This is a genomic window from Pseudotabrizicola alkalilacus, assembly GCF_003443995.1.
GTDB classification, from domain to species: domain Bacteria; phylum Pseudomonadota; class Alphaproteobacteria; order Rhodobacterales; family Rhodobacteraceae; genus Pseudotabrizicola; species Pseudotabrizicola alkalilacus.
Map to the genome: position 1 here is coordinate 1 of NZ_QWEY01000005.1, position 57,671 is coordinate 57,671.

At 58.5% G+C, this 57,671-nt stretch carries 43 protein-coding genes, 1 tRNA gene, 2 pseudogenes and 2 other annotated features (1 of these 48 running past the window's edge); of the genes and pseudogenes, 21 read left to right on the top strand and 25 right to left on the bottom strand.

Translation table 11 applies throughout. From position 1 onward, the window contains the following. Window positions 1–80 precede the first annotated feature (80 nt). Window positions 81–157, top strand: a tRNA-Met gene (locus D1012_RS10300). A gap of 155 nt (window positions 158–312) precedes the next feature. On the opposite strand, the gene D1012_RS10305 is transcribed toward D1012_RS10300, so the two are convergent. Both D1012_RS10305 and D1012_RS10310 read right to left on the bottom strand, forming a co-directional pair. Beyond that, window positions 313–3,738, bottom strand: a complete 3,426-nt coding sequence (locus D1012_RS10305; RefSeq protein ID WP_118151851.1) for a tetratricopeptide repeat protein — start codon at window positions 3,736–3,738, stop codon at window positions 313–315. Between the two features lie 156 nt (window positions 3,739–3,894). Continuing rightward, the gene (locus tag D1012_RS10310) at window positions 3,895–4,116 is read right to left on the bottom strand and encodes a hypothetical protein (protein ID WP_118151853.1); all 222 of its coding nucleotides are present in this window, start codon (window positions 4,114–4,116) and stop codon (window positions 3,895–3,897) included. Window positions 4,117–4,126: 10 nt separating this feature from the next. Between D1012_RS10310 and D1012_RS10315 the strand changes: the two genes are divergently transcribed. The 3 genes from D1012_RS10315 (at window position 4,127) to D1012_RS10325 (ending at window position 7,525) form a co-directional block, all read left to right on the top strand. After that, window positions 4,127–4,582 (top strand): exodeoxyribonuclease VII large subunit, encoded by a 456-nt coding sequence (locus D1012_RS10315; protein WP_118151855.1) that lies wholly within the window; start codon window positions 4,127–4,129, stop codon window positions 4,580–4,582. Between the two features lie 285 nt (window positions 4,583–4,867). Further along, complete coding sequence (locus D1012_RS10320) at window positions 4,868–6,535, top strand: DUF262 domain-containing protein (RefSeq protein ID WP_118151857.1); 1,668 nt, start codon at window positions 4,868–4,870, stop codon at window positions 6,533–6,535. Window positions 6,536–6,976: 441 nt separating this feature from the next. Then, window positions 6,977–7,525 (top strand): LOTUS domain-containing protein, encoded by a 549-nt coding sequence (locus D1012_RS10325; protein WP_147335667.1) that lies wholly within the window; start codon window positions 6,977–6,979, stop codon window positions 7,523–7,525. A 289-nt stretch (window positions 7,526–7,814) separates the two neighbouring features. Here the strand turns inward: D1012_RS10325 and D1012_RS10330 are convergent, their stop codons facing one another. Together D1012_RS10330 and D1012_RS10335 are read right to left on the bottom strand one after the other, a co-directional pair. Next, window positions 7,815–11,540, bottom strand: a complete 3,726-nt coding sequence (locus D1012_RS10330; RefSeq protein ID WP_118151861.1) for an AAA family ATPase — start codon at window positions 11,538–11,540, stop codon at window positions 7,815–7,817. Between the two features lie 3 nt (window positions 11,541–11,543). Next, window positions 11,544–12,764, bottom strand: a complete 1,221-nt coding sequence (locus tag D1012_RS10335) for an exonuclease SbcCD subunit D (RefSeq protein WP_118151863.1) — start codon at window positions 12,762–12,764, stop codon at window positions 11,544–11,546. A 123-nt stretch (window positions 12,765–12,887) separates the two neighbouring features. Here D1012_RS10335 and D1012_RS10340 point away from each other — a divergent pair, with 123 nt between their 5' ends. The 6 genes from D1012_RS10340 (at window position 12,888) to D1012_RS10365 (ending at window position 30,223) form a co-directional block, all read left to right on the top strand. Further along, window positions 12,888–13,787, top strand: coding sequence for a BrxR family helix-turn-helix transcriptional regulator (locus tag D1012_RS10340; protein WP_118151866.1), 900 nt, complete (start codon window positions 12,888–12,890; stop codon window positions 13,785–13,787). Then, complete coding sequence (locus D1012_RS10345) at window positions 13,784–14,056, top strand: BrxA family protein (RefSeq protein WP_118151868.1); 273 nt, start codon at window positions 13,784–13,786, stop codon at window positions 14,054–14,056. Before D1012_RS10340 ends, D1012_RS10345 begins: the two co-directional genes overlap by 4 nt. After that, the gene (locus D1012_RS22420; RefSeq protein WP_147335668.1) at window positions 14,053–17,190 is read left to right on the top strand and encodes an STY4851/ECs_5259 family protein; all 3,138 of its coding nucleotides are present in this window, start codon (window positions 14,053–14,055) and stop codon (window positions 17,188–17,190) included. Before D1012_RS10345 ends, D1012_RS22420 begins: the two co-directional genes overlap by 4 nt. Next, window positions 17,187–23,237, top strand: a complete 6,051-nt coding sequence (locus D1012_RS10355) for a DEAD/DEAH box helicase (protein WP_118151872.1) — start codon at window positions 17,187–17,189, stop codon at window positions 23,235–23,237. The genes D1012_RS22420 and D1012_RS10355 overlap by 4 nt, the downstream gene beginning before the upstream one ends. A gap of 120 nt (window positions 23,238–23,357) precedes the next feature. After that, a complete protein-coding gene (locus D1012_RS10360) occupies window positions 23,358–29,195 on the top strand; it encodes an AAA family ATPase (RefSeq protein ID WP_158569305.1) in 5,838 nt (1,945 codons plus the stop codon). A 98-nt stretch (window positions 29,196–29,293) separates the two neighbouring features. Next, window positions 29,294–30,223, top strand: a complete 930-nt coding sequence (locus tag D1012_RS10365; RefSeq protein ID WP_147335669.1) for a hypothetical protein — start codon at window positions 29,294–29,296, stop codon at window positions 30,221–30,223. Between the two features lie 418 nt (window positions 30,224–30,641). Here the strand turns inward: D1012_RS10365 and D1012_RS10370 are convergent, their stop codons facing one another. The 9 genes and pseudogenes from D1012_RS10370 to D1012_RS23220 all read right to left on the bottom strand — a co-directional run bounded on the left by D1012_RS10370 (window position 30,642) and on the right by D1012_RS23220 (window position 36,906). After that, window positions 30,642–32,009, bottom strand: coding sequence for a DUF6883 domain-containing protein (locus D1012_RS10370; protein WP_147335670.1), 1,368 nt, complete (start codon window positions 32,007–32,009; stop codon window positions 30,642–30,644). Window positions 32,010–32,184: 175 nt separating this feature from the next. Next, window positions 32,185–33,237 (bottom strand): hypothetical protein, encoded by a 1,053-nt coding sequence (locus D1012_RS22425; protein WP_147335671.1) that lies wholly within the window; start codon window positions 33,235–33,237, stop codon window positions 32,185–32,187. Further along, entirely contained in the window at window positions 33,234–34,244 is a 1,011-nt protein-coding gene (locus D1012_RS10375; RefSeq protein WP_147335672.1) for a hypothetical protein, read from the bottom strand. Before D1012_RS10375 ends, D1012_RS22425 begins: the two co-directional genes overlap by 4 nt. A 107-nt stretch (window positions 34,245–34,351) precedes the next feature. Then, the gene (locus D1012_RS10380; protein ID WP_118151881.1) at window positions 34,352–34,579 is read right to left on the bottom strand and encodes a hypothetical protein; all 228 of its coding nucleotides are present in this window, start codon (window positions 34,577–34,579) and stop codon (window positions 34,352–34,354) included. Window positions 34,580–34,602: 23 nt separating this feature from the next. Continuing rightward, window positions 34,603–35,238, bottom strand: a complete 636-nt coding sequence (locus tag D1012_RS10385; protein WP_118151883.1) for a peptidoglycan recognition protein family protein — start codon at window positions 35,236–35,238, stop codon at window positions 34,603–34,605. A gap of 69 nt (window positions 35,239–35,307) precedes the next feature. Next, window positions 35,308–35,454 (bottom strand): hypothetical protein, encoded by a 147-nt coding sequence (locus tag D1012_RS22805; protein WP_199489483.1) that lies wholly within the window; start codon window positions 35,452–35,454, stop codon window positions 35,308–35,310. A 17-nt stretch (window positions 35,455–35,471) separates the two neighbouring features. Further along, window positions 35,472–35,879 (bottom strand): hypothetical protein, encoded by a 408-nt coding sequence (locus D1012_RS10390; protein WP_233517088.1) that lies wholly within the window; start codon window positions 35,877–35,879, stop codon window positions 35,472–35,474. 171 nt (window positions 35,880–36,050) lie between these two features. Next, window positions 36,051–36,317: pseudogene (locus tag D1012_RS10395) on the bottom strand (SulP family inorganic anion transporter); the annotation flags it as partial. A 70-nt stretch (window positions 36,318–36,387) separates the two neighbouring features. After that, window positions 36,388–36,443 (bottom strand) — a sequence feature (sul1 is cis-regulatory element that is thought to sense ions involved in sulfur or methionine metabolism; They are found in Alphaproteobacteria). Window positions 36,444–36,594: 151 nt separating this feature from the next. Next, a complete protein-coding gene (locus tag D1012_RS23220; RefSeq protein WP_118151885.1) occupies window positions 36,595–36,906 on the bottom strand; it encodes an NYN domain-containing protein in 312 nt (103 codons plus the stop codon). A 67-nt stretch (window positions 36,907–36,973) separates the two neighbouring features. Further along, window positions 36,974–37,027: a sequence feature (sul1 is cis-regulatory element that is thought to sense ions involved in sulfur or methionine metabolism; They are found in Alphaproteobacteria), on the bottom strand. 308 nt (window positions 37,028–37,335) lie between these two features. On the opposite strand from D1012_RS23220, the gene D1012_RS10405 reads away from it, so the two are divergent. After that, on the top strand, window positions 37,336–37,875 hold the full coding sequence (locus D1012_RS10405) for an NUDIX hydrolase (RefSeq protein ID WP_118151887.1): 540 nt from the start codon (window positions 37,336–37,338) through the stop codon (window positions 37,873–37,875). 19 nt (window positions 37,876–37,894) lie between these two features. On the opposite strand, the gene D1012_RS10410 is transcribed toward D1012_RS10405, so the two are convergent. The 3 genes from D1012_RS10410 to pdxA form a co-directional block, all read right to left on the bottom strand. Next, window positions 37,895–39,109 (bottom strand): MFS transporter, encoded by a 1,215-nt coding sequence (locus D1012_RS10410; RefSeq protein ID WP_118151889.1) that lies wholly within the window; start codon window positions 39,107–39,109, stop codon window positions 37,895–37,897. Window positions 39,110–39,389: 280 nt separating this feature from the next. Beyond that, the gene (gene aldA / locus D1012_RS10415) at window positions 39,390–40,871 is read right to left on the bottom strand and encodes an aldehyde dehydrogenase (protein ID WP_118151891.1); all 1,482 of its coding nucleotides are present in this window, start codon (window positions 40,869–40,871) and stop codon (window positions 39,390–39,392) included. 20 nt (window positions 40,872–40,891) lie between these two features. After that, window positions 40,892–41,935, bottom strand: coding sequence for a 4-hydroxythreonine-4-phosphate dehydrogenase PdxA (gene pdxA / locus D1012_RS10420; RefSeq protein WP_118151894.1), 1,044 nt, complete (start codon window positions 41,933–41,935; stop codon window positions 40,892–40,894). A 171-nt stretch (window positions 41,936–42,106) separates the two neighbouring features. Between pdxA and D1012_RS10425 the strand changes: the two genes are divergently transcribed. After that, window positions 42,107–42,886 carry a DeoR/GlpR family DNA-binding transcription regulator gene (locus D1012_RS10425; RefSeq protein ID WP_158569307.1) on the top strand — a complete coding sequence of 260 codons (780 nt, stop codon included), beginning with the start codon at window positions 42,107–42,109 and terminating at the stop codon, window positions 42,884–42,886. 8 nt (window positions 42,887–42,894) lie between these two features. Here the strand turns inward: D1012_RS10425 and D1012_RS10430 are convergent, their stop codons facing one another. Together D1012_RS10430 and D1012_RS10435 are read right to left on the bottom strand one after the other, a co-directional pair. Continuing rightward, window positions 42,895–43,938 carry a four-carbon acid sugar kinase family protein gene (locus D1012_RS10430; RefSeq protein ID WP_118151898.1) on the bottom strand — a complete coding sequence of 348 codons (1,044 nt, stop codon included), beginning with the start codon at window positions 43,936–43,938 and terminating at the stop codon, window positions 42,895–42,897. A 45-nt stretch (window positions 43,939–43,983) separates the two neighbouring features. Further along, the gene (locus D1012_RS10435) at window positions 43,984–44,820 is read right to left on the bottom strand and encodes a MurR/RpiR family transcriptional regulator (RefSeq protein WP_118151900.1); all 837 of its coding nucleotides are present in this window, start codon (window positions 44,818–44,820) and stop codon (window positions 43,984–43,986) included. A 212-nt stretch (window positions 44,821–45,032) separates the two neighbouring features. Here D1012_RS10435 and D1012_RS10440 point away from each other — a divergent pair, with 212 nt between their 5' ends. The 7 genes from D1012_RS10440 to D1012_RS10470 all read left to right on the top strand — a co-directional run bounded on the left by D1012_RS10440 (window position 45,033) and on the right by D1012_RS10470 (window position 51,582). Further along, complete coding sequence (locus D1012_RS10440; protein WP_158569309.1) at window positions 45,033–46,319, top strand: ABC transporter substrate-binding protein; 1,287 nt, start codon at window positions 45,033–45,035, stop codon at window positions 46,317–46,319. A gap of 84 nt (window positions 46,320–46,403) precedes the next feature. Beyond that, a complete protein-coding gene (locus D1012_RS10445) occupies window positions 46,404–47,330 on the top strand; it encodes a carbohydrate ABC transporter permease (RefSeq protein WP_118151905.1) in 927 nt (308 codons plus the stop codon). A 20-nt stretch (window positions 47,331–47,350) separates the two neighbouring features. Further along, entirely contained in the window at window positions 47,351–48,190 is an 840-nt protein-coding gene (locus D1012_RS10450; RefSeq protein ID WP_158569311.1) for a carbohydrate ABC transporter permease, read from the top strand. Then, entirely contained in the window at window positions 48,187–49,290 is a 1,104-nt protein-coding gene (locus D1012_RS10455; RefSeq protein WP_290427073.1) for an ABC transporter ATP-binding protein, read from the top strand. The genes D1012_RS10450 and D1012_RS10455 overlap by 4 nt, the downstream gene beginning before the upstream one ends. A gap of 35 nt (window positions 49,291–49,325) precedes the next feature. After that, entirely contained in the window at window positions 49,326–50,315 is a 990-nt protein-coding gene (locus D1012_RS10460) for a hypothetical protein (RefSeq protein WP_118151912.1), read from the top strand. Beyond that, window positions 50,312–51,331 carry a carbohydrate kinase family protein gene (locus tag D1012_RS10465; protein WP_118151914.1) on the top strand — a complete coding sequence of 340 codons (1,020 nt, stop codon included), beginning with the start codon at window positions 50,312–50,314 and terminating at the stop codon, window positions 51,329–51,331. Before D1012_RS10460 ends, D1012_RS10465 begins: the two co-directional genes overlap by 4 nt. A gap of 101 nt (window positions 51,332–51,432) precedes the next feature. Beyond that, complete coding sequence (locus D1012_RS10470; protein ID WP_118151916.1) at window positions 51,433–51,582, top strand: DUF3489 domain-containing protein; 150 nt, start codon at window positions 51,433–51,435, stop codon at window positions 51,580–51,582. 15 nt (window positions 51,583–51,597) lie between these two features. On the opposite strand, the gene D1012_RS10475 is transcribed toward D1012_RS10470, so the two are convergent. Both D1012_RS10475 and D1012_RS10480 read right to left on the bottom strand, forming a co-directional pair. Next, entirely contained in the window at window positions 51,598–52,200 is a 603-nt protein-coding gene (locus D1012_RS10475) for a DUF1989 domain-containing protein (protein WP_118151918.1), read from the bottom strand. Between the two features lie 597 nt (window positions 52,201–52,797). Beyond that, window positions 52,798–53,577: a UvrD-helicase domain-containing protein gene (locus D1012_RS10480; protein ID WP_118151920.1), complete on the bottom strand. Its 780-nt coding sequence runs from the start codon at window positions 53,575–53,577 to the stop codon at window positions 52,798–52,800. A 302-nt stretch (window positions 53,578–53,879) separates the two neighbouring features. On the opposite strand from D1012_RS10480, the gene D1012_RS10485 reads away from it, so the two are divergent. Both D1012_RS10485 and D1012_RS10490 read left to right on the top strand, forming a co-directional pair. Further along, entirely contained in the window at window positions 53,880–54,194 is a 315-nt protein-coding gene (locus tag D1012_RS10485) for a head-tail joining protein (RefSeq protein WP_118151922.1), read from the top strand. After that, on the top strand, window positions 54,191–54,820 hold the full coding sequence (locus D1012_RS10490; RefSeq protein WP_118151924.1) for a DUF6441 family protein: 630 nt from the start codon (window positions 54,191–54,193) through the stop codon (window positions 54,818–54,820). Before D1012_RS10485 ends, D1012_RS10490 begins: the two co-directional genes overlap by 4 nt. Window positions 54,821–54,867: 47 nt before the next feature. Here the strand turns inward: D1012_RS10490 and D1012_RS10495 are convergent, their stop codons facing one another. The 5 genes and pseudogenes from D1012_RS10495 to D1012_RS10510 all read right to left on the bottom strand — a co-directional run. After that, window positions 54,868–55,176, bottom strand: coding sequence for a hypothetical protein (locus tag D1012_RS10495; protein WP_118151926.1), 309 nt, complete (start codon window positions 55,174–55,176; stop codon window positions 54,868–54,870). Beyond that, entirely contained in the window at window positions 55,176–55,451 is a 276-nt protein-coding gene (locus D1012_RS22950) for a CdiA C-terminal domain-containing protein (RefSeq protein WP_233517104.1), read from the bottom strand. Before D1012_RS22950 ends, D1012_RS10495 begins: the two co-directional genes overlap by 1 nt. A 120-nt stretch (window positions 55,452–55,571) precedes the next feature. Further along, a pseudogene (locus D1012_RS22955) lies at window positions 55,572–55,826 on the bottom strand (major capsid protein); the annotation flags it as partial. Between the two features lie 372 nt (window positions 55,827–56,198). After that, complete coding sequence (locus D1012_RS10505) at window positions 56,199–57,377, bottom strand: ATP-binding protein (RefSeq protein ID WP_118151928.1); 1,179 nt, start codon at window positions 57,375–57,377, stop codon at window positions 56,199–56,201. After that, on the bottom strand, window positions 57,374–57,671 hold the 3' end of the coding sequence (locus D1012_RS10510; RefSeq protein WP_118152314.1) for a response regulator transcription factor. 395 nt of this gene lie beyond the right edge of the window; 298 of the gene's 693 nt are visible here — the last part of the coding sequence; its start codon lies off the right edge, out of view — the gene reads right to left on this strand; its stop codon occupies window positions 57,374–57,376. The genes D1012_RS10505 and D1012_RS10510 overlap by 4 nt, the downstream gene beginning before the upstream one ends.

The window sequence follows — 57,671 nt, forward strand, 5'->3', positions numbered from 1 at the left end:
TCACCGCCAAACCTAAAAAGAGACACATAACTCTCAATACGATACAAATACCCGATCGCACAAAATGCCCTCGGACCGGACGCGGGGTGGAGCAGCCCGGTAGCTCGTCAGGCTCATAACCTGAAGGCCGCAGGTTCAAATCCTGCCCCCGCAACCAAAATATCTAACCTTTCCAAATGGTTAGAATCCGACTAAAACACTTGTGTATAGCACCTGCTGTTTTACCTCAACGCCACCTCAACGTTTGACGAGGCCCCCCTAAAAAGCGGGGGCTTTTTGCGGTCTTCTAGTAGTTGCCTTAGCCCCCAAAAATCACTCCGTGAGAAGTTGAAGTTCGGCGAATACGGCGGTGGCCTGTTCTCGCACCTTCGGTTGGAGCGTTTTAGCGTAATCCATTCCCTTCTCGATGAATCTCTGAGCTTCCGCCAGGTGTCCAGTCTCAATCAATGTTCTAGCCAAACTGTGTAGAGAAACGCAGTAATTCCATTGGCTGTCTGGCGTGCCTAGCCGCGTGGCTAAATCATGAGATATCTCAACAACCTCCCGGCAGGCCAATACCGCTGCTTCCAGATCGTCGATCTCGACTGCCACATCGCGAAGGCGATCGAGCGCGGCTATAAGGTCGTGATAACTTTGGGGTGTTTGCAGATCCTCTGCCAAGCTTCGCGTTATCTCAAGACCCTCCTGCCAAGCCTCCACAGCTGCCAGCGGATCACCCAATTTCATCGCGGCATCGCCCACCATATTCAGTGAAACTGCCAGACTGCGTAGGCTCCCGGGTGTTTGCAAATACGCCGAAAGAGCTCGACTGATTTCCAATCCCTGTTGCCACGCTGATCTGGCACTTTCGAAATCATCCGCCTTCATGGCCGCATGACCCAACCGATTCAACGTAGTAGCAAGATCATTGAGGCTTTCGTGTGTTTGCAGGCGCGTGACCAAGTCGTGTTGGATGTCTGAGGCCTGGTGCCAAGCAGTTCTGGCTGATTCCACATCCCCAAGAGCTAAAGCAGCATCGCCTGTGTTGATAAGCGCGAGCGAAAAGTTGCGCATGTATCCGGGCGTCATGAACGTCGTGGCTAGATCGCGTGCGACAGATAACTCCTCTTGCCAGACCGCTGCAGCTGCGTGCGGATCGCCCATCGACATTGCGCCCTTCCCGACCTTTGACAGCGCAGCCGCCAAATCATTCTTGCTGCGAGGTGTTTGCAAGCGCTCGGCTAAACTGCGCCGAATGTCCAATGCCTCCTGCCATGCGGCTGCAGTTTTCGTCATGTCGCCAGCAGCCTCGGATGCATCGCCGATCTTCGTCAATACAATCGATAAATCTCGTAGGCTTTCCGGTGTTCCCATTCGCTCGACCATATCGCGCGAGATCAATAGTGCCTCTTGCCAATGTAATGCGGAAGACGAAACTTCACCTACCACCATAGCCGCATCGCCGACTTTCGTCAGCGCGATGGACAAATCACGAAGACTTTCAGGCGACTGCAATTGCGTGGCCAAATTCCGTCTGATCTCCAAGCACTCCTTCCATGCTATTGCCGCCGCTGGCAGATCACCTGCCGACCCCGCGACATCGCCGTTCTTGATCAGCGAGACTGAGACCGCGCGCAGATTTTCTACCGTCTGCGACAGCGCGGCCGTCTCGCGCCTTATATCCAGACTTTCGTGCCAATGCTTAGATGCTTGCGCTAGATCGCCCGAAGCAAATAACGCCTCGGCAGTATCATCCAGCATGATCGCCAGATTGTTACGGCTTTCTGACGTTTTCAGCCGGATCTCCAAATTGCGTGCGATGGTCAATCCCTCACGCCAAGCCGCGATTGCCCCCTTTAAATTACCATAAGCGCTGGCAGCGCGACCGGTTTTATTCAGTGCAGCGGCCAGATACCGCAAGTTCTCCGGCGTCTGGTCCTGCGCAGCACTGCGTGCGCGATCCAAAGAACCTTCTAAGACTGTTAGCGCCTTTTCATTTTCGCCTTCAGCTATAAAGAGATCCGTCACGGCGGATATCGCCCAGATGTCTAGGGCGCGACTCTCCGGAGGGGTGGAGAGGAAAAGTTTGTAAAAGCGATCCGCTACGGCAACGGCCGCGGTGTAGGCATACCGCTTCTGTTCGATTTTAATAACCATCTCTAGTGCGATCAATGCGACGGCGGGTGAGCTGTTCGCAAAAGCTTCTGCCGCGAGCCCCAAGGTCATTACGGACCCGTCAATATCGTCAACGGCTTCAACATCAATGTCTCTAATGCGCTCGAGCAGAATGTCTTGCAAAGCCGTTGTCAGGGCCGCCGTGTCACTCAGTCCCTTCAGGGAACGGCGGCGTTTCTCGGCTACAAGGTAGAACAGACGTTCCGAAAACTCAGCAATGCTGGCCTGATGGCGGACAGACACCATGCTGAACGGATCGCTCGCCTCCTTCAAGGCTGCGGAACGGTCGCCCGAAAGGCATGCCTTGGCCAGATCGTTCACGATAGCAGAGACAAAGCGCATGCCTTGCAGACTGGCAAGGCAGATCGCCTCCTGCACCTCGACCGGGGCATTGCGCAGGCGACGCATGACGACTTTGAAGATGTCTTGCGTCTCTTCCAGCGCTTCGCGCAGACCGTCTTCGGTCAGGGCGTTGGCAGTGTCGTAGTCTTCGAAGAACTCTTCGTTTTCACGCAGGAAGGCGATGATCTGTTCCAGATGGCGGGGGTTGCCGCCCGCATGATTCAGTAGGGCTGCGGCCTGATCCGGCAGAAGACCTGGCTGTGCTTCCGTCAAGGCATCGGAAAGGTCAGGAACTGGCGCGAGATCAATTTCGACCGTGTTCTTGTCGGTCAGGTATCCACCTGGCAACCCGGCAACCGGGCCGTTTTCATGTGGCGGCCGGGTTCTTGCATGGTGAAGTACGCCCGCGAAAGAGCATTCGGTTGGCATGAACTCGGGAGAGAGGTCTCGCTTCCAGTGGGTGACGATGACCATCAGCGGCCACCTCTGGGTCATTACCATATGCAGCAGCTTTTCACAGAAATCGGCGAGACCAGGATCTTCGGGAGTGAACTGGGCATCGTCGATCAGAATGACGGCAGGCGTCTTGGCAAAGCCAAGCGAGCGGGTGTTGAGGACGGTTTCAAGGTCTTCTAGGATAGTGTCAACGCGGTTGATCGACTTCTTGTTGATCTCGCCCAAGGCGGATGTTCGTGTCTGATCCAGCGTTCCACGCAGGATCTGGACAGTCTTGAACAGACCTTCGCCGACGGACATGACCGTATCATAGCCCGACCAACTGGCGGCCTCTCCCTTGGCCACGTCCCGCCAGACGCTGAGAAGTGCCTTGCCGCTCTTGATTGCCCGCGCCTTGACGGTCAGCGCGACAAGATGCGGAGCGAGGAACCTGTCGTAGGATGCGATCGCATCCCCGGAAATGCGGTTCTCGGTCCCGGGGTCGGCGGCACGGATACCCCACCACAAGAAGGGCAGGGACTGATCATAGCGACATGCGTATGGGTCGGGATTGACGTCACTGCTACGGTCAAAAATCCCTGACGAATCCGGCCAGTATCCATCGGGGCCCTTGGCATCGACGTTCTCACTGAGCCAACGATAGAACTCGAGGGCAAGGCGTGTCTTTCCGACCCCGCGCTCGGCCTTCAGGATCACCAGCTGGGGCGCAGGCGCCGCAATGTCGCTGGCGAGTTTCCAGCGCGAAATCAGCTCATTAAGTTCGTCAACCCGGCCGCAAAAACGCATGAGAAACTCCGCACTGAAACTTGCCCGTACCGTAAGTGGGATAGTTTAGCGAAGCAACGGCATCACTACATGGATTCGAACCCGTGTTCGGAATAGTCCTTAGCGCCTCGGTCGAACCAATGGCTTGTAAAAATCCCAAATTTAACGGCTTGGCCTTCACCGGCAGACCCGCGCTTGGTCGCGCAAAACGGCATAATCGTTGAGCATCCTGATCACGACCGCACCTTCTGGCATTGCTTCGATCTCGGCTGCAGCAACGTCTTGATCCGCCACGCTGTATTCCACCACGGGCGGGCAAGTTTGCCGTGGGTCAAAACTGCCCATCGCGCATGCGCTGAGCCAAAGCATCGCGATCAGCGGGGCGGCGGCTGGCAGCATCCAGCATCCGATGGAACTCTTGCGCCCGCGTCTGCCCGAAAGCCTGCCGCACAACCGGCTGCCGGAGGCCAAGGGCCGTGTCACCGTCACCGGCCTCGTCATCACCCACCAACGCCCGGGCACCGCCTCCGGCGTGATCTTTCTGACGCTGGAGGATGAGACCGGCACCGCTAATATCGTGGTCTGGAAAAAGGTCTACGAGACCTTCCGCAAAGCAGTGATCGCCGGTCGCCTCGTCCGCGTGCACGGCCGGATCGAACGCGACGGTCCGGTCATCCATCTGATCGCAGAACATGTCGAGGATGTATCGCCGCTGTTGGCCACCCTCGGCCGTCCGGTGATTATTCCGTCAAACGACGGGCGGGCGGATGAGACGAAACGGCCTGTCGGTGGCAGCGTCAGATCAACCGCCCGCCACCCGCGCGAACAGGCCAAAAAGCTGTTCCCGAGCCGGGATTTTCATTAGAGGGAAAAGGCAATCGAATGACGCGAAGGGCGGAAACCTGCCTTTCGGCACTGCTGCATGGCAGCTGCTGAAGCCCGGTTAAGCGGTCGTTCACCCTATGGATGAATGAACCACCCCGGGTCTACCGGAGGGCAATTCTCCGAGAGCTTTGCCCTCCGGTAAACCCGAGGTGGTTCAATACAGAGCGTCAATCAATGCCACATTATCACTCGCCTCGGGCCTTTCATTGAACGATAGTTCGCAAAAGGCGATTCACGCCAAGCAACACTAAGGGGAAATTACTGCATGATTCTGCCAAGTCCGACGCATTCGAACTACACCAATCTTCTGACGGACATCGAACGGGGCCAGATCAAGATACCGCAGTTCCAGCGTGATTTCGTTTGGACCATGCAGAAGTCAGCTGCGCTACTTGACAGCATCATCAAGGGTTACCCTGTCGGAACCTTCATATTTTGGTCAACGAAGGACCGGCTTCGCAGCGTCCGTGACCTCGGCAACACGCCGCTGCCGGAGCCGAAGGACGGCGAAACCGTATCCTTTGTGCTTGATGGCCAACAGCGCCTCACCAGCCTCTATGCGTCGTTGCGCGGTATCAAAGTGGAGCGCAACTCGGGCAAGACCGACGATTTCGCCGACATGTTCATCAATCTCGACGCCGACGAGGACGACCAGATCGTTGTCTCCGAGGTCGCTGATTTGGCAGACGGGACATGGATTAGACTGCGCGACCTGATCCATGGCAGTTTTCAGCAGCTCGTGGCCTACCCGGCGCACTATCATGAGAAACTTTCTGAATACCGGCGCCGGATCGAGTCTTACGACTTTTCGATCATCCTCGTGAAAGACGTGCCGATCGACGTCGCGACCGAAATCTTCACGCGCATAAATGTGGGCGGCAAGCCGCTCAGCGTGTTCGAAATCATGGTGGCGAAAACCTATGACGAGCCACGCGAATTTGATCTGGCCGAAAAATTCGAAGAGCTGGTCGCTAGGCTCGAACCCCTTGACTATGAGACAATTTCGGATTCGACGCTGCTGCAGCTGGTATCGCTGATCCTGACAAAGGACTGCAAGAAGCAGACGATCCTCAAGCTCGGCAAGACCGCCTTCGTCGACGCTTGGCCGCGCGCGGTCGATGCGTTTGAGCGTGCCGTGGAGTTCTTCCGCAACAGCTATCGCATCCCGGTGTCGCAACTGCTGCCTTACAATACGCTCTTGGTGCCGTTCGCCTATTTCTTCTACCACCACCCGGACAAGCCGTCCGCTGAACAGCGCCCGCTACTGGAGGATTTCTTCTGGCGCTGCTCGCTTGGCGGGCGCTACTCGTCATCCGTCGAAAGCAAGCTTGGACAGGACGTGCGTCGAATTGATCACATTCTCGACGACAAATCACCCGACTATGACTGGGCGGTGGACATCTCGCCCGACTTCCTGCTCGAAAACGGTTGGTTCAACACCGGCCGCAGCTCAATTAAGGCGATCCTGTGCCTTTACGCCTTCCACCAGCCAAAATCGTTCAGTGACAATTCCATTGTCAGCATCCGCAATTACTGGCTGAAACAGGCGAACAGCAAAAATTATCACCACTTCTTCCCACGTGCCTATCTTGGAAAGAAGAATATCGAGGAATGGCGGATCAACAACATCCTCAACATCACCATCGTGGATGACTATCTGAACAAGCGGGAAATTCGCGCCAAGCCGCCCGCAACCTACATGAAGACTTTCAAGAAATCGAATAAGGCACTGGCAACGACAATGGAGTCGCATCTGGTTGGTGATCTGGATGAGTTCGGAGTGTGGGAAAACGATTATGACACGTTTCTCGCAGGCCGCGCGAGGCTGGTCAGCGAGGAACTTGGCAAGCGGATCATCAACCGACAGATTGACACCGATGGCCAGCCCGCGCGAGATGACGATTACGAGGAGGAAGCGGTCGCGTTCGAGTGAGCGGCGGCTTCATCCAAATGAATAGAAATTTGCATGTTCACTGGCGCGCCTTGCGACACAAAGAGAAACTATTTTTGAAACACGTCATTCCGGATCCTCGCCGGATCAGGCTTTTGGGTGGGGGAAAGATCCGGTCGGTCTGGTGGAGTTGCTAACGTTTTTGGGTTGGCCAAAGGTCCGTTCAATCGTATCCATCCGGTGAAGGCCGTCGGGGTTCAGGTCTGACGGTCGCGTTCCATGGCGATCAGTTCACGAAGGTTTTCGACACCGAACGGGGTAAAGGTGCCTTTTGCGGTTGCAGGCCCATGAACTTCTGATGAAGGCCATCACCATATCGCAGCAGCTTTCGTCACCCATCGCCGACATTGAAGAAATCCTGGCCAACCGCGTTGCTGAGACCAAACGGAAAACAATGGGGGGCTAGTCAATGAAATGCTCGGCATGTTCCTTGTTCCCGAGGGGCAGAAGGCCCCGCCCGAAGAGATCACCGATGCAGCTTCCGTCGCGTTCAGGGTTTACCTTGCATTCTTCACCGAGGAATTCGCACGCATCTCGGGCGAACACCGCGACCTCGTCTTGCTCCGCAATAATCTTGTCCATCAATTTCTCAAGCAAGAAGATCTGCGGACCGTGGAGGGCTGTCTGACTGCGCAGCGAACCCTGACCCAAGCTTTGAAGCGCATCAGTTTTGCATATGATGGACTACGCGGGTGGGTCCTCGAAAAGGAACATGCGCGCCAAGCCTTTATGGACCAGCTTGCCCTGCCTGACCTGCAAAACTTTCTCGTTCATTGTCGTATACCTTGGCACCTGGCAACGATAACCACTGCTTTGAATGAGGCTTCGGTGGCATTGGCGAAGGGCGATTGGACGCCAGTCGACGCAGCTGCCAACTGGATCGCCGAACGCCACCCTGAGGAGCAGCCAGGGGGTTATGGATGCCGGACGTGGAGACAAGTGATCCATGAAGCGGGGCAGTTTGACCTCTAGGTGCGCAAGGTCTATGGCCGCCGAGAGGCGTGGTTTCGCCTCCGCAGTCAGGAGGCAGTGCACGTCTGAGGCTGCCCAGTCAACCAGATGCTCACCCGGAAGCAGTCGATACTATGATAAGTTAAAGGGCGCTGCGGCGAGGCCGGGGGGCGAGATTCGGTCAGAGAACTCAAATTGTCGCAACCGATGGGCAAGGGCGGTGCTGAGCAAACTGCTGCAATTGCAGGGCCTGGAACCGTTTATTGACAGGCAGCTCTAACGCGTCACACATATCCAGAATCGGCCCGCATCAAACCAAGCCGTTGATCTCGACAACACTCTTGCCGCCACCCTGTTTGCGCACCGCAATCCGGGTCGGGATACGCTCTTTCATGGCTTCGACATGGCTGATCACGCCGACCTGTCTGCCTTGGGACTGCAAACTTTCCAGTGCGTCTATCGCCAAATCGAGGCTCACCGCATCAAGCGAGCCAAAGCCTTCATCGATGAACAGCGTGGCGACGAGCCCGCCCTTGCCGCCCATGCGCGACAACGCAAGGGCGAGGGCAAGTGACACAAGGAACCGCTCTCCGCCCGAAAGGCTGCGGGTGGCGCGCGCCTCGTCGCCCATGTCGCGATCCACGACCTGAAGAGCCAGATCGGCGGCGCGGCGCAGACGGTAGCGCGGGTTCAGGTGGGAGAGGTGGTGGTTGGCGTGATCGACCAGAACCTCTAGTGTGATGGACTGCGCGACCCGCGCGAACCGGTCGCCATTGCGCGAGCCAACGGCGTGGTTCACCGCCTGCCACACGTCCAGTTCTGCGCGGGCCGTGCCGATCTTCGCCTCCAGCCCGGCAAGACTTTCCCGGGTGGCAGTGTCCCGCCGGAACTCTTCCTGAATGGCCCCTGTCCTCTGGGCCCGGGTGGTAATTGCGGCTTCGAGCGTGGCGAGCGCGTCCGCCAAGGCCTCTGAGGGTTCTTCCGGAAGGCCTGCGGCGAGGGCAGCATCAAAGTCGAGTTGGCGCGAGGCACGGGTGGCCCGGGCCGCTGTCACCGCATCGTCGAGAGTCCGGAGCCGACGGCGCAAAGCCTCAACCTCTGCGACCGGCTGGGCAAACAGCGCATCGAGATCGCCTGCGGCCATATCGGTGCATGCCAGTGCTTCGGTGAGGATCGCCTGCGCCACGTCGCGCGCCTGTTCTGCACCGGCCATCTCGGCCAAAGCCGCCTCAGCGCGGGCGATTGCCGCAGCCGCGGTGCTCGCGGCGGTGGCATGCGTCTTGGACGCCGTATCCTGTGCGGTCGATGCCTCTTTGCGAGCGTCGTTGTGACGGGTGCGGTGTTGCGACGTGGGCTCACCGTCCAGCAAGGGCGCGCGTTCGTCCCTCAAAGCCTCGAGATCCGCATGACGGATTGCGACGGCGTCCTGCAAGCGCCGAGCCTGCGCGTCCGCGGTGTCGACCCTGCTTTGCGCGGTGGCGATCCGCGGCGCGAGGGTCACGATGCGGTCTGTGGCCAAGTCGCGGGCGTTTCGCAGATCGACGACACGGGCCACCCTGCGCGACAGCCGTGCCGTCAGGTCGGGGTCGTCAAGCGCATTGGCGGGCTCGCTCAGGCTTTCCAGCAGCGGCGTCAGTGCCAACGCCTGACGACGGGCCTGTTCCTGCGCCACCTCTGCCGCACGCCGGGCCAGCGCGTAGAGGTTGCGGGCCGTGGAAAGCTTGGTGGTCAGGCGATCCCGCGTTTCGGTCTGACCTGACAGTGCGGCGCGCAGGACGTCGCGGCGGGCACCGAGATCACCCAGATCCTTGCGCAGTCCGGTCAGTTCTGACTGTGTCGCGGCTTCGGCCGTCTGGGCGGCGGCGATGTCATCGGCAACGGCGGACAGATGGGCTGGGTCGTCACCCGGCAGGTCAGGCAGAGCCGGGCACTGGCGTATGGCAAGTGCCCTTGCACGTGCGCCGTTCCATTGCGCCAGAGTGGTCGTGAGGCGGGCGGTTGCTTTTTCGGCAATTGCCTTGGCCTGATCGGCCATACCCTGGGCGCGGTCCTGCGCCCGCAGAATAGCGGCCTGCCTGGTGCGGCTCGCCTCAGCCGTTTGCCGTGCTGTCGCCAGATCGCTGCGCAACTGCGCGGCAAGCTCTGCCAGAGCGGCGTCGGCATGGGTTGGATGATCGACCGATCCGCACACCGGGCATGGGGCGCCGGGTTCGAGCCGCAGCCGCAGATCGCGGGCGGCATCCGATGCGGCCAGACCGGCCCGTTCAGTGGGGGCCGTCAGGGCAACCACTTGCGCCTCGGCCTGCAACAGCGCCAATGTCGCCGCAGCATGATCTTGCTGCGAGGTTGCGGCGTCCCGTGCGGCGGCCACCCCGACCGTGGTGGCGTCGGCAAGGTCTGCCCGCGCCGCGCCATGGTCCGCTTCCGCCCGGGCCATGCCCGCGATAGCCGACGCGAGCTCGGCAAGTTCGGTGCCCCGCGCGGCGGGGTGGGCGGCCTCGGTCTCGGCGATCCGGGTCGCTAGGGCGGCACCGTGCCGGACGAGATCTGCCTCAGTGGCACGGTCCAATTCGGTGCGGGTTGCGACATCAGCAAGGTCCCTAATTAGCCGGTCGACCTCGGCCTCATGGGTGGCGGCCTCGGTCTCTGCTTTGTCAAAGGCGCGGCGGGCTTCGGCGTGGTCCGCGATACGCTGTGCGATCTGCCGCCAGTCATCGGCCAGGGTAGCGTCTGGGGTTAGATCGACGAGACTGGCGTTAGCGTCGTTCCGGAGAGTGTCGCTGGTGGTTTCCTCAAGCTGCAGCGCCTCGAGCACTCGACGCTCGGTGATGGCGGTTTCGCCTTGCGTGTCCGCCTGCGCCTGTGCGGCGGCAAGTTCGGACATGGCCGAAACGATGCGGCTGTCGAGTTCGGCGGCCCGGTCCCAGATCGGGGCGAATGCCTTGAAAGCAGCCTCTGTCGCGGCAAGATCAAGAGCGGCCTGCAACGCGAGATCATGGAGGTGCCGAGCCTGCTCAGCGGCGAGGGTCGCGGTCTCGTTGGCCGGGCCAACTTCGTCAGCCGCATTCTGCAGTCGCCTTCCGGCCTCCTGAGCCGACTGCCATGGTGCGCGCAGCGATGTGGCGCTGTCGATGCGGGACAGCGAAGCGCGTGCCTCGGCCGCTTGCCCCTGTTCGGACAGCGCGCGGGTTTCCTCCGCGACGGCCAGCGCCAGCTGGCGCGTCGCCTCGGCGTGGCGCGCATGACGCTCGAGCGCCGCCTTCACCGCCCTGGCCTGTTCGCCATCCTGCCGATTGGCGTCGTTCAGGGCGAGCAGTTCGGCCTGCATCGCGTTGCGGGCCTCTTCCGACAAGAGCTCATGTGCGGCCCGCTGTTGCGTCAATGCGTCGTGAGTATGACGCGCAGCCTCGGTCCGCTCGAAGATGCGGGCCGAGACCGCGCGATAAAGTCCGGTGCCAGTGACCTTTTCCAACAGTCCAGCACGGTCGTTGGTATCAGCGCGCAGGAAGGCGTCGAAATCGCCCTGCGCCAGCAGGACAGTGCGGCGGAATTCGTCATAGGAAAACCCGGTCAGTGCCTCGATCTGCTCGGTCACTGCAGTGGTCTGGCTGGCCAGAATTAACCCGTCCGAGACCCTTGCCACCGAACGCGACACGTTCTGGAGCCGCCCATCGGCCTTGTCGCGGGCACGCCGGGTTTGCCAACGCGCGATATAGTCTTTTCCGTCGCGCGCGGTAAACCGGACCTCGGCCCAGCCTTGTGCGGCACCCCGGCGCAGGATGGCTCGGGAATCTTTAGCCTTGATCGCCTCGCCTGAAGGATCGGGAACCTCGTCTGCGACGGCACCCCCGGCAAGGCGGGGCGCATCGCCATAAAGCGCCAGACACATGGCATCAAGGATTGACGATTTCCCCGCGCCAGTTTCGCCGGTGATGGCAAACAGCCCCGAACCTGCCAAGGGTTGGGTGGTAAAGTCGATGCAAAACGGCTGGGCAAGGCTTGCGATATTCTCGCCCGAGATGGAAAGGATACGCATGGCTCAAACCTCGGACAAAGCGTCGCGAAACGCGGCAAGATGGGCGGCATCGGGGGCCAGCCCATGGATCTGCTGATAGGCAGTCTGGAACAGATCCTCGGGCGTGGTCTGGGCCAGACTTGGCGGTGGGCCTTGGGGCACAGTCGCCGCATGGGGCCGGGTGATCGACAGGCCCGCCAGCCGAAATGGCTGTCCTTCGATCAAGGCTTCAACTTCTGCTGCCAGTTGCGGCGCCGGGCGATCCGCCAAGAGTGATAGATAGACAAAGGGCTGCGCGTCCCGGGGTGTGTCGGTTGGCAGGCTCAGGGCCGCCAAACCCGCCGCAACCTCGGCCAGCGGGGCGCTGCCGCGTGCTGGCAGGCGGTGCATGGCAACTGGCCGGGGCAGGGGGATGTGGCGGGGGGCAAAGCCTTGATCCAGATCCAGCAGCGTCACACCATGGTCATAAGCGATCTCAGTTGCCGACAAGGGAAAGGGTGAGCCGGAATAGCGCACGCGACCCCCATCAAGCGATTGCGGGCGATGCAGGTGGCCAAGTGCCACATAGGACAAGGCGGGAGGAAAGACTTCGGGGGGCACTGCATGTTCACCGCCAATCAGGATGCGCCGTTCCGCCCCTTCGGATTCAAGGCCGCCTGCACAGGTCAGATGACCCATGGCAAGGATGGGCAGGCCACCGGCGCGGGCAATAGCGGCCTTTGTCATCGTCAGATGCAGTGCGCGTGCCGCGGCGGTTACGGCAGGCTCTGGCCCACCCTCAGCGCCCAACGGCAGCCCCGGCAGATCGGCTTGCCGCAGGAATGGCACGGCCAGAACATAGGCGCGTGGAGCACCCGCTGCGTCGTGCAGGGCGATCAAGTGGCGGTCCATATCTACACCCGACGCGTTGCGTCGCAAGGTGCCAAGGACATGCACGCCAAGGGCGTTCAGCACCGCCTCTGGCGCTTCCAGCCGTTGGGCAGGATCGTGGTTGCCTGCCGTCAGCACGATTTGCAGCCGAGGATTGACCTGGAGAAATCCCGCGATGGCCGTGTAAAGCAGTCGCTGCGCCTCACCAGATGGGTTGATCCCGTCAAACACATCGCCCGCCACCAGCAGCACATCGACGCACTCTGCCTTAATCACATCGCACAGCGTGGTCAGAAAGGCGCGGTGTTCGTGATCGCGGGTCCAGCCGTTCAGGGTCTGGCCAATGTGCCAATCGGCGGTGTGCAGGATACGCATGTTATCTCCGTCGGATTGGGGGAATCGCTGATTGACACTGATCTGTATTTAGGGATATAAAGTATACGGGATGCCTGAGTATGTCCATATACTTTTTATGCCTGTCTGGAGGAGTTCTATGCGATGCTGAAGTGGGGTGTTGAGCGGCGGCTGGAGTTCATCGAATTTCGGCTGTTTTGGGAGGGCGGGGTAAACCGCGCCGACCTGATCGACATGTTTGGTGTGTCGGTGCCGCAAGCCTCAAAGGACCTTACTCTTTACCAGGAACGGGCACCACAGAACGCGGTCTATGACAAAAGCGCCAAGCGCTATGTTGCGGGCCCAGGTTTTACACCAGTGTTCCTAGATCCCGATCCCGATGCTTATCTGCTGCGACTCAGATCCTTTACAGAGGGTTTTGCCGAAGCGGGGGCAAACTGGCTTGGGCTTGCACCCTCGGCAGATGTGGCACTGACGCCGCGTCGCAAGGTGGATGTTGGCGTTTTGCGATCAGTCTTGGCGGCGGTGCGCGACGGCAGGTCTCTGAACATTCACTATCAATCCATGAGCCGCGATCGCCCTGACCCGGTCTGGCGGCGCATCACCCCGCATGCCTTTGGCTATGACGGGTTTCGCTGGCATGCCCGCGCATGGTGCCATGAGACTTCGAAGTTCAAGGATTTCCTGCTGCCTAGAGTCCTTGGCGTTGATGCACCGGAGGATCCGGGTGTCGATGGGGCGCAAGACAGCCTCTGGCATGAAACTTTTGATATTGTGATCGTGCCGCACCCTGATCTTTCGGTTGGGCAGCAGGCTGTGGTGGCAAAAGACTATGGCATGACGGACGGTAAGGCGCGGCTGACTGTGCGCTATGCAATGCTGTTTTATGTGCTCAAGCGTCTTGGTCTGCTGAACGCCGCCCGACGCCAAGATCCCCGGACTCAGCACATCGTCGCATCAAATGCCGCCGACCTTGCCGCAGCCTTAGAGCGCGCGCAGTTCGAATTCGACGGGGCGGGCCCAGAAGCCGAGACGCGCCCATGACGCGGGCAGCACAGACCAAATACCGGATGTCGTTCAGCGTCGGTGGGCTGATGGTCAGAGAAGGCATGGCCTTGGCGCAAGAGTGTCGTTTGGGTGAAACCTGGGCCGAGGCGCGCGAGCGCCTGCTGTCCGAGGGCGCGTCTTCGCTTCCAAAGTTGGCATCACAGACCCGAGTGTTGCGTGAAGTCTTTGATCGGATCGGGCATCTGACCGAAGCAGAGCGCAGTTCATTTGACTCGATCTTGCTAAAAGGAAGGAAGTTAGATTGACGGGCCGGAATATTCGATCGAGTTTTCATAGAGAAGCGTTTTTTGCGGCGCGTGGCTTGGCCGGCCCGGATGGTCGTGCGATGCACCTTTATCGTTGCGATGACGCAGAGTTTTCAGAGGCTGGATTTTTGCTCTCCAATCAAATTTCGTCGGGAGCTGTTGAGGATTACACCGCGCAGTGGTTTGTTCTTTGGGCCTCTGAACGTATTCGGAGATTTTATGCGGAAGGCGGCCTTAGCTGGGAGTTTGTCTTTGATGGTCTGGGCCGTATGCCTGATCGCACCACTGCCGTGACACTTACCGAGCGTGGGCTGAAACTATGGAAGCGCCAGCTGCGCTGGAACCCTCAGCGCAGCTCACGGCTTTTTCTTTATTCCCTCATGGCTGAAGGCGGGTTGCCAGATGCTCTATTGGCTAAGGGAAGCGGATACAGTTCAGCAGTTCTTGGTGCCATTTCCGATATCGAAGTTATGGGCAACGCAGATGTCTTGGCCATAGCTAGACGTTGGCTTGGTGGTTTGCCGAGTATTTTTCAAAATGACGATACGGCAATGTTGCTGGCCGAACTGGCACAGGCGATCGTTGAATTGCGGTCGGTAGTTCCTGAGGGGATAGCCGGGACTGCCGTTGAAGCGTGGTTGAACGTCAACCGGCCAAGCTGGGCGGCATCGCTGCCCTTGCGTCTCTCCGAGGCTGCGCGGCTCGCCATACTGAGGCCCGCCCTATCTGATAGAAGCGAGCGGCCTTCCTCGGTTGGGGCCCTGTCACAACGCCTCTTGCGCCGTCGAGCTGATGGCAAGGGTTGGGCAGGCTCGATCCGTATCCGTGACGGCATGATCATCCCGTTTTCCACCTTGCCAACCGGCGTCGAGCAAAAAACCTTGCGATTGGTGTCCGAAACAGGGCCAGTGTTCCGTGCGGTTCCAGATACTGCGGGATGGCGAGTTTCTGGACCAAGGCCGCTTACTGTGCTGGCACTAGATCCCGATAGGTCTTGCATGATGACGGCTCATGCAGATGGGGCTCAGGTTGGCGAGATGGTGATTGATCTTGGTTTGCCCTCAACCGACGAAGCAGTTTCACTTTGGCGCTTGGACCCTAATGGGGGATCTGAGGAAAATCTGGTCCCGGCTTCTTCTTCGCGCACGCGCGGGGATAAACTTTGGCTCCTTGCTCCGCTGGATTTATTGCCGCACGTATCGGAGGGTCTGGAGATCGGCGCGCCAGACGCTGCGCCAGGCGGGCAGTTGTGGGCTCTTTCTGGCGCTGGGAACGTGCGCTGTGGGCAGAGTAACTTGCAGATTGAAACCGCCAGCGAAGCATATGAATCTGACGAAGCCATGCTCTTACCTCTGGCTAGTTTATTTTCTGCTTGGGGCAGCGATGACGGTCTTTCAGTTTTTAGTGGAGACATACGTTTCCTCGGTATCCAAGGAGCAATGCCCGGCAAAGATGTAACGCGTCAGTCACACTGGAGATCAATGCGCCGCATTTTGGGCGGGCAGATTGTCGAATGGCACAGCGAATATGGCGAGATCCGCGCCTCGGTCGGTCTGGTTCATCTGCCAGCCGCTTTGTCGGCTAAAATTCGCGAAATCGAAGCCGGGCTGGCTGTCATCATAGTCTCAGGTCTTCCGGAAGGTTGGATTGCCTCTGCAACGGCTGCTGGGCTGAAAGCTCACGCGGAAAAGCTGAATGGCGGTTGCCGCATCGTATTGGATGCACGTAAATGCCTTCCAGCCACTGTCGTTCTTAGCTTTTCAGAGCCAAAGAGTGGCAAGACTTTGCGACTTTCGGCGCCTTGGCCTTCGCGTGACCCTTTCCTGATCAGTCCCGAGGGTGAGCGGTTGCTGGATAATCGTGTTATCTCATTACCAAAGCTGATGGGCTGGCGTGGCATGCTTCCTGCGTCAGGCGGTGCGCTTCAGTTGCAGCTCGCGGCTCGCAGTAAGGCCATAGGGTTCGGCACCGGCGGCATGCAGCGGCTTTCGGCGTGGACGGGTTTGGTATCGCAAGCCATGGCATTGGCAGGTGCGGATGGCCGGTTGAATCTACGTCTCGTCAAAGGCGGCGAGACTCCACGACTCGAAATCGGTGCCTACGACTGGGATGCGCAATTGAGAGGTGACTTGTTGCCGCTTGGGGCGGGGACAGTCACACTGAAGGCAATCACCCTGTCAGAACCCTTCGTCCATCGCGAGACTGAAGCAAAAGGGCCGTTCGATCTGTCGCATTGGTTGGGCGACGTGGCACAATTGTGGTTCATCCAAGGCCGTGATGAAAAAGGAGTTATGCGGTCTGTCGCATGGTCATCGCGCAAAGCAAGAAGAACAAACCGTCCGCAACGCATCGCAGGCTATCAAGAAGAGTTCAGAGCCATGCTGGTCGAGGTGGATCATCCCGGGTGGGGCAGATTGATCCAGTTGATACGGTTGGCGCAGCAGGCTGGCGCGTGCGGTGCGCTAGATCAGGTTCAGGCCCTACCTGGCGTGCCCGCCATAGCGATAGTGCTTTTGTTCCGCATGAAACCCGAAGAGGTTGCTTCAACTTTGGATCTCGAAGGTGGATCTCCTTTTTGGTGGCCACTTATTTCAGTGAAGGAGTGGTCGCAAGCCCTACAATACGTGCGGAGCTATCAAATGAGGATGCTTTCTCAGGCAGGGATCATTGGCCAGGACGCTGAAGCTTCGGTAGAAACAGGCATCTTGCGAAGAGTGGCCACTATCCTGCTGCACCGCCCTGAACTGAAGGCGCATTTTGGCTTTGCATTGCTGACTTTAGGCCTCCCTGTAGTGGTGACACTGGCCACCGGCGTGACGCCCTTGTTGGTGTCCAATCCGGGCGTTCGTCTTGTGGAAGCCGCCCGCCAGCTGGCAGCGCGTGCTCCTGAGATTCCTCATGGCGTGGGCGATTTGAAGGTGCAGAAAATTGACATTCCTGTAGGCTTCTCTGACAGTCTGCGCCCCATTCTGGATGCGCCGCTGATGGTGGCGGAAATCGCGACTGAGCCAAGCTTGATTACTGAACCGCAGAAAATTCTTCAATTTCTGGCGCTGCGGCATGCTGATCCTGCGTGGTTCGATGTTGCGTTACCTCTGGCCCTGCAAATCGCCAATCTGAAGGATGACCGATGATATCTGCGACAAACACCTCGAACCTTTCCGTAGCCTTGTCGCGCATGACGCACCGCTCAGCCTCTGGCATTGTTTCGCGGGCGCGCATCGCGGATCTGGGCCTTAATGCGGCGCTTTTGCAAAGGCTCTCGGTTGCGCCAGGACACGCAGAATCGCTTCTGGCAGACCCGGTTTTTGAGACAGCAAAGCTGTGGAAACCCGCAGCCGAGACTTTGGGTGAACTTTCCGGCACGTTGTTGGATCCTCTTTTGGTCACAGCTTTGGATCAAGCCCCCAAGTATCGTATGGAAAAAGGACTTAAGCCATATGCTCACCAGATGGCCGCTTGGCGCGCGAGCCTTGTAGATGAACAGTCGGTTCTTATCACCTCAGGCACAGGGTCGGGTAAGACCGAGTGCTTCCTGATCCCGATCTTGAATGATCTGTTGGTGCGCACGCGCCCGGGTGGCGGTGTGCAGGCGATCCTACTTTATCCACTCAATGCTCTGATAGAAAGCCAGCGAGAACGTCTTATGACCTGGGCCGAGGGGCTGGGTGGACGAGTTCGCTTTGCACTTTACAATGGCGATACGCCCCAAACTGCCCGAAAGGCAGGCGAACAATCCAGCAAATGCGAATTGAAGAACCGCAAGGATATTCGCGAAACGCCCCCCGATATTCTTGTGACCAATATCACCATGTTGGAATATCTGCTGCTGCGCACTCAGGATCGTCAGATATTGAACGCATCCCAGGGTGCGCTGCGATGGATCGTGCTGGATGAAGCGCATTCCTATGTCGGGTCACAAGCGGCCGAGATGGCTTTGCTGCTGCGCCGCGTGCGTGCATCGTTCGGGGTGACCCCGCAGGAAGTGCGGCTGATGGCAACCTCAGCTACCATCGGCGGCGAAAGCAACGCGTTGGAAAAATTGCGCGAATTCGCAGCCGCATTGGCAGGGCAGTCGGTTGATCGTATCGCGGTAATCGAGGGGCAGGAGGATCGCCTGATCCTGACCGACCCGGGTGACGATCTGCCGCTGGAAACGTCAGCGCTTCAAGGGCAGACAGCCGAGACCCTTTGGTCGATTTTGGCACCGCATCCAAAGCTCCAGACGTTGCTACAGAACATGGGCTCGACGAGCCTTGGTTTGGGAGAAATTTCGCAGATATTGTTCGGGGTTTCGACGCGCAAAGAAGACGCACAGGTGGTACTGGACTGCGCGGCGCGCGCTGAAAAGGCGGGCCGCCACCTGTTGCCATGGCGCGCACACGTGTTTCACCGCGCTCAGGGCGGCGTTTTCGCCTGCATTAACGCTGCGTGTTCGAATAGAGACGCAGAGTTGACAGCAGGCTGCGGCACTTGGCCTTTTGGGGCGCTGCATCTTGATCCGCGCCCGCAATGTGTGTGTGGCGCGCCGGTTTTCGAGGTGGTGTCATGTGCCTCTTGTGGAAAGCCTCATCTACAAGCGGTGCTGATTTCGGGCGCCCAACCGCGTTTTGAACTGCCGGAAACTCAGGAGGGGGACGATTTTGCACTGGATGCCGAACCTCAAGATGAGGACGATCAAGCGTCGGCACAGGCACTTTTAACGCGTGCAGGGGAAGATGGCTATCTCGCCTGGGTCGCCCAAGGAAGCGCTGAGATTTATGAAAACGGGCCACCCTCACAGGCGCAATCCTGGCAGGTCGGCGTGATAGAGCGTCCTGACGCGCGTAACTGCTGCGCCGATGCAGACAGAACTCGCCTCCAGGAATTGCGCTTTGGTCCAAACTTTTTTCTTGGCAACGCGTTGCCGCAGGCGCTCGAAGATCTGGCACCGGCTCAGGACAAGCTCGGTTTGCCAGCAGGAGGACGACGCGCGATCAGCTTCACAGACAGTCGGCAGGGAGTCGCAAGGCTCGCCGCAAAGCTGCAGCAAGACGCGGAACGAACGCTAACGCGCTCTTTCTTATGGCATGCTGTGCAGGAAAAGCAGAGCTGTGGCGATCCAACGGAGGTCGCTACCCTGCAACGAAATATTGAGAGGTTCCGCGCGATTGATGCGGACGGTCTCGCCGAACAGATTATTGACACAGAGCAGAAGCTTGCACGCCTTGTTGGGTCTGTTTCGGAGCCGATTGCTTGGCCTGTGCTGATACGACGCTTTTCTGAACATGAGGAGTTGCGATCTTTCGCCGGCGAGATATGGCAAAGCCGCAAGCTAGGAGGTCGACTGGGTGGCAATTCACTCGAATTGGCGCAGATGTTTGTGCTGCGTGAACTGTTCCGTCGTCCAAAGGTGCAGAACAACCCCGAAACTATGGGCTTTGTTCGGCTTGTCTTTCCGGCGCTTGAGCGAGCAGTAAGAAGCGGCAACGTCCCGACACCTTTGGCGCAGGTTGGTGTGGATCGGCAGGGCTGGCTTGGACTGCTGCTTGCGTCAGTGGATTCGGTGTTTCGCGATCGGTTGGCAAGTCAGATCCCAGAATGGATGGTGCCGATCGTCTCCCCTCGATTTGGCAAATTAAATGTTATCATGTCGCGGCAGAATATGCGGGACGGAACCACTGAAAGAACCGCAAGTTTCTGGCCGGGACCGACTTGGACGACGAAGCAGTCGCGGGTTCAGGCATTGGTCTACGGCCTGATCAATGGCACCCCCGACAATCCGCAGGATCAGGACTATGCTGCTGAAATCCTGGATGAGATGTGGGTGTTGATCACGCGGCATGTCGCACGCGACACGGGTGCGGGGCGTTGGCAACTAGACTTTGAGAAGGCCGCAGTTGCCAAACTTGATCGTGCTTGGGTCTGTCCAATAACCCGGCGGCCCTATGGCTGGTCGGTTGCCGCTCGCAGTCCCTATGATGTGAAACGCAAGATGGATGAGGTGCGGTTTCCTGATCTGCCGATTGCCAATGCTGGAGGGCTGGTAGAGTCGGATCAAAAGGCACTAAGCGAGTGGGTCGAAACTGATCCCCAGATTGCAGAGCTGCGGGTGCGTGGCCTGTGGAGCGATTTGCATGACCGCATTGCGACTTATCCTTCCTTCCTGCGGTCGCAAGAGCATTCGGCACAGATCGAACGGCCGGTTCTCAAAAGCTACGAAGACAAATTCAATGCAGGTAGAATTAATCTGTTGAACTGCTCTACCACTATGGAAATGGGTGTGGACCTCAAGGCAGTGCAATTGGTGGTCAATGCAAACGTGCCACCCGCTTTGTCAAACTACCGTCAGCGGGTGGGTCGTGCAGGCCGCCAGCGCGAGGCATGGGCCTTTGGTTTGACTTTCTGCCGCGATCTACCCTTGGATCGGCAGGTCTTTTTTGCGCCGAAAGCCTTCCTTTCGCGACCGATCACGGCACCCAAGGTTTGGCTGGAAAGTCCTCAGCTAGTGCAGCGTCATGTTAATGCTGCATTTTTGGCACATTGGATGGCGGCTTTCGGTGGCACGAATATCAAGGCGAGCAGTGGCTCGTTTTTTGGCGCGGTAGATGATCTGGATGCTCCACAATCAGAGGCCGCAGCGGATAAGTTCTTGAGCGACCTGCGTGGCGAATGGGCAAAGTCAGTTGCAATTGTGGAGATGCTGTCTCCGCTTGTCACCGGCACCGCCTTGGAAGGGGACACTGCCGATCAGATGGTCGATCGCAGCGCCATCGCGCTGGAGCAGTTCATTTCCAGTTGGCGCCGCGAATATCGCGCGCTGTTGGCCAACAGTGACGGCGCAACAGAGGAAGAGGTTTCTCAGGCCTTTGCTTTGCGTGCCAAACGCATGGCGGGCGAATTTCTGCTTGGAGACTTGGCGCGTCGCGGGTTTACCCCGGCTTATGGATTTGCAACTGATGTGGTGACCTTCGATCCGCTGATTTCAGGGCATACCGATGATCGGCTGGAGATCAGTTACACCAAGCGTTCGGGTGCTTCGCGAGAGCTGCACCTAGCAATCCGAGAATATGCGCCGGGCAGTGAGGTCGTGATTGACGGCCTTGTCTATCAAAGCGAGGGCATTAGACCCGCATGGGGGGCGGACGCTGATGTTTCAAAGTTGGAGGACATGCTCGATCTGTGGGAATGCAAAAGCTGCCACGATTTCGGCATATCAAAGGGCGAACCTCTGACCATTTGTCGTTGTGGTTCGTCAGACATCAGGCGGACAAAAATCTTACGACCAACGGGCTTTCTGACCCGAAAAAGGCCCCATACCGGCTACGAGGCCTTGGCGCGCGCGCCTTTCGAACCGGCTCGGGTCTCGAGCGGAGCAGCCAGTTGGATCGCGCTACCGGATCCGTCGATTGGTCGGTATCGCCATGATCCCGCCGGGCTTGTTGTCTCGCTGTCGGGTGGAAAGCTTGGGGGCGGTTTTGCACTTTGCCTTTGCTGTGGTCGGGCCGAGCCAATGGCCTCACCGGAACAAGGTCTTAGGGCGGAAATTCCATCTGCGATCCTTCGCCACTTTCCGCTGGCGCGAAGCAGCGCAACCAAACTGACTCATGACGGCCACTGTCCCGGCGGATATACTGAGCCGCATAGGATCCAACGGCATATTCATCTTGCACAAAATGCTTTCACCGATGTCTTCGAGCTTCAGCTTCCGGCAACTGCAACCGAGGCCACTGGTCTTGCTTTTGCAGCGGCAGTGCGAGAAGCGCTGGCCGAACGTTTGGGCGTCGAAAGCGGGGAGATCGGTGTTAGCGTGGGTCCAAGCTTGGGCGCTTCGGGCGAGGTGCGGGTATCGGCTTGGCTGCACGACCGCGCTGCTGGAGGGGCCGGGCTGGTCGCCAGACTGACAGAGGCCGAAATGCTTCAGGCAATGATTGCCCGTGCGGAAAAGTTGCTGTCGTGCCAAGCAGAGTGTTCGCGCGGCTGTCCGTCCTGCATTCTGCAACCCGACCTTAGCCAGCGGGATATCCGTCTGGATCGTCCGGGTGCGCTGGACCTTGTTAGGTTTCTCATCTCGCATCTAGCCCTACCGCCCCAGTTGCAGGTTTTCGGTGACGGGACGCAAAGGATCGGTCAGCCAGTTATTGAACGGATCGAGAGGTTTGCGCGCTCGGGAGTGCTGCAAAGGCTGCACCTTTATCTGCACGGCACGCCAACAGATTGGGATCTTTCTGCTTGGGCAGCCTCCAAACGTTTTGCTCGACTTCGGGATGCTGGTGTAGCGATTGACGTGTATATCGAAACCCGAGCCTTGACCCATGCAGGGCTAGATCTTGCTGTGAAGCTGTCACTTTATCGGCTGGCTGAGGTCGCGCGAATTCATCACCTTCCGGAGCTACCACATGCCGGCGGACTCTCGGTGGTGGCGACCCTCGACACGAGATCGATTTCTGAAAGTTGTGCAGCAGCAAGCAACGGCGAGGCGACCCCTGGTCCGGATTGGGGGATGGGGAAAGGTGCGCCACTGGTTATAGGGCCTATGCAGGCACCGATGAGCAATGCTGTTCTGTCGCTAGAGCGGGTGATGGAGCTTGGAACGGGAAGTGGCAGAATACTGACCCCAGGTGCTGCGCTGGACGGCTCGGTCAAGGGGTTTGGGCAACGATTTTGGCGGTGGCTTTCAGGTCAGGCCCCGCTTGACCTTGCCGCGTTCCAAAGCTGTGGCGTCCGCGCCGTAAGCTATTCTGATCGCTATCTGCTGACGCCGATGACCATGCTGCTGGCTGCGGAAGTTATTCGTGCCGTTCCGGGTGGAAAATCGGCTTCTGTCCGCGTGGATCTTGCACCTAGTGACGGGCGTCGCATTCAGCGCGACTTGCCCAGGGTTCATGATGCTTTTGACAACGACTTGCGGCGTGTTGAGGTGTTGGAGGCTTTGTTGCCCACGTCAAAAGTGAGCTTGGCGCAACATCGCAACGATCTGCCACATCGCCGCGAGATGCGCCTTACGCTTGCTGACGGGCGGGAGTTCCGTTTGCTTTTGGATCAAGGTTTTGGTGCGTGGCGAGCGATTTCAACAACCAGTTACCGAGAGCTTATTCATGATTGGGATGCCTCTGGGGCGATTCAGGCCTCGGCTCTGAACGGTGCGGGCTTTTCAGTTTCGGGTGGTGATGAACCGATCATCTGGGGAAAGGCGCCATGACAAAGGGTCAGCCGCGTCCAACTGTGGGCACTATTAGCCTTGAGGAAGGGAAGCTTGCATGATTAATTTCGCCAGACATGCTTTGTTGACAGCTGTGGAGTATTGGTTGGGAGAGGTTCTTTGAGTCCGCCGAATGATATCGAAAGTGGCTTGACGCCAGAACTCCTCAAGGAAGTTCTTGAAATCATTCCGAGTGATCGCCGCACCTTTTCGGAATGTTTCGTTTTTGTCGACAAAGCGGGGAGGGCAAAAGACGAAGTCTTCTATGCCGCACTTCTCGATCGCATACAGTCGAGTGTGGTTTATTGTCGCTCACTCGAGTTGGCCTTTCAAAAATCCCCACGCGATAAGGAGCGCCAACGTGCGCCATCGGTGAGAATTGGCAAGTGGTTGCGGAACAGGTTTCTCAGTCATGGCATCACGTTCTCGGAATTTGCAGACCTTACAGACGATCAGATCGATGAAGTCTTTAGTGTGATGTCTCCGCTGGAAGCCGAGATTTTTCATTTGATGCGTCGTTTTAGTCAAGTTTCAAATGACGAAGCGCATCTATCACTGCCGACGGCCTTGGAAACCACCGAACAACCGCAGTGGATGGTTCTTCGTGATGAACTTCGCGATGCGCTTAACATGTTGGATGATGCTGATACCGAAGCGGCGGGTCAAATTCTGGATCTTGCCAATCAACTATTGAGTGCCTGTGCAGATCACGAGCGCGCAGCGGTTTCGCGCAACGCAGTCGTTCTGCAAACGCTGCGTGAGAAGCTTCTAACCGATCTTGCTGCAGTTGAGGCGTTCTCTGGAGGCGTAGAGTTTCTGGCCAAGGTTAGAACGCTCGATACACGCGATGCCTTGGAACGGCTTGAGGGATTCGTAGTCTCGTTGGTAGGGGCGGCAGCGGTTCTTGCTGAAAAGGTGGCCGCGGCTCATGAAGCGACATTACTGGAGCAAACCGCGCGTTTGAACGCTGATTGCAGTCGTTCAGAGCTTATGGCCGCTTTGGACGCGGCGGAGCGGGCTGAAGGTGAAGAAAAAGCCGCCCATGAGAATTTTGAGAGGCTTGTGCAGCAGACACTAGATCAGCTTGATGTGCCAATATCGCAGGAGCTGAGCGCCGCTATTCAGCTTGCATCGGATGAAGAACGCCTACCCGAAAATGCGCAAGATGATCCTGTCGACATTTATGCGGCATTGCCGCCGACGACCGAGCGTGAGCCAGAACCGCAAGACGATCCGCTCCATGCGACTGTTCCCGGGGCCAAGAACGGACTTTCGGAAGAGAGGCAGTTCGAAGCCGAGCAGCCTGCTGCCATGGCGGAAAAGCGCACGAAACTGGCGGCGGTATTTGAAGATACATCTGCTACGCTTTCTGTGAATATTTCACAGCCTGTTGAGCCAGAGGCAGATGAAGACCCTGCCGCAGTCTGGACGGGCCACAAGACTCTCGAAGATATGCTCGCTGTATATCTTCATGATGGGGAACTTGCTCTGGCTTGGCATTTGGCTGATCTGGCTGAAGAGGCTGGACATGTTCCGCCAATCTCGCCGCTTTTGATCCGCGCGCTTGCTGCCGGTCCGACCATCACAGGTCCTTACGATCAATCAACTCAAGGCATGGGGGAATTGTTAGCGGCTGCCATGTCGGGCCTTGATCGGGCGGAGCAATCCGGTCCGTCTGCAAGCCGTCGGGCTAGAAGCATCGCCTTGGCGGCACTTATGCGGCCTGCACTTTTGTCTCGTGACACTAACGCCCGCGAGCTGCTGGCGAACCTGTCTTTGTCCGGCTCACTCTCGGACTATGCGGGGGTAGTCAACAGCTTGACAAGTCTGCGGCATGATTTTCAGCCCAGTATCGCAGAACTGACCACCTTGGTAGGGGGCGAAAAAAAGCGTCTTTTGCCTGATGTTTTGGCATCCATTCAAGCATGGCTACCCGGGGCGCGTTCGGCGCGATGCATGCATGCGCCCTCGAACACAGTTCTGCACAAGGTTCTGTCCCTACAGGGAGATATGGGGGCACTCTTTGAAGCGGTGCAGAAAGATGATCTGCTGACCATTGAGGAAAGACTGGATTTTCTGCAAGGACTTGTGGAGACCAAGTATGTTGCGGAGCAGCTTGTGGCTGCCGAAGAAAAGGCACTCAACCGTCCCAAGGGAGATGCAATCCGGGGCATGGCTCTTGATTGGATATGTCGGAAGTTGCGCGAAGGGGCCGAACTCATTCTTCGCTGGCGGACGGCCAAACAAGAGGATGGCAGGGTAGACGATCGCCGCAAGGAAGATCTGCAGCGATACATGAGCAACTTACGTAAAGAGCTTGAACAGGTATCTATTGAATCCGATTGCGGTGATGGTCTTGATGCTGCCGTGCAGGCTTCTGTGGACAGGGCCATTCGAGAGATGCTCGCCATCCTTGATGGGCGACATGGCACCTCTGCCCCAGCGCGGATACCTGATACTTTGGAGCTCCCGTTGTTGCGATTGCCTGGTGAATGCCAGCCATTTGCGCCAGATGGCGCGGAATATGCGAAAGAGCGGGCGGTTCAGCGCAAGCTGCTTTTGAGCGCACTGACAACATCTGACGCGGTTGCGCTTGATGAGGTTTCGGCACTGCGACGGCATTTGGCCGATCATGCCATCTTGCCGGCGCGGAAAATTCTCTCAAGGGTTCAGCGATATGGCGAGCTTTCAGATGCTGAAATTGGAATGCTCCAGCAGGAACTGGACGAGAAACACCAAGAAGCTGTGGGTGCCGCGCGATCCGAAATTAAATCGCTGCGCCATGATCTGGAACCTCTGCAGAGCATTGACCTTACCACGTCGCAACAGATCCAACTCTGGCTCGACCGGCTTTCCGCAATAGCAGACGCTTTGGTCAGGAAGCCAGAAGCTGGGCCCGCATTGCCCATGGTTGATGGCCTTCGCACTCCGGATATTCCAGCAGATTTCCCACAATTGTCTTGGGTTCTCCAGGAAGGGCGCACGCTGCGCGACTCTGTGCGATCACGGATCATAGCTGACCAGAAGGGACGCTTAAATCGTCTGATCGACCGCTATACTGCCGATGGAAAATTGGAACTGGTAGAACAAGCGCGTCAAGTGATCGACAACCTGAATGACAGAGACCTTCTGACTGTTGAAGACATCGTAGTACGCTTACAGAATGGCCAGAATCCGTCACTAAGCGATGAGACCAAAGATGACTATTTTTCCCAGTTCTACCCTGATTTTGTCCAAGCCCTCGGCGCTTTGGACCAAGGTGGCGGAAAAATTTTACCCGCAATAGAGAGCGGGACTAAGATTGGGCTGCTTGATTTTTCGCAGTTAGACGACAGCGAGCGCAAGCGTTCAGTCCAATTGTTCGAGAATTGGCGCGCGTTGAAAAATGCCATGACCCCCAACCGAAGTGATCTCGGCCAATCGTTGCGGCAGTTCATGGAACGCCTTGGCTTTACTTCAGTAGAAGTCGAGCGTGAGACTATTCTATCCGCTCAGCTGCGCACGATGCGAATGCGGTGTGCCGAGTTGACCGCGCAGCGTTGGTTCCTGCCGCCAGCATTTGGCAGCGAAGCGCGTGGTAGCTACCCAATATTCCTCGCAACAAGCAATATAGACGATGAACAGGTGACCCGCGAGTTGGCGAAGGTCGGACGCGACGCCCCTTGTATCCTGCTGGTGTTTGGCACTCTGACCAAGACTCGGCGTGAGAATTTCGCTTTGGCAATGCGTCGCGCGAAACAATCGGTGTTGCTGATTGATGAGGCTCAGGTGCTGTTTCTTACGACCGGGACGTCTTGGATGGAGCGCCTTATCTCTTGTGCGGCACCATTTGGGTATCTTCAGCCTTATACGACCAGTGCCGGTAAAATTCCTACCGAGATGTTCTTTGGCCGTGAAGAGGAAATTGAAAAGATCGAATCCGCGACCTCTGATGGCTGTCTTGTCTATGGCGGCCGGCAACTTGGAAAATCAGCGCTGCTTCACCATGTCCGAAAGCGTTTCCATCAGCCCGCGACCGGGCGCCATGCCTATTACCTGAAAATCGATGAATTCGGTGGTCAAGTGCATTCTGCGGATCAAATCTGGTCCCTGATAAAGCGGGAACTGGCGAACGATCAGATACTGCCTAAAACTGCGTTAGATGCTGATGATATTCGGGACGGTGTCCGCGATTGGCTGGACAAAGGCGGAGAGCGCCGGATCTTGTTGTTGATCGACGAGGCTGACATGTTCTTGGCCTCCGAGGTGCGCAACGGCTTCCCGAACCTCAACCGACTGAAAGATATGATGGAGAACTCAGCGCGGCGTTTCAAGGTCGTGTTCGCGGGCTTGCACAATGTGCGCCGTTTGGCAAAAGCGCCGAACTCTCCTTTGGTTCATCTTGGAGATCCTATCTGCGTTGGCCCTATGAACACGTCCAGTATGAGCAGCCTGCAAGCCCGTCGCCTCGTGACAGAGCCTATGCGGGCTGCCGGTTTCGGCTATGCTTCGCCCGACCTCGTTCAGGCGGTGTTGACGCGCGTAAACTACTACCCGTCGCTCGTGCAAGTGTTCTGCAAGGCGTTGCTCGAGGGCATTTCGAGCCAAGCCAGACCAAGGGGGCAAGGGCCGCGCTGGCTGCTTGAAAAGGACAATCTTTTCGAGAACAACGAAGACATCAATTCGCAGATCCGCGAGCGCTTTCAGTGGACACTCAACCTTGATCCTCGCTATGAATTGATCGCCAAGGTTTTGGCGCTGTATAGACTTGACGGCGTTGAACGCGATGGGGGCGCTCTGGCTCCAGAGGATGTTGCGCACGAAGTCGCAGGTTTTTGGCCGCGTGGCTTTGATATGCTGCCGAGCGAGGATTTCCGGGCGTTTCTCGACGAAATGGTGGACCTGGGCGTATTGATCCGACAAGGAAACGGTGTGGGCACTTACGGCTTACGCGGTGCGCAGGTGGCACAGATGCTCGGACAGCGCGATCAACTTGAATACGAAATTCTCAAAATTGCAGAAAAAGAGCCGAGGGTAGATTATGACCCCAGCTTCTATCATCGGCGCGCAAGGTTCGATCAGTTAGAGCGGCGGTCGCCGCTCTCGGATAGTGCTTTGGCCAAGCTTTTTGATTCCAAAACTCCAGGATTAAGGTTCCTCGTCACGGCACCGGGAATTTGGGGGGGCGATGCGGCACAGGCAATAGCGGATTTGGCCGAGGGCTGGCAGGATCAGAACGGGCTGTTGAGTGGCGCACTGTTGCACGGTAGCGAGGATGAGCTTCGTCGTCACGTCGAGCGCAGCAGCGGTCGGCGCGTCATCGTTATTCCTGCCAGTAATAAAGTAGCGCCGAGGTGGGTGTCGTGGCTGGCAGAACGCGACCAGGTGTCGCGGCATGGCAATCTGATTCCGATCTTTGTTGGGGGGCACGAACAGATCGCGAATCTGTTGCCTCAGCGCGACTCTGGCGTTGCAATCATCAAGTTGGTAGCGCGGCCATGGGAGCAAAACATGCTTCGAGCTTGGCTGACCGAGGTCGGTCTTCAGGCGTTGGATTCACTGGAGTTCCGGGGCGTGCTACTCGATGCCTGCGGTGGATCGCCTGTTTTGCTTGAGAAAATGCGCCCTCAACTAGAAGCACTTGTGTCAGGCCGTCGCACAGAAAGCGCCGAGGGTGCTATCCGTGAGATGGGAAGCGGGTTTTCACTGCGGCCCGCGGAAATCGGCTTGCCAGAAAGTTTGGTGCCCGAATTTTGCTCTGCTATAGAATTGATTGCTGATGGTGCGCCTGAGCGTGATGTCGTCGATCTGCTTTTGGCTGCAGGAAACACCAACGCCGGTGCGGATATCACCCTGATGTGTCATCTTGGTCTCTTTCAACGGCCTGACCCAAGTGATCCAGATTGGCTCGTTTGTTCGGCGATGGGCAGCCTTCTGTTCCGGACGTGTGAGCGGCCTGCGGGCGACGGTCGGAACTAATGTCTTCGCTCGCGCCCAGTATCTGGGGACTGCCTTCACTTAGGCAATTCCTTTCCGATGTCGAGGCGACTGTTTGGGACGGAGGGTCGGTTCTTTTGTTGGACGAATCGACACCATCTGGCGTGACAGAGCAGTTGTTGCAGCGATTTCAGGACAGTTATACGGCCAATGAGCTCTCGCCAGCGCAAGGTATTACGCCTTTGTTATCTATCGTCGATCTTGTTGGGTGCGACAAGAATCTGGCCGCGGTTGTCGCCGCTGACAATCACGTTGTGATTGTTGACGGGAGGAAACTTCCGATGGCAGATTTAGCAGAATGGAAGGTGTTTCTTCATCGATTTTCCCTAGCTCGGGCACCTCTTGAAGGCGGCCTCGCTGTGCTTTTTCTCGCGCCGAAAGGGTTTAGCGTTGAAGGGCAAACGAGGGTTGAATGGGCGGGTCGTTTAAAGCGGATTGATGCAATCATCTGGGCGGAGTTCCATGTCCCATCTGGGCGCTCCACTCTTTTCCAGGACCTTGCAGTGAATCTCGCCACAGAACTCTGTGGCTGGCGGCTCGATTTGATAGCTGATTTGGTCACGCAGCGCGAGGAAGACATCGTGCATCCTTACGGTTGGATGAGTCGAAATCTCGACAGAGCCAGCAGTTTTGAAGGCAGTTTCGGGACCCGCACATTCTCGTGCCCGCTGCATCTTTCTTCCAGTCTCCAAGGAAAAGAATGTGATCAGCGCATCTGGAAGGCGCAGCTCGCATCGATTTTTCCGTGGATTGAGGAACATCGCATACGAATTGTAGAGCGCTACAAAAAATTCCTCCGCATTGATGATAGGTTGCGGCAGTTGAAGGTGTTTGAGGTTGAGAATATCGAACTAGGCGCGCTAACATATCAGTTGCGTCAACACGTTCCACGCAACGAATTTGAACACATGGAGGCATTGGCCTCAATGCGCAACGATCTTGCGCATCGCAAGCCTATAGACGCACAGAAATTCAAACGTGCCTTGGAGATATCAGATACGTTGCGGTGATCGCTGTTAATGTTCTTGTTGCCACAGGTGCGAGTCACACAGGACATTGAAGCTCAGGTAGGTTACGGCGGTTGTTCGTCCCCGCAACCAATAACAATAGCGCTGTAGCGTTTAGGCTGCTCGCGAAGGGCAGGGTGGGATGATCGCCCGGAACATGTAGAAACAGTTTGCAGATCGCGTCCCCGCAACCAAAATCTTGTAGCTAGATCAACAGCTTAAGAGCCGCCCTCAAGGGCGGCTTTTTGCGTTCCCCACCGCGGGTCAACAATAGGTCAACAAACGGACGAATTCCGCGTGCGAAAACAGTGGGATAGTAGCCGGGCAGGACCAGAAACGGACAAAAACCGCAGCCGACACAGTTCAACAGGGCTGGGATGCTGAGTGCCCCGTTCTGCAGTTGATCTGCCTCGATCGGCCTTTAAGTCTTGAACAGCTGTATGTTTGCATCGACGCCGTTGAGCTGAAGAACCGCTGCTACTGTTCTTGCCCAAGTGCTTGCTCGCTCGAGCGACTGGCTTTGTATCGGGCTCAAGGTAACTACACCACCGTACCCATCAGTCTCCCCAACACCTGCCTGCCGTAGCCATCGCGCGAAGCCCCGCCGAGCATCAAAAACTCTCACCAGCGCGGTTCCGCACTCTCCTTCTGCAACAGGACCTACCCCGGACAGAAACATGGGAGTTGGAACATGATTGTTTGCAGCATCCTGTCCGGCAAGATTCGCCCAGCTCCAAAGGTTTGACCATTCCACTTTTGTCCTGGGTCCGGGAGGTAGAATTGGTGGATCGCCTGGCTCGACCGCGCCTAAGCGATCCTGCCCAGGAAATGCTGTAGACAGGGAAGGCATTGCACCAGGGACCATATTCCATCCGGTTTCAATTGCTACCGTCGTTCCCGTTCTATTGCGGACTCGCATCAAGACGTTGAATCGCGCAGCGATGCCGGTCTCCCACTCGATAATCTTTACGTCTTCTGGCCTTGCCATCAGAAGGCCGAAGTAGAATTGACCAGCGAGATAACGCCAATCCTCGGGATCAATACCCAAGAAATCAATCAAGAAGGTGGCCTTCGAACCGCCCTTTGGGTGCGTTCGATCCAACAAGTACTTCGTGAACTTGCCCTCTGGCAGCAGCGCCTGCAGGATATCAGTCGGCGTGCCGATGGCCTTGAAGTCAAAGCTAGTGCGGGAATCATTCTGTAGAATGACATTGCTGATCTCGTCCAGTACTCTCAGTTCGACGCTGAGGGTTTGCTTGCGCTTAACTGCAGTTGCAGCCTGCTGTCCTCTAAGCGAGGCTATAGCCGATGGCCTGGCAGGCCCGTGTAGCGCCAGCCATCCATAGGGCTGCCAAACAGAACCAGCGGGCTTGACGTCCTCCGAGCCATCGAGGGGCCAATCCTGATTGCCTTCGAAGCTGAGTTCCTGGATGACTGCACCGTTTGAAATCGCTGCAGCATAGATTAACAAGTCAAAGAAGCCCCGGCGATGGACGGGATTCCCGGGGTCAATCTGAAAAGCGCCCACGTATCCAGGTATTGACCTTAGGTGATTGTCGATTGCATCGCGTAGGTCGTCGTCGAGAGAGGATAGAGTTATGCACTCGGCAGTATGAATTCGAAAGACCTCCAAACCCGCTTCGTGATCCACGCTTGACCACCCAAGTTTCAAGGAATCCAGCCACTCCCAAATGACATACTTGTAGATGTCATTGTCATGGGAGACTGTTCGGCCAGTGCCTCTTTCATATCCGTGCACGCCAGTTGTCCGCTCAGCGAATTCGGACAAAGTCGGTACTCCAACACGGAACTGTGCATGAGTGCGTCCGTTCACATCTGCACTGCCTAGTGCAAAGAGCACTTCTTTCGTAAAGAAGCTCAGCGCCGGGTCAGGTAACCCTGCAGCGCTGCCGTCGAGCAGAAATCCGTATGCATGTTGGCTTGTAATTGATCCGATCCAACAATCAATGACCGCGCATCCGAAGGCTCACGGATCGACGGCCCAAATCTTCGAGCACATCACTAGCGATAAGATCACCGGGAAACTTCGAGAAAGGTTCTGTCGTTAGCTTCTGCGATACTAGTGCCCTTACAACTTCATTGCACACAGCGTTGCAGGCTGTGTCCTTATATCGGGGGACGGATCGCGCACCATTTGTTTCAAGCACTTTTGCAGCAATCAGAAAGAACAGCAAGCGACTGCCACGGATGGCTTGATAGCCCTTTCTGGTAGACTGGTTCATGAACACATGATAAAATATTGGGGGAAAATTGCGCCATTGCCGATCATGGAAATCAATATCCTCAAAGTTAGAAGACTGAATGCAGGAAATAAATTGTGAGAGATAATAGCGCGCTAAGTTCTTTCGCTTAGTATTTGCTCTGAGTGCCGCTTCGAGTATAGTGTCCAGGAATGCTATTGTGTTCTCTTGTTCTTCGATTTCTTCAACACTTGGTATTGGCCCCCCAATCTCTCCACCCCCATGGCGAATGTCCCGAAACGCCACCCAGTTAGAGGCCTCATCATCAACGGGAAATGCGCTGTGGCAAGTTCGGTCGACTTGATCAGCCTTTAGGGCGTTCTTTTCGATTGTAAAGCCAATTCCCTTGAAGCTTTCTTGCGCATAATAAACGCCAACAGCGGCAGGCCCGAAGAATGAACCTGACACGTCAAAAGGATGCAATCGACCTTCAGTGACATGCTGTACTATAGGTCGATCCTCAAGCTCGCCTCGAGCAATGGCTGCCTTAAAGAAAATCTGCTCAGAGAATAAAGTCCATCGTACGGCTGCCACGAAGTCCACAAGTTCTGAAAAAGAGCCGCATTGTAGATAGACGCTATCAGCAAAGAAACGCACCTTTACGTCAGCTTGAATATTTTGGGCATGTTCTAGCAGAGTGTGAGAAAAAGTCTCGATCTTCAGCGGATACTGACTTGAGCTGATTTTTGCGCTGTCTTTCGTTCCAAGCAAATCAAGGAATACGATCCAAGATTCTTTCTCGCGCTGATTTGTCATTTCGCACCCAAGTATACTCGAGTTAAATAAATGGCGTCTGATGCTGCCAACTCGGCTGCGTGCAGCGGGGGATCGTCTCCGAAGCTTAAACCGAACTTCCGGCCACCGGAGCCACGGCTGTCAAGTCCGGTCAGCAGAGCATCGAGCTTGTTCCTTAACTTCGGATTAGTGCGAGCCTCCATGGAACGCTTTTGAACAACTAAGTGGCATATTCCTTGGGGTGCGTCCTCAAGGATACGAAGTAGCGGCCGCTCTGGGAGCTGGTTGCGATATGACGGATAGTTGAGGATCGTGCGCGCCATCTGTTCTCGCGAAATCTGTGCGCCAGAGATCACTCTCAGCATGAACTCGTCCCACAAGCGCACAAACGCATCGAGATGTGCTTCTGTTCCAAACTTGTCACTTTTTCTGGCCAAAGCCGAAAATGATACGTAAGGGGCGGTTTCTTCAGCTAGGTGACCAGCCTGATGTGCAAAGATCACCTTCTTCCGAAACAGCTCCTTTAGCGTTCCCGTGGGACCAAGGGTGCCCTGAATGATCTGCGCAGGAAGATAGGAGTTGGCAAAGCTGATATCGAGAAGAAAGTCTGCAAGGTGGTTGGCGACAGTCTTAACTGTAGCTCCGGTGTGAGCGACGTCGACATCCAGAGGATGTGGCCCAAGGTATCCATCAGCCTTCTGCAGGTCGATCGCAACGAGCAACGGATTGTTGGTCACAACGGTCGGCAGGGTATCCCAACCATTGTCTGAGACAATGAAACGATAGCTTTGCCCACACGGTATTGGGAAACCTCGTGCCGCCGACCACTCAGAGAAGTTACGGTGTTGAGGGCTACCAAGAATTGGATGGATGCTCACGCCAGACAATCGAATGCCAGCTGTGACGGCAAGATTCTTCTTTGCCGATAGAAGCCTTAACTCCCAGAGTTTCTGGATGACTGGAATAGGGAAATTCGTTACGTTGTTTTGACCTACAGCTGCCAGTAGTATCCGCGCTCCAGTACTCAAGACTCACCCTTCCAACGCTGTGAACCCTCATCTTGTTTCAGCGGCAGTTGTTTTTCAATTTGTTTCTTGGTGTTGAGGGTCGCTCACGAGTGCTTTCTCTTCCCATGCTAAGCCCGTTCCCGCACCACATACCCCGCCACGAAGTTCACCGCCCCCTGCGCGAGCGAAAGTCCCCCGGCAACAAAGGACGCCCCGACTTCGCCACCGCAGGCTTCCGAAAGCCCCGGCAGCCAGGGCGCGATGATCGCGGCCACAATTGGGCCCAGAAGGCTCGTCCAGCCGACGGCGGCCATTTTGCGGGTGGGGCGCAGGCTGGGTTGGTTGATCAGGTTCATCTTGGTCTCTCCTTTGATGGGTTTCAGGCCCGGTTGATCCAGTTGCGCACGACGAAGCCCGGGCAGGCTTTGGCGGCGTGGTCGTTGTGACCGGTGATGCGGGTGATGGCGGTCTCGGCGCGGATGGCTTCGATCAGGCCGCGTAGGGCGCGATCTTGCGCTGTGGTGAAGTTCCGCTCGAAGGGATCGGTGGCGGATGATCCCGCGCCGCCGATCAGGCAGATGTGGATCACGCCGCGGTTGTGATCCTCGACCCCGGCGCCGATTTCGGTCTCGGCGCGGCCGGGCAGGATCGCACCGTCGCGATCGATCAGATGGTGGTAGCCGATCTTGCGCCAGCCGCGCTCTTCGCGGTGCCAGCGGTCGATCTCTTTGCGCTTGGCCGTGAGGGGCTGCCCGCGCATCCACTCCGGAGCGGTGGCGGCGCAGTGGATGACGATTTCGTCCACGGGGTAGCGGGCACTGCCCTGGAAGATCATCGGCTCGCCTGGCACTGCGACCGCAGGCTTCAGGTTGCGGATCGCGCCGCCCTCGGCTGCGACGGCTTTCAGCGAGGCATCGGTGCGCGGGCCGAAGAGCCCGTCAATCGCACCGGTGTAGTAGCCGAGGCGCGCTAGCGCCATTTGCAGCGCCTTCAGCGCATCGATCTGTTCGGTCATGGGTGTGGTCCTTTCGTGCAAAGAAAAACCCCGCCGGAAGGGCGGGGCGTGGGGCGGTATGGGCGGGCTTCAACCGGCGACTGGCGGGTCGAGCGGCGGGCTTTGCGCCTCCCGGGCTGCGGCCAGTTCGGCGGCGAGAAGGGCGCAGCGTTCGGAGAGGATCGCGATCTGCTGGCGCAATTCGGCGACATAGGCAAATGAGGCGGCGGGTGACATGTATGCTCCTTTCAGGGTTAGAAATCGGTTTCGAGGTAGAGGCCGGTGCATTCAAACGCGACGGCCGCGGCGGTAGCGCCGTTGTTGAGGAAGAGGCGCGGGGCGAGGAAGGTTGCCGCCTGGGGCAGGTCGGTCGTCACTTCCTGTTCGAAGACAGCGCCGGTCAGCTCGTTCACTGCGCGTAGCCAAATCGAGCTGCCCGCCGCCGGGCACCAAATGGTGAGGGTGATCAGCCCGGCGGTCGCGACCGGAAACCCAGCACCGAGATCCACGAGGGTGGGCGCGCCGGTCGCGTCATTGCGGACGAGTTGCCAGTTTGTGTGGGTGCCCCGCTGAAACCCGAGGCCGATGGCTTCAACAAGGGTCGCCAGGGTGGTCGTGACGGCAAGGGCAGCGATCGATGCCAGCAGGCCGAAGAAGCCCATCCCCGTTGCCTGAAGGGTCGTGAGGCTGATCCGCGAGACAAAGGTGAAACCGCCCAGACCCGCGGCATTGCCGCGCGCTGATCGCAGACCGAATCCACCACAGCCGCCGAAGTGACGCGCCAGCGCCGAGAACTGTTCAGAAGCGATCCAGCGGTCAGGGCGGTGTGGCTATTCAAGCCCGTGGTCCCGGACCAGAGTGATCATCAGCACTGCGGTAGCAGCTGTTGCTGCTGAAATCATCCCGGGCCGCCCGCCCGTAAAGGCGATCAGCACCGCGATCGAGAAGCTGGCGTAGAGGCCGACCTTTGGGTCCACGCCTGCAATGATGGAAAATGCGATGGCCTCGGGAATAAGAGGCAAGGCGACGACGATCCCTGCAATAAGGTCGCCACGGATGTTGCCGAACCATTGCTGGCGGTAAGCATCTATTGAAATCATGTAAATTCGTTCCTGATCGAGCCGGACCATATTGTCCCTGCATCGAGTTTTGATCTGATAGGTCAGTTCAGGTTGTCCGGCGGTTCGGCGGCCGGAAGAGCCACCCGGGCTTTCACCGGGTCCATGCGTTTCACGGCAGCGTTATCCGCAAACATGCATCCTTGGCAACCCATAACATACCATTTCACGCTGCGTTGCCGCATTTCGGTCGAATGCGGCGACTTTTTAACCGTAGGCAAGAAAGAAACGCTCATCCTCGTTGATGTCGATAAATTCCTCAGCCAGATCGATCAGGGGCGGCGGCGGCGCGATACTGGCAGGAACCGCTCGGCTGGACACAAGCATTACAAGAACGCCCATGCCGTTCAAGCCAATCAAAGAAGCGCTGAAGCCGGTGGTATTCATCAACATCACGCGCGTCGCGGTAGTAGTACGCTTTGACTGGCTCGTTTTGGCTGCTGAATTCATCTCTGAGTCGCTCCAGGTCAAGCGGGCGGCCCAACTTTGATCGCAGTCGATCAAGGTGGCTACCATCGATAAATAAAACTCGGCGTTTTCCGCCCCCTGAGTCCTTCATTGAATTTTGCATTTCTTGATTCACGCATCACTTGCGGGTTGTGGCGAGCGTGCGGGCAGCCTGCCCCAACGGGAAGGCTTAGTTGCCGGGGGATAGGCGCCCGGAGAAGCCATCCAGCGAAACTGGATCCTGTGCCCAGACAAAATAGGGTAAACCAGATCAAAAATGCAAGAGAGGTGAGTGGTGCGGGTCTCTGTTGTGAGAGCATAGCCCGGTATATGCGCAGTGGCTGAGGCCCTTCAGGTGACCTGGTGCGGTGGCCAGCCATTACTGATGGACCCGGAGATGCCGCGCAGCACAGCCTGCTCTTTACTTGCATCTGGAACAGACTTGGTGTTCGACAACTTGTCGACGCGATCATCGCGACGGCAGATAAAATTCATGGTCCACTGCGGAATAATGAACAGCTGACATGATTATCGACAATCTGAAAATGCAGCCATGAAACTGATCACAGGACTCGTCCATCCAGACGTGAAAGATGGCACAGGCAAAGTGCTGACCAGACAGGCGGCGCGCGGCATTGTGCTGCGCGAGATGTCGATCCTGTTGCTGTTTACCGAACGCTACAACGATTTCAGCTTTCCCGGTGGCGGTGTCGAAAATCACGAGGACATGATTGATGGGCTGCGTCGCGAGCTTGAAGAGGAAACCGGTGCCCGCAACGTTCGGGTGCAACGCAACTACGGCTATGTCGAAGAACTGCGCCCGCACAGGCGGGACGGGTTCGATCTGATGCATATGACATCGCATTTCTTTGTCTGCGATATTGATCCAGACCTGTGCGCGCCGAAGATGGAGCATTACGAGACGGCGAACGGAATGCGGCCCGTCTGGATGAACCTGCACGAAGCCATTGCCCACAACCGTGGCGTGATGCGGCGTGCAGAGACGACGATGGGCCTGTCGATCCTTCGCGAAACCTTCATGCTGGAAAACGTTGCAGCCTCGCTTGACTGCAGCCCTGTTGCGGTCGGATGAAGTCCAATCTTGGGGTGTCTTAAAGGTAACGCGCAGCGCGGCGTCCGCCAATGGCCCCGAGCGTAGCGGCGATCACGAAATAGGCGCTCATGCCAAAGGCCTGTTGCGGCATGTCAACGCCCCGGTCGATCAGCCAGCCGCAGATGCCCGGCCCGAGCGCAGAGCCCAGCACCATGACGGCCCCGGTCATCGCGCGGATGCGGCCCAGATTTGCGGTGCCGAAAAACTCTGCCCAAAGCGCCGCGCTCATCGTTGAACTGGCCCCGACGGAAGCCCCGAGCAGCATCAGGGTTCCTGCACCGATCCATAGGGTTTCGGCCATACCGATCAACAGATACCCGAAGGCCATGGGAATGAGATAGAGCCCCGCAATCCGGGGTGAGCCGATCCGGTCCACCAACCAGCCGGTCAGCAGCATGGAAGTGACTGCCGTTGCGCTGAAAACCGGAAACAGCGACACCAGATCAAAATGTGCCCAGCCCTTGGCTTCTGCGAAATGAACCTGATGGAAAAAGAAAGCGGTATTCCATGCCGCCGGACCCAGCAGGGCAGGCAGCGTCAGCCAGAACAGCCAGTGACGCAACACCTCGACCCGCGTCCAGCTGCGGCCCCCCATGCCAACGGAGGTGTTGTCGCGGGCCATGGCCTGCGGAGTGCGTTCGGATTTCAGAACCAACACCATGACACCTGCCGCCACCACCAGAAACAGCGCCGCGACCATCCAGAGGGTGCGCCATTCGAACCAGCCCATCAGCCCGACAAAGGCGAGCGGCAGCATCGCTTCGCCCAGAGAAACCCCAAGGGCAGCAATGGAAATTGCGCGCCCCCGGGTTGCCACGAACCAGCGCGACATGGCGACCATAGAGGTCTGCATCATCATGCCCTGACCCATCAGCCGCAGCAGAAAGATGGCGAAGGTGAGTGCGGCAATGCTGGTGGACAGCGACACTAGGGCTGTCGCAACGGCAAGGCCGATCATTATGACCGGGCTGATCAGCCGCACGCGGAACCGGTCGGTCAATCCGCCGGCAAAGACCATGCAGGCGGCGGATGCCATGGTGGCAAGCGCATAGATGCCGCCCCAGCCGGCATTGGTCAGGCCAAATTCCTGCCGGATGTCGCCGGCGAAGACGGCAATAAAGAAGGTCTGGCCGAAGCTGGACGAAAATGTGAGCAGGAACCCTGCAAAAAGCCAGGGCGCGTTCTGACGCAAAAATCCAATCGGACTGGGCATCCAGTCAGATCTCCTAGGTCACGAGTGCGTTTGAAGGTTTCGCCGAACGACCATTCGCGCAGCTTGCGCAAGGGCATCGGAAAATTCCGAAGGTGAACAAAACACTCTCTGGTCCGGAGATCAAGTCGAAACCGGCTGTCTGGCGTGGTCTGGGTAGAGAAGCCGTGTCACCAGGCGACACAAGCGTGCTTTACCGATCCCTGCAACCTGTGGATAGGGTCACACGCAGACCTCAGATAGTGCGCGTGACCCCTGACAGTGTCGGGATGGCCTCAGGCCATCAGATGTAGGGCATCAGTGGCACGGGCGAAGACCCGGACCAGTTCACATAGACGGTCTTCTTGCGCAGATAGGACTCAAGCCCGTGAATCCCGTCATCGCCGCCGGGACCGGAGTTGCGATAGCCGGTGTGATAGCCCTGCAGCGCCTCTGGCCCGATGCGGTTCACATAAATCTCGCCAAAGCGGATGTCGGCGACTGCCTGCATGATGCGCCGGTAATCCTGGGTGAATAGATAGGCAGACAGGCCATAGCGGCTGTCATTTGCCACAGCCATCGCCTCGTCGAAGCCCGATACTTTCATCACCGGGATGACGGGGCCGAAAATTTCGTCCTGCATGATCGCCATATCGGCAGTAACCCCGCCCAGCACGGTTGGTGTCATCCAGTAGCCCCCGGCCACCGGCGGTGTGTCTGGCCGTCCGCCCAGCAGCAGCGGTTCGGTACCGGAGTTCAGCGCGGCGGCCAGAATGGCCTCCACCTTCTCCAGTTCCACGCGCGAGACTTTGGGACCAAGATCGGTGGTCTCAAGCATCGGGTCGCCCAGCCGCAGCGCCTTGGTGGCCTGCACGAAGCGGGCGACAAAGGCATCGTAGACCTTTTCATGCACCAGCATCCGTTCGTTGCAGATGCAGACCTGCCCGCAGTTCATAAACCGCGAGGTGACCGCCGAGGCCACGGCAAGATCCAGATCGGCATCCTCCATCACGATCAGCGGGGCTTTACCGCCCAGTTCCAGCGAGACGGGTACAAGGTTCGGGGCAGCAGCGGCCATGATGCGTTTGCCGGTCGGCACAGAGCCGGTCATCGTCACCAGATCCACCTGCTGATGCGTGGTCAGGGCGGCCCCTACGGTGCCGCCTGCGCCAGTGACAATGTTCACCACTCCCGCAGGCAGACCCGCCTGTTCGAACAGCCGTGCCATATACAGCGCCGAAAGCGGCGTTTCTTCGTGGGGTTTGAGAACGATGGTGTTCCCGGCAATCAGGGCAGGGGCAACTTTGCGGCTGACAAGGGCGGCGGGGTAGTTCCACGGAATGATGCCGACGACGACACCGACCGGCACGCGCTGAATCCAGATTTGCTCGCCGGGCGCGTCTGACGGCAGGATCTCGCCCTGAATGCGGCGGGCAAATTCCGCGAAATAGGTGAAGAACTCTGCCGCACCCCCCACTTCGCCACGCGCTTCGGTGATCGGTTTGCCCTGTTCGCGCACGACCAGCCGCGCCAGCGGTTCGGCATGGTCGCGGATCAGGCCCGCGATCTTGTGCATATAGACCCCGCGTTGAAGTGGCGACAGCCGCGCCCAGGCGGGTTGCGCGGCACGGGCTGCGTCGATGGCCTGCAAGGCCTGTGCCGCGCTCGCCTCAGGGGCATGGGCAAACACTTCTCCGGTGGCGGGGTTGATGACGGGGCGGGTGCCTTCGGCCCCCTGTTCCCAGTGCCCGCCAATCCACATGCTGCTGTGATCGTCGCTTTGCATCCTGTCTCCTCCCAAAGATCCTAATCCGTGATGGCCGTGTCGGCCTTGCTGCTCACCAGTGCGAGCGCGTAGTCGATGGCCTCGATCAGGCTGGTCGCCTCGGCAATGCCCTGACCTGCGATGTCGAAAGCGGTGCCGTGATCGACAGAGGTGCGGATGATGGGCAGGCCAAGGGTGACATTCACCCCGCTCAGCCCGACCCAGCGGCCGGTTGCCGGATCAACGGTGAAGCCAAGCAGCTTGACCGGAATATGCCCCTGATCGTGATACATCGCGACCACGGCATCAAAAGCGCCGCCGCGCATTTTCACAAAAACCGTATCGCCCGGCACCGGGCCGGTGATGTTCAACCCTTCGCTGCGCAACTGCGCCACCAAGGGTTCAGTCACATCGATATCTTGTCGCCCGAAGATGCCGCCTTCTCCCGCGTGGGGGTTCAGTGCGGCAATGGCGATGCGGGGGGCGGCAATGCCCAGCCGGCACAGGGCGGTGTGGGTCAGGGTGACAACGTGCCGGATGCGTGCGGCGGTCGCGCGCTTGGGAACCTCTTCCAGCGCACAATGCGTTGTGACATGTGATACGCGAAACGCCCCATGGGCCAGCATCATCACGCTGCCCTTTGCTCCGGTCAGATCGGCCAGCAATTCGGTATGGCCTGCATATGCATGGCCTGCCAGATGCAGCGCCTCTTTGTTCAGGGGTCCGGTCACGATGGCATCGGCGGCCCCGGTCATCGCAAGCGTGGTTGCTTGCACCACCGCACGATAGGCCTGCTCTCCGGCATCGGCGGACACAGAGCCGGGCAGGATCGGACCCGCAGGGGGGACTGTCGGCAAGATCGCCGCTCCAGACAGGCCGCGCACGTCACCCTGCGCAATGATGGGCGGGCAGGGTAGGCCAAGGCTGACCGCGCTGCGCCGCAAAGTTTCCGCATCGCCAATCAGCACAAGGGCCATGTCCTGTGCGGATAGCCTGTTCGTCAGGGCATGGCACGCCTTCAGAGCGATTTCGGGGCCGATCCCGGCAGGGTCACCGATCGAGATGGCCAGAACAGATTTTGGCATCTTTTGACGCGGCCTTTCAGATGATTGCTGCGATTCGTGACAGATTGTGATCGTTTATGAGGCATTTTGAACTATTTTGGTAGATGTTTGCGAAACTGTGAGAGCAGGCTGGAGCATTTTCGTAGTTTTGTGCCAGAGTGTGCGGACATGTCACCGATCAACAGGGCGCATATGCTACCAGCAAAAAGACGGGCCAGAATTCTGGAGGTGCTGCGCGCCGAACAGATGGTGTCTTTGAAAGATCTGTCGGAAGCCTTGGGCATCTCGATTTCGACGGTGCGCCGCGATGTCGATTATCTGGAAGAGGCTGGTTATCTTTCCCGCACCCATGGCGGCGCGATTTCGACCGCGCGGGCATCCACCACCTTTGAGCCAGAAGCGGCCATCGCCTTGGCCATTGAAAGCGCGGCAAAGGCTGCCATCGGTGCCGCTGCGGCGCAGCTGATTCAGCCGGGGCAATCGGTGTTGTTTGACAGCGGAACCACAACCGCAGCGGCGGCAAGGGCCGCAGCGGGGCTGACCATTCCCTTCACCGCGATGACCAATGATGTGATGATCGCGTCTTGCCTGTCACAGAATGCGCTGGTGCAGACCAGCGTCACAGGTGGGACGATCCGCAGCGGGACCACCACATTGCTGGGGGCGGATGCAGTGAACTCTGTCGCGCGGCTGCGGGCCGATATCGCCTTTGTGGGCACACATGCGATCACGCCTGACGTGCTGTCGGATACGTCGCTGGAACTGGCGGACCTCAAGCGCCGGTTTCTGGCAGCGGCGGACCGGGTAATCCTGCTGGTGGACAGCAGCAAGTTTTTCAACCGGGCGTTCTGTGCCTTTGGCGAAACCTCTGCGGTTGATCTGCTGCTGACCGACAGCCGGATCAGCGCGGATGCGACGGCCGCCCTCAAAGACCGGGGTATTGAACTGCGGATGGTGGATATCGCGCCGTAAGGGGCGGATCAGCGCGGAGATGAGCCCGAGATCAGCCGCGACACTGTATCGGGCGCGCCGAAGCCGCCGGATTTGGTGACGATCTGAAGCCCGGGCCACCCCGTCAGGGCGGTTGAAACCGGCAGACCGGGCAACACCTCGCCCCGCACCTCAAGCAACCCGATGCCCAGTTCCGACAGGACCGCCTCGGCGGTGGAACCGCCACAGGCCAGAACTGCGGCAGGCTGTGCGGCTTTGACCCATAAGGCCACACCCGTGGCAAACCGGGCCGCTGCCTGAAGGGGCGTTGCCCCAAAGCGGCCGGGTTGCATCTGCAAGATCATCACAGGGTCTGACGCCGCCGGTGGCGGGGGCACTGCGCCATCGGGGGCCGGGAAAACGTTAAACCCTGCCAGTTGCGCTAGCGTGATCGGATCACGCGACCCGATTGCAAACAGGGCAGGGGACGCCAACCGCTGATGAGGCGTTGGCGGTGCACTCCCAGTCAGCCGCCGCGCCAAAGCCTCTGCCAGCCCGGCAGCCCCAACAAGCACGGCAGACTCGGCGGCCCCAGCAAGGCCGGTATCAATCTGCGATTCAGACCAGGCATTCAGCACGGCAGACGCGTCAACTCCGGCACGATCTGCCACCGGAATGGCACGCTCAACGCCCATGCCGGCGACATGGCCAGCCTCAACAAACCGACCCAGCCGTGGAATTGCCGGGCAGACCAGCACAGGCTGACCCGGGTTGCAAAGCGCCTGAAGCTCGGCGGCGATGTGGCCCTTCATACGGCTGTCGATTTTCTTGAACAGAATGGCAGTCCGGGCCAACGGGTCGCTCTCAACAGTCGCCCGCACCTGCAAAATGCGGGCAACGGCGGTTGCCTCCGTGCCGTCGCGCGATCCGGTCGAGACGGCAATTACCTGCGCCCCGCTGCGCAGCGCCACGTCAAGATGATCGGTCGAGGTGGCACAGACTACCGTCATGCCACGCGCCGCAAAGGGGGCAGAACTGTCGAGCGCGCCGGTCAGATCATCGGCAATCAATATCACCTTGGGCCCAAGGGTCATGCGATGGCCTGAGGGCACAACCGACATGTCCCGGCAGCGCCCATCCTACCGGCTTTCACTGGGCCGGGTCTCATTTACGGCGATGGCAAGGGCCTGCAACACGCAGGTTCCGATCACCAGCGGATGCGACGCAATTGGGCTGCGCTGCGGAGTCTCAATGGTCACTCTGGCGATGGCTGCCAAGGGGCTGAGCACATTGTCGGTCACCGCAACGACAATGCCGCCCCGCGCGGCGTGCAGCTTGGCCCCGCGGACGACAGAGGTCTGATAGGGGGCGAAACTGATGGCCAGAATTGCGTCTTCCATCCCCAGAAGTTCGATCTGGCGGCCAAAGAACGACCCCGCCTCGTCCAGCATGTTGGTGGGCGTGCCAAGGCTGAGTGCGGTGGCGTGAAAGATGCAGCCAAGCGCAAACGAGGTTTGCTGCGCCAGAACGTGAATGCGATCTGCCCGCACCAGTTCGATCACCGCACGGTCGAATTGCTTGCGGTCCAGTTCCTTGAACAACCGGTCCAGATCGCGGCGCGCCTCGCTCATCAGCGCGTCGGCAACCGCGATGGCCCCACTTGCGGGATGGGCGCTGATCGCCTCGCGCTCGCGGATTTCGCCCATCCGGTACACGAGGTTGTCGCGGAAGTCCCGCTTCAGCTCGTTGAACCCGGCATAGCCAAGCGTCTGCGCAAAGCGCACCATGCTGGAAGGCGGCACACCGATTCGCTTGGCGAGTTGCTGCGCGGTTTCCACCGCGACCGTATCGGCGTTCTGAATGGAAAACTCGGCGATGGCCCGCAACTGCGGACTCAGTTCCGGATAGGCGCGCGCAATACGGTCCCGCAGGCCGGCAAAGGCCCCGTTCGTCTCGGTTTCGGCGATATTCCCCAAGATGAGGCCCCTTTGATCTTCGGTTCAAAAATTCCAATACTACCATCAGAATGAAAATTCAATCGTTGACAGGTTTGCGAATTTACGGGTTACTGGTGGCAGGAGGGTAGCGATAGCAGAGTTTCGACCCGTTTTGGAGGACGTGTCGAAACGGAACTTTGGCCCTGATGGTCAGAGAGAATGCAGGAAAAAAGCAACCAGGGAGGAATACAATGAAATTTGGACGCAGAACGACAACGTTCATGCTGACAGCAGCACTGGCACTGGGAACGACTGCGCTTTCCGGACTGTCCAGCCAGTTGGCGGCGCAGGAGCGCACGCTCAAGGTCTGGTTCGGGCGGGATCAGTTCATCCCCGAAGATCAGTTCGCACAATTCAAGGCCGAGAACCCCGATATCGCGGTTGAATTCGAAGTGATCCGGCTGGAAGATGTCAGCGCGCAACTTGTGCTGGCCACACGGTCCGGCAATGCTCCCGATATCGTGCAGATTCAGGCACGCGACATCACCCAGCTTGCGCAGGGCGGTATGCTTAAGGAATTCGATGCGCAGATCGAAACCTTCAAAGAGCAGTTTCCGGACACCTATAACCAGCTTTCTCCCATCGCATGGGAAGGCGCTTCGAGTGCGGATGGCAAGCTTTACGGCGTGGCGCTGTTTGTGCAGTCGATTTACCTGACCTACCGCAAAGACCTGCTGGAAGCCGCAGGAATCGCGATGCCTCTGGAAACCACAGACAATGTTCTTGCTGCGGCAAAGGCAGTCAGCACCATTCCAGGTGGGGGCGACATGCTGGGGTTCAGCCTTATTGGCTGCTGTGTCGCGCCGACATGGGAACTGCCGCTGTTTCTGGCAATGGGTGGGCAATTCATCGACGGCGTGCCGCAGATCGACACTGAAGTCGGCATCGAATGGATTGAGTTTTACCAGACCCTGATGCGCGATAAATCGGCCAGCCCGGATTCTGCAAGCTGGGATTCCGGCCAGATGCGCGCAGCCTTTGTCGGTGGTCGTGCCGGTGTGATGCACGAAGGCGAGCATATCTATGTCGAGATCGAAAAGACCATGCCCTATGCCGAGGGCAAGTGGACGTTCGAGCGTCTGCCAACCCGCCCGGGTCAAACAGAACCGCATGTGCAGTCGGGCTTTGCCTTTCCCTTTGTCGTGACCACGGCAGCGGATGATGATGATGCGGTGGTCCGTGCTCTGGAATATCTGGCGCGCCCGGATTTTGCCAAGCAGGTCGCCATCCGGTATCAGCCGACCACCAATTCGGCGGTCTCGAACGACCCGGAATATCTGGCGGCAAAGCCATGGGCGCAGGATATCGCCCCCTTGGCCGCATCGCTGGTGTCCCTGCCGACACACCCAACACGGGTGATCCAGATCTATGACGTGCTGACCCAACTGCGGGACCGGTCTGTGGCGGACACCACGACCCCGGCTGCCGATCTGGCCAAAGAGTACCAGGATCTGGTGAACAAGGCCGCCGGTCTCTGACCAACCAACTTTTGCTCCCAAGCAACTGCGGTACGGATTTATCCGTACCGCCCTTTTCACCCACGCTTAACGTCAGAGGCCCGTATGTCACATACCACGCCCATGGTTGAAGACGGACCAACAGGTGCCGACCGCCTGAAACCGTTTGTTCCCTATCTTCTCGTTTTGCCGGGACTGCTCTTCGTGATGGGCATTCTGGGCTATGCCGTTGTGGGCGGTATCATCTTGTCTCTGAACGAAACCGACATGTTCATGAACAAGACATTCGTCGGTCTCAAGAATTACATCGATGTCTTTGCTGACCCCCGGTTTCAGGATGCAATGGTCCGCACGCTGAACTTTGTGGTGATCAGCATCGTGCTTGGCATCTTCATGTCGATGAGCTTTGCGCTGGTGCTTTACAAGGTGGTGCGCGGGAGGCGGTTCTTTCGTGGCCTCAGCCTTGTGCCCTATTTCGTGTCGGGTATCGCCACCGCTGTCATGTTCCGCTTCATCTTCACCACCAGCGGCGGTTTCGTGAACACGGTGCTGGCGCAACTGGGGCTGCCTGCGCAATCCTGGCTGGGCGATCCGACGCTGGCCTTTGTGGTCGCGATCATGGCCAATTGCTGGTTCATGGTGCCCTTTGCTTCGCTGATCCTGCTGGGCGGGTTGCAGACCATCGACAAGGATCTGTATGACGCCGCCGCGATTGACGGGGCAAACCCCATCCAGATCTTCTTCCGCATCACGCTGCCGCTGATCAAGCCCATGCTGGGGGTCAGCCTGATCTGGGTGTCCTACATCAGCTTTTCCACCTTTGACATCGTGCTGGCCCTCACCTCGGGCGGGCCGCTGAAAGCGACCGAGCTGGTGTCGATCTACATGTATGAACTGGCGTTCCAGCAACTGAACTTCGGTCAGGGCGCGGTGCTGATGGTGGTGCTGCTGGTGTTCAACACGGTGCTCAGCCTGATCTACATCAAGATCTTCGTGATGGGCGACCGCCGCCATTCGGAGGCAGGCAAATGAGAGTGCAAGAGTCAGGCCCCATGGCGCTGCTGTTCCAGCGCCTTGGCCCCAAGGTGCTGATCTGGTTCACCCTGACCTTTCTGGTGATCTGGACAGCAACCCCGATCATCTGGGCGATCCTGTCGTCCTTCAAAGACCCGCTAGAGATTTATGAGAGCAAAAGCCTGCTGCCCGAGGTCTGGCGGCTGGATGCCTACCGCAAGGTGCTCAGCATGCCGGGGTTCGGCACTTGGCTGATGAACAGCATCATCGTGACGGTGGTGGCAACGATCGTGCCGCTGATCCTTGCCATCCTGGCGGCTTACGGTTTTGCCCGCTATGCGTTCAAATTCCGCCATGTTCTGCTGCTTTTGTACCTGATCCCGCGCATCATTCCGCGCGTCAGCCTGATCGTGCCGCTGAATGATCTGATGAGCGATCTGGGCCTTATCAACACCTATTCCGTGCTGTTCATCACCTACATTGCCAGCGCTGTGCCTTTGGCGACCTGGATTCTGGTGGGCTTTTTCGGGTCGATCCCGAAAGAGATCGAGGAAAGCGCCACCCTGGACGGCGCGAATATGTGGAACCGCCTGCGCCATGTGATGCTGCCGATGGCCTGGCCCGGCGTGGTGACAGCGGCGGTGCTGTGCCTGCGCGAAGCCTGGAACGAGTTTTCCTTCGTGCTGGCTCTGGTGAACCAGACCGACATGCGAACGCTGCCCTATCAGCTCTATATGCTCAAGGATTCCATGGGGATACAGGATTACGCCGTCTACAACGCCTTTACCATCCTGACCGTGCTGCCGCTCTTGCTGGTCTATCTGCTGCTGGAACGAAAGGTCGTGGACAGCATCGTATCGGGGGCGGTCAAATCATGACAACGCAAGTATCGGAAGGACAGAAAATGGCAGAGGGCTATGTCGAATATCGCAATCTGCGCAAAAGCTTTGGCGGATTGGAAATCCTGCACGGGGTTGATCTGACCATCCCCGAAGGTGCCTTTGCCGTGCTTGTCGGACCGTCAGGCTGCGGAAAATCGACGCTGTTGCGCATGACGGCCGGGCTGGAGAACGTGACCAGCGGCGAGATCAATATCGCCGGGCGCATGGTCAACAACGTGCATGCCAAGAACCGCGGCATTGCCATGGTGTTCCAGTCCTATGCCCTCTATCCGCACATGAGCGTCGAGGACAACATGTCCTTCGGCCTGAAAATGCGCAAAACACCGTTGCAGCTGATCACCGACCGGATCAAGCGCGCGGCGTCGATCCTGAAACTCGGGCCCATGCTGGACCGCCTGCCTTCGCAACTGTCAGGGGGGCAGCGTCAGCGCGTGGCAATGGGCCGCGCCCTGACCCGAGAGCCGGAGGTGTTCCTGTTCGACGAGCCATTGTCGAACCTTGATGCTAAACTGCGGGTGGAAATGCGGGCCGAAATCAAGGCGCTGCACCAGCGCCTGAAGACGACAACCATCTATGTGACCCATGATCAGATTGAGGCGATGACAATGGCCGATCTGGTGGTGGTGATGCACGATGGCCGGATCGAACAGGTTGGCGAGCCTTTGGCCATCTATGACCGCCCGGCCAACCTGTTCGTGGCGGAATTCCTTGGCTCTCCCGCGATGAACCTGATCCCTGGCATCATCGCTCAGGATGCAGACGGGCGTGTTGTGCAGACCGAGTCCGGGCTGCGCCTGCCGTTGGAACCCGAAGCAAACGGCACTGTGGGGCAGAAGGTGGTCTACGGCATCCGCCCGGAACACCTGCAGCTTGATCCGGCGGGCGACCTGCCCATCCGCCTGACGCTGGTCGAGCCCGCTGGCTGGGAAACCCATGTGCACGCCGATCTGGGGGGGCACATCGTCCGCATGGTGTCTACCAAACGCGTGGCGCAGCGCGCGGGTGACAGCACGACCGCCACAATCGACGCAACCCGCGCGCATCTGTTCGATGCCGCCACCGGCAATCGCCTGTGACCTGAATTTTGAAGACGAAAGAAAGAGGAACCGGAATGACACGTCCGCTTGATGCAAAGCTCGCCCGTATCCGCGAAGGCAATTACAAGCCTTCAGATTTTGTGATCGCCGACGCCAAGGACGGCGATATGTCAATGGGCGTGGCCACGCCCGGTTTTCGGACGGGGGCCGACGGCAAGCCAACCACGCAGCCCCGCCCGCTGTCGGACTATCGCGACGGCATGCGCACGGTAACCCGCTCGGGACTGGTCGATGTGATGCTGATGTCGCTGTCCTCGGCCGAGGCGCTGACCGATGAGGGCCTGTTCAAGGGCAGCGATGTCACCCCCGCCGTGCGCCTGAACGATGCGTCCGACATCTGGGCCTACCGGGGCGCCAGCTATCGCAAGGTGCCCGCAGCCCCCTTCCGCACCGCGCGGCTGGACCGGGCGCTCAAGGTCGCAGATCTGGGTCTGTATGCGGCGACCTTCTATAACGATCTGGCGCAGGATGCCGCGACTTTGAATGCCTATACCGCGTTCCGCGATGAGGCCAGTGCCGCCGGAATGCGCCACTTTCTGGAAGTGTTCAACCCTGCCTTTGACATCGACACCAACGGCGTCGACATCGGCCATTACATCAATGACACGATTGCTCGCTGCCTTGCCGGTGTGTCCAGCGAGGAATATCCGCTGTTCCTCAAGATCGCCTATAACGGTCCGCGTGCGATGGAGGAACTGGCCAGCTATGACCCCGGCAAGTTGATCGTGGGCATTCTGGGCGGCGGCGTTGGCACCACGCGTGACACGTTCGAACTGGTTTCCCAAGCCGAAAAATATGGCGCGCGGATCGCGTTGTTCGGGCGCAAAATCTATTTTGCCGAAGACAGTACCGAAATTGTCGCCGCGATGCGCCGGGTGGTTGAAGGCGCGCAAACACCGGAAGATGCCGTGCGCGACTACCATGACCGGCTTGCGAAAAAGGGTATCAAAGCAAACCGCTCGCTGGAGGATGATGTGCAGGTGACCGAGGCGGTGCTGAAATGACCAGTCGAAAGGGCGTTCTGACAGCTGGAACCTGGTGCGCCGACCACAACAAGGTTGTCGAATTCTGGCCGCTGGAGAATGAGGTGGTCGAGATCCTGTCCGAAGACGTTAAAGGGGGCGGTTCGGGCTGCAACCTTGCAATCGATCTCAAACGGCTTGATCCGTCGATTCCGGTCGAGACTATTGGCGTGATTGGCAACGACGAAGATGGCCGCATCCTGCTGGCCGAGGCCGATGCTTATGGGATCGAACGCAGCCGGTTGCATGTGGTCGAAGGGCTGCGCACAAACTATACCGACGCCTATACCTCAAACCGGACGGGACGGCGCACGCATATCTACTTGCAGGGGGCGAGTGCCGAGCTGAACCCGGATCATTTCGACTTTTCGAAAACCAATGCCCGGTTCCTGCATCTGGGGCTTCCCGGCATCCATCGTCAGATGGACCGGGCCTGGGGCAGCGACGAAAACGGCTGGGTCACGGTGCTGCGCGCCGCCCAGGCGGTTGGGATCGAAACCAATATGGAACTGTGTTCCATTGCACCGGAAAAGCTGGCCAAGATTGTCCGGCCCTGCCTGCCGCATCTGGACTACCTGATCATCAATGATTTCGAGATGGCGGCGATTTCGGGAAACCCGACGGTGGCGGCAGAGGCGGCTGACATTCCCCGGGTCATTGCCTCGGCAAAGACGGTGCTTGCCATGGGCAGCATGAAGTTGCTGGTGGCGCATTTCCCCGAAGGCGCGGTTGTGTTGCCGCGCGGCGGTGAGGCTATGTTCGTTCCGTCGGTCGATGTTCCTCCGGAAAAAGTCATCGGCGCAAACGGGGCAGGGGATGCCTTTGCTGCGGGCGTCATCTACGGCCTGCACCAGAAGTGGCCGATGGAAGAAACCGTCAGGCTGGGTCACGCCGCCGCTGCCGTGTCGCTGCGCAGTCTTGGCACCACCGATGCGGTGTTGCCGGTGGCTGAGTCTTTGGCGCTGGCGAAAAAGTGGGGATGGCGCAACGCAGCCTGAGGCCGCGCGGAATGGGTATCGGTGCCGAAGCCGCCCATCCAGCGTGAGGGGACAATGCAGTCGTGCTGATTGCGATATTGCGGGCACCCACTGGCGCGACGATGGAAGAAATCGTTGCGGCGACGGGGTGGCAGGCGCACAGTGTCCGCGGTGCCATGTCTGGGGCGCTGGGCAAGAAGTTGGGGCTGGTCGTGACCTCGAAGAAGGAAGGGCGGGGGCGGGTGTCCCGCATTGACCAACCGGCGCGCTGACGCGGCTGGAGCCGGTCAGGTCAGCAGACGATAGTGAACCTCGGTCGGTGTACAGGCGGCACCATTAATCGGGATCATGTCTTGTGGGCATGTGGACATCACCACGATGCAATCGAAGACCGCCCGCAGTGTCACGTGATCTCCGGGCTTGCAGAGCGGTTCACCCCACGTGATCTTGCCGTCCGGGCCGACCGGAATGTTCATCCACAGATTTAGAGGGGCAGGGCAAGCAGCTGCCCGCAGATTGATCTGCCCCAACGCGGTTTTCAGGTTGTCGGTGCAATTGTCATGGTACTGCGTGCAGCCCAGCGCGGCATAACGGTGCACGTCGCAGGCCGCGATGACAGTATCATGGCGTCCCGGGGAGCTGTCCTCTTCCAGGATCAGGATTGGACGACGCCGGTTGGTCGTCAGCCCATCACCCTTGGCAGGGAAAATCCCTTGAAGCGTGGCGTGCAGGTGCTCCATCGACATGAACTCCGACATGTCATCGGCATTGAAACACCAGGTATCAACAACCTGCTGACCATGCGTGTTGATGATTTGGATCGCCTGTCCCTTGGCCAACCGCACTGCCCGACCACACCGAGCAGGGACTACGTGGAGATCTGTCACCATGGTCTGGTTCCTTTGCTTTTAAGGAGGTCATGCACCTGACCTACAATCAAAAATATCATAGGTGCACTTTGCGGGGTCAATACCGATAAACTTAACGCTTGTCTGGAAAGGCCGTTGGACTCTGAATGGTGGTCGCTTCGCGCAACCAATGTCGTCTTTAGATGGCACGCCAAATGCCCTAGAGTCCTGGCTTCCACTAGGTGGATTCCGAGGTGGGTGGATTCCCTGGATTCCGCAAAAGAATCCAGCAGGTGCAGGTCGTGATTCTGCAACCATTTGATAATGAGACTATTTTTCCAAGATTAAGCGGCAGGTGGATTCCGGGTGGATTCCCCGGTGAAAGTGCCTGTCGCTAGCGAAATGCTGCGCTGCGCCCCCCGCATACGTTCGGGGCCGGGGAGGAACCATGCCGTGGGGGGAGGTAACGGCGGCAGCTTTCGATCTGTGCGAGGCGCAAAAAACGTCAGAACTTCAAGACGATGGCGACCCCTTCTCAGTTCCTACGACGAACCTCGTGATACGCCTTGAACTCTTCTTCGTTCATCGGCTCGACACTGAATGCATCTCTCAGCTTGTTCCAGCCACTGCGCAGAAACATCAAGCGTCGCTCTCCCCTGCGTGCGCTGCAAGAGGCGGCTTGGTACCTTCAACGCTACCAGTGATATGATAGGCCAATGCATGGAATGTCCAAGCCTTCACTGGCTCGTCGCAGGCTCGGCCCATTCGCACGGCCACCTCATTCGCGGCATCTTTTCCATATGCCAACGGAAGAATTTCGTCGACGCTTCGGATCCCGGACTTCAGGAGATGCGCCGCCTTGGCTGTGATCACACTGGTCTTCTTAGACCCCGCCCCGGCGAGAACAAGCGTTGCATCTTCATCGCTCAGGACCGCGCGGCGTTGTTCAAGTGTCAACGGTTTGCTTTCCACCTGATCTAAAAATTGTTCCCACCGCGCGAGTTCACGGTCCAAGTGTGCATTGATCGCGCGCTCACGTGCCTCCTTCGGGTTTTTCAGAAACTCGGCGATCCGCTCGAGTTGCGTCGTGTCCTCGATTCCGGTTTCGGTGCGAGCCAACTGTTGCCTTAAGTAGTCGCTATATTTAGCCGCTTCGCAAAGTATTGCTGGGGTCAAGCAGGCAGCCGGGAACTGGGGTGGGTTGTTCAGCCATGCAAGTTCGGCTGCCAACTGGCGAAACCGAGTCGAGTTCCATTCTGTCTCGGGTTTTTCGTGCTTGGCTAGGTTAAGGTTCAACCCCGACTGAGGCTGCGTGATGAGGATGGACTTTGGCGATGGCGACGACGATTTGCTCCGAGAAGCGCCAAATAGTTCCCCTACCAATCCAAAGACGGCCGCGCCAATCAGCCATTCGATCATTGTATGTGGCACCCTTCACTAACAGATATAGACCATGCATACCGTGCACGTTGGACCTCCGCACGGCTTAAAGCGGACAGGAGAGAGGCGCGTCAGTCAGTTGTCAGAGACTCGTAACCTGCCAAGGTCTTGATAGTAGTGGCACGATGCGATTTTCACCGGCAGGCCCGTGCCTGATCGCGCAGGAGCGCATAATCGCTTAGCATCCGAACAACCACCGCGCTTTCCGTCAGCGCATCCACTTCATCGGCGGCAAGCGGCCGCGCATCGCGATCCGCATCCACACATCGAACTGACCCGCCATGACCGTCTTTGTCGCCGCCATGGACCGGATCTATGCCAACCCGTCCATGGCGGCGGCCGCTGTCTGGATTTCCGCCACCACCTCGGAGGAACGCCCCATCCGCGTCATCCGCCGCGCCCCGGATCGCATCACCGAATTCGGCGCGGGCCGGTTTGTCAGCGACACCATGATGGTGGACGTCCGCGTCTCCGACCTGCCCGATCCCCGCCCCGGCGATTTGATTGTCATCGGGGCCGACAGCTTCACCATTCAGGGCGAGCCGGTGCGTGATCGTGAACGCCTGATCTGGACGCTGGACCTGCGCCCATCATGAAGCTGAAGATTGCGTTCGATCCCGACCTCGTCGCCCTGATGCAGGCCGAAGTCGCCGCCGGGGAAAAGGCAGTGACCGCCGCCATGCGCGAAGCGGGGGCCGATCTGAAATCTGCCTGGCGCAGCCAGATTACCGGCGCTGGCCTCGGCACAAGGCTGGGAAACAGCATTCGCCTCGCCAGCTTCCCGAAATCCGGCGACAGCCTGAACGCGGCCACTCTGGTCAGGTCCAACGCGCCGGTGATCATCGGCGCGCATGACACCGGCCCGCTGATCCGGTCCAAGGACGGGTTCTGGCTGGCCATCCCAACCCCGGCCGCCGGGAAAAGCACGAAACACAGGCGGATCACCCCCGGAGAATGGGAACGCCGCACCGGGTTGCGCCTGCGGTTCATCTACCGCCGTCGCGGGCCGAGCCTGCTGGTGGCCGAGGGGCGGTTGAATTCGAAAGGCCGAGCTGTGGCGTCACGGTCAAAAACCGGCCGTGGCCTCGTGACCGTGCCGATATTCCTGCTGGTCCCGCGGGTCAAGCTGCGCAAACGGCTGGATCTGGCGCGGGATGCAGAGCGTGCGGTGGACGGCATGCCGGGGCTGATCGTGGCGGGGTGGCGTACATTTGGGCCATGAATTACCCGCCTTGTCCCTCAATGTCAGTTCCGAAATGCCTCTGGGCTTTACTCAGGGCGGAAGGCGACGAATACGTCGCCATTCAAAAGCAGCTTTCGTCCGGGCAAGGACTCGAAGAATGCAAGCATGGCCTCGCGCGCCGCTACACTATGGTCTTTCGAATGCCTGCAATACACGCTTGTCTTGAACCCTTTGCGCACGCCGTACTCTTCCATGATCTCTTCATGAAAGGGCCCAAGATCATCGCTTGCATTCCAGATTTCCCAGAGTCCGCGGGCGGAACGTGCCGCATCGTTGAGGCGGCCTTCCATGTCCGGCTTGTCCAAATCCGAATAGACAAAATACTCTATTGCCATCACAGCCCTCCGATCGTTCCATCAGGTCGCACAATCAACACCTCTCCCAGGCCATCGATGGGCCAGTCTGCGAACTGCCTGCGCAGAGCTTCCTCGCTTGTACCGCTATCTTGCAGATCAATCACGCCATTCGGAGCCTGACCCGTTTCCACTTTCTCTTTAACTCGATCCCATATGTTTCGGACGTTGCCTGTCGAAGGCGCGAGGTGATCGTAAACTTGGCCATTGACCAGATAATCAGGGCGTTTTGGTCCTGCCACAGAGGGGTTCTGCACGACGTCGTATCCGTTCTCCGCCAGAATTCCAGCTGACTCGTTCTCTCGGCGGATGCTGCGTTGTGTTGCCTCGTCGTCGTTGCGATTGATCGGCGTAGGTTCACCCGGGCGTGCTTCGACATTCGAAGTGTGAATGCGGATCGCGATGCGCGGCCGCTTGTTCACCGGCAGGATTGACGCCTCGGCCATCAGGTCGATCCAGCGGCCTTTTTCGTCGAGGTGCTGGCGGGCGTAGAGGGGAAGGCCGAGGGTATTCGCCGCCTCCAGCAGGTTGGCTGGGCCGCCGTAGGTCGTGAAGGTATCCATCGTGCCCAATGGGAAGGCGAGGCCTTCTCTGGCGGGGACCAATCGTTCGGTGACCTTGGTCGACAGGGTGGGCGGTGCCATCGGCGCGGATCAGCGCCGCACCCGACACGAACAGGCGGTAGTCGATGCCCTTGACGGCGGTGGCCTTGGCCCCGTTGCCGTCATAGGTCTCGGCGCAGGAGAATGGTTTGCCCGCAATCTCACCGGCAAAGTTGATCGGAACAGCCTGATCGGCCAAGGCAAACAGAACTCGATAGTGCCGATATGAAACCTCGCCCCGGTGCTCTGATCACGCCGCCAGCATGCAGGATGTGTGCGAAGATGCCACCTGCATCGCCACATGACAGCGCCTTGGCGGCCGGGCAGAGGAAATCCTGACGCCCCCTGATCCCGAAAGTAAGGGGGAACCTTGCCTCATGCCTGTGGGGCGCATCAACGTCGTCAGGACACCTCACCCTCGGCATAAAGATGGATTTCGACCATCGCGCCGCCGTCTGGCCTGTTGCTGAGGTTCAGATGTCCGCCATGGGCGACGGCGATGGCCTGGACAATCGAGAGGCCGAGTCCCGTGCCGCCCGAGGCGCGTGATCTTGAGGCATCGCCGCGCCAGAACGGATTGACCGCAACTGCGCCCATATCTTCGGGAAAACCCGGTCCACGATCCAGCACTCGGATGATGGCGCTGCCGTCGGGCAGTTGCCCGGTCTCACAGCGCAGGCACCCGCCGCTTGCCGCATACCGGCCCGCATTTTCCAGCAGGGCAAGCACGGCCTGACGAATGCGGGTCGGGTCGGCAGATATCCGGGCGGGCTGAAGGCTGGTTTGAAGCTTTAGCCCGCTGGTATCCAGCATGGGGCGCGCGGCAGAAAGAACCGCCTCCACCACTTCGGCAAGGTCGAGATCTTCGCGATGCAGCACCAGTTTCTGGCCAATGGCCAGCGACAGGGTGCGCAGATCCTCGACAATTCTGCCCAGACCCTCGACCTGAAGCAGAAGATCCGCGAGCATCTTTCGATCCATCGGGAACACGCCGTCAAGAATACCCTGCATCCCGCCTTGCAGCACCGTAAGCGGGGTGCGCAACTCATGCGCAACCGCCATATTGTTGAAGCGCAACCGCTCTTCCATCTTTTCGAGACTGGTGGCGAGGGCGTTGAAGGTCTCGACAAGGCTTGAAACCTCACGCGTGGTTCCGGGTGAAGCGGCCACGCGCACCGAGAAATCGCCGGATCTGAGGATATCGGCAGCATCGGTCAGATCCTCAAGCGGTCTGGCAATCCGCCGTGCCAGATAGACCCCGATGATGGCGCAGAGCAGCGCCGACAACAGACCGATGACCAAAGTGGCAAGCTGTACCTTGAAATCCGTCGTCGCCACCAGCGCATCCAGATGCTCGACGAGCATTCTGAGCGCAGTCTCATCCGGCACGCGCCCCTCGTTCACAAGCCTGTAGGCGTCAGCCGCTTCCGGTGGCAGGCTGCGGTTGTTGTTTTCCTCAAGATGGGCGGAATACCAGGTGACACCGATATAGGCCATGCCAACACTCAAAAGCAGCATGATCGCAATGACAATTGCGGTCAGTGTGGCAAGCGGCAGCGCGCGGGCGTGTCTGAGGGTCATTGCGGATCCGACAGTCGATAGCCGATGCCACGCACGGCCGGCAAAAAGCCGGTCTCGCCCAGCTCGTCGAGCTTGCGGCGCAGATTGGAAATATGGGTGTCTATCGTGCGTGCCAGCGCATCGCTTTCGGGCATGCAGGCATCAAGGATATCGGCACGCGCAAAGGCTTGTGTCGGGTATCGGATCATATGGGCCAGAATCCGGAATTCACTGAGCGTCAGGGGCAGGGGAACCCGTTGGCCATCCTTGTTGATAAAGGCCATGTAGCTTTCGAAATCCACCTCCAGAGAGCGG

Coding starts and splice junctions, on each gene's coding strand:
- D1012_RS10305 (WP_118151851.1), bottom strand. CDS start 3,738: ATGCGTTTTTGCGGCCGGGTTGACGAACTTAATGAGCTGATTTCGCGC.
- D1012_RS10310 (WP_118151853.1), bottom strand. CDS start 4,116: ATGCTGCCAGCCGCCGCCCCGCTGATCGCGATGCTTTGGCTCAGCGCA.
- D1012_RS10315 (WP_118151855.1), top strand. CDS start 4,127: ATGGAACTCTTGCGCCCGCGTCTGCCCGAAAGCCTGCCGCACAACCGG.
- D1012_RS10320 (WP_118151857.1), top strand. CDS start 4,868: ATGATTCTGCCAAGTCCGACGCATTCGAACTACACCAATCTTCTGACG.
- D1012_RS10325 (WP_147335667.1), top strand. CDS start 6,977: ATGTTCCTTGTTCCCGAGGGGCAGAAGGCCCCGCCCGAAGAGATCACC.
- D1012_RS10330 (WP_118151861.1), bottom strand. CDS start 11,540: ATGCGTATCCTTTCCATCTCGGGCGAGAATATCGCAAGCCTTGCCCAG.
- D1012_RS10335 (WP_118151863.1), bottom strand. CDS start 12,764: ATGCGTATCCTGCACACCGCCGATTGGCACATTGGCCAGACCCTGAAC.
- D1012_RS10340 (WP_118151866.1), top strand. CDS start 12,888: ATGCTGAAGTGGGGTGTTGAGCGGCGGCTGGAGTTCATCGAATTTCGG.
- D1012_RS10345 (WP_118151868.1), top strand. CDS start 13,784: ATGACGCGGGCAGCACAGACCAAATACCGGATGTCGTTCAGCGTCGGT.
- D1012_RS10355 (WP_118151872.1), top strand. CDS start 17,187: ATGATATCTGCGACAAACACCTCGAACCTTTCCGTAGCCTTGTCGCGC.
- D1012_RS22425 (WP_147335671.1), bottom strand. CDS start 33,237: ATGACAAATCAGCGCGAGAAAGAATCTTGGATCGTATTCCTTGATTTG.
- D1012_RS10380 (WP_118151881.1), bottom strand. CDS start 34,579: ATGAACCTGATCAACCAACCCAGCCTGCGCCCCACCCGCAAAATGGCC.
- D1012_RS10385 (WP_118151883.1), bottom strand. CDS start 35,238: ATGACCGAACAGATCGATGCGCTGAAGGCGCTGCAAATGGCGCTAGCG.
- D1012_RS22805 (WP_199489483.1), bottom strand. CDS start 35,454: ATGTCACCCGCCGCCTCATTTGCCTATGTCGCCGAATTGCGCCAGCAG.
- D1012_RS10390 (WP_233517088.1), bottom strand. CDS start 35,879: ATGGGCTTCTTCGGCCTGCTGGCATCGATCGCTGCCCTTGCCGTCACG.
- D1012_RS23220 (WP_118151885.1), bottom strand. CDS start 36,906: ATGCAAAATTCAATGAAGGACTCAGGGGGCGGAAAACGCCGAGTTTTA.
- D1012_RS10405 (WP_118151887.1), top strand. CDS start 37,336: ATGAAACTGATCACAGGACTCGTCCATCCAGACGTGAAAGATGGCACA.
- D1012_RS10410 (WP_118151889.1), bottom strand. CDS start 39,109: ATGCCCAGTCCGATTGGATTTTTGCGTCAGAACGCGCCCTGGCTTTTT.
- aldA (WP_118151891.1), bottom strand. CDS start 40,871: ATGCAAAGCGACGATCACAGCAGCATGTGGATTGGCGGGCACTGGGAA.
- pdxA (WP_118151894.1), bottom strand. CDS start 41,935: ATGCCAAAATCTGTTCTGGCCATCTCGATCGGTGACCCTGCCGGGATC.
- D1012_RS10425 (WP_158569307.1), top strand. CDS start 42,107: ATGCTACCAGCAAAAAGACGGGCCAGAATTCTGGAGGTGCTGCGCGCC.
- D1012_RS10430 (WP_118151898.1), bottom strand. CDS start 43,938: ATGACCCTTGGGCCCAAGGTGATATTGATTGCCGATGATCTGACCGGC.
- D1012_RS10440 (WP_158569309.1), top strand. CDS start 45,033: ATGAAATTTGGACGCAGAACGACAACGTTCATGCTGACAGCAGCACTG.
- D1012_RS10445 (WP_118151905.1), top strand. CDS start 46,404: ATGTCACATACCACGCCCATGGTTGAAGACGGACCAACAGGTGCCGAC.
- D1012_RS10450 (WP_158569311.1), top strand. CDS start 47,351: ATGGCGCTGCTGTTCCAGCGCCTTGGCCCCAAGGTGCTGATCTGGTTC.
- D1012_RS10455 (WP_290427073.1), top strand. CDS start 48,187: ATGACAACGCAAGTATCGGAAGGACAGAAAATGGCAGAGGGCTATGTC.
- D1012_RS10460 (WP_118151912.1), top strand. CDS start 49,326: ATGACACGTCCGCTTGATGCAAAGCTCGCCCGTATCCGCGAAGGCAAT.
- D1012_RS10465 (WP_118151914.1), top strand. CDS start 50,312: ATGACCAGTCGAAAGGGCGTTCTGACAGCTGGAACCTGGTGCGCCGAC.
- D1012_RS10470 (WP_118151916.1), top strand. CDS start 51,433: ATGGAAGAAATCGTTGCGGCGACGGGGTGGCAGGCGCACAGTGTCCGC.
- D1012_RS10475 (WP_118151918.1), bottom strand. CDS start 52,200: ATGGTGACAGATCTCCACGTAGTCCCTGCTCGGTGTGGTCGGGCAGTG.
- D1012_RS10480 (WP_118151920.1), bottom strand. CDS start 53,577: ATGATCGAATGGCTGATTGGCGCGGCCGTCTTTGGATTGGTAGGGGAA.
- D1012_RS10485 (WP_118151922.1), top strand. CDS start 53,880: ATGACCGTCTTTGTCGCCGCCATGGACCGGATCTATGCCAACCCGTCC.
- D1012_RS10490 (WP_118151924.1), top strand. CDS start 54,191: ATGAAGCTGAAGATTGCGTTCGATCCCGACCTCGTCGCCCTGATGCAG.
- D1012_RS10495 (WP_118151926.1), bottom strand. CDS start 55,176: ATGGCAATAGAGTATTTTGTCTATTCGGATTTGGACAAGCCGGACATG.
- D1012_RS10505 (WP_118151928.1), bottom strand. CDS start 57,377: ATGACCCTCAGACACGCCCGCGCGCTGCCGCTTGCCACACTGACCGCA.